The sequence below is a fragment of the Amycolatopsis regifaucium genome (genome assembly GCF_001613935.1).
GTDB classification, from domain to species: Bacteria; Actinomycetota; Actinomycetes; order Mycobacteriales; family Pseudonocardiaceae; genus Amycolatopsis; species Amycolatopsis regifaucium.
In genome coordinates this window covers 282668-337883 of record NZ_LQCI01000012.1, presented here as the reverse complement: position 1 = coordinate 337883, position 55216 = coordinate 282668, and the positions used below count along the sequence as shown (strand labels likewise).

56 protein-coding genes and 1 pseudogene (2 of these 57 cut by a window edge) are annotated in these 55216 nt (G+C 68.2%); 23 read left to right on the top strand and 34 right to left on the bottom strand.

Annotation, left to right across the window (positions count from 1 at the left end):
• A protein-coding gene (locus tag AVL48_RS16100; RefSeq protein ID WP_061981890.1) for a GMC family oxidoreductase crosses the window boundary here: on the top strand, nt 1–426 show its 3' end. Its footprint begins 1155 nt before the window's first position; the window shows 426 of its 1581 coding nt (coding positions 1156–1581); the start codon falls outside the window, past its left edge; the stop codon is at nt 424–426.
• 102 nt (nt 427–528) lie between these two features.
• Here AVL48_RS16100 and AVL48_RS16095 read toward each other — a convergent pair whose 3' ends face one another.
• Both AVL48_RS16095 and AVL48_RS16090 read right to left on the bottom strand, forming a co-directional pair.
• On the bottom strand, nt 529–2031 hold the full coding sequence (locus AVL48_RS16095) for an aldehyde dehydrogenase family protein (RefSeq protein ID WP_061981889.1): 1503 nt from the start codon (nt 2029–2031) through the stop codon (nt 529–531).
• Nucleotides 2032–2064: 33 nt separating this feature from the next.
• Nucleotides 2065–3207, bottom strand: a complete 1143-nt coding sequence (locus AVL48_RS16090) for an MFS transporter (RefSeq protein WP_061981888.1) — start codon at nt 3205–3207, stop codon at nt 2065–2067.
• A gap of 61 nt (nt 3208–3268) precedes the next feature.
• On the opposite strand from AVL48_RS16090, the gene AVL48_RS16085 reads away from it, so the two are divergent.
• Nucleotides 3269–4213 carry an ArsR/SmtB family transcription factor gene (locus AVL48_RS16085; RefSeq protein ID WP_061981887.1) on the top strand — a complete coding sequence of 315 codons (945 nt, stop codon included), beginning with the start codon at nt 3269–3271 and terminating at the stop codon, nt 4211–4213.
• 31 nt (nt 4214–4244) lie between these two features.
• On the top strand, nt 4245–4880 hold the full coding sequence (locus tag AVL48_RS16080) for an MBL fold metallo-hydrolase (protein ID WP_061981886.1): 636 nt from the start codon (nt 4245–4247) through the stop codon (nt 4878–4880).
• Here AVL48_RS16080 and AVL48_RS16075 read toward each other — a convergent pair.
• From AVL48_RS16075 to AVL48_RS16060, 4 genes are all read right to left on the bottom strand, one after another.
• Nucleotides 4877–6046: a DUF418 domain-containing protein gene (locus AVL48_RS16075; RefSeq protein ID WP_244162619.1), complete on the bottom strand. Its 1170-nt coding sequence runs from the start codon at nt 6044–6046 to the stop codon at nt 4877–4879. The genes AVL48_RS16080 and AVL48_RS16075 overlap by 4 nt on opposite strands.
• Before the next feature lie 138 nt (nt 6047–6184).
• Nucleotides 6185–6919, bottom strand: coding sequence for a TetR/AcrR family transcriptional regulator (locus AVL48_RS16070; protein ID WP_061981885.1), 735 nt, complete (start codon nt 6917–6919; stop codon nt 6185–6187).
• A 52-nt stretch (nt 6920–6971) separates the two neighbouring features.
• Nucleotides 6972–7682 carry a DUF2334 domain-containing protein gene (locus tag AVL48_RS16065; protein ID WP_177242323.1) on the bottom strand — a complete coding sequence of 237 codons (711 nt, stop codon included), beginning with the start codon at nt 7680–7682 and terminating at the stop codon, nt 6972–6974.
• A 95-nt stretch (nt 7683–7777) separates the two neighbouring features.
• Nucleotides 7778–8659, bottom strand: a complete 882-nt coding sequence (locus AVL48_RS16060) for a phosphoribosylaminoimidazolesuccinocarboxamide synthase (protein WP_061981884.1) — start codon at nt 8657–8659, stop codon at nt 7778–7780.
• Nucleotides 8660–8694: 35 nt separating this feature from the next.
• Between AVL48_RS16060 and AVL48_RS16055 the strand changes: the two genes are divergently transcribed.
• Nucleotides 8695–9501, top strand: coding sequence for an SAM hydrolase/SAM-dependent halogenase family protein (locus AVL48_RS16055; RefSeq protein ID WP_061981883.1), 807 nt, complete (start codon nt 8695–8697; stop codon nt 9499–9501).
• On the opposite strand, the gene AVL48_RS16050 is transcribed toward AVL48_RS16055, so the two are convergent.
• From AVL48_RS16050 to AVL48_RS16005, 10 genes are all read right to left on the bottom strand, one after another.
• Nucleotides 9462–10271 (bottom strand): MOSC domain-containing protein, encoded by an 810-nt coding sequence (locus tag AVL48_RS16050; RefSeq protein WP_061981882.1) that lies wholly within the window; start codon nt 10269–10271, stop codon nt 9462–9464. The genes AVL48_RS16055 and AVL48_RS16050 overlap by 40 nt on opposite strands.
• A 26-nt stretch (nt 10272–10297) precedes the next feature.
• Nucleotides 10298–11044, bottom strand: a complete 747-nt coding sequence (locus tag AVL48_RS16045) for an amino acid ABC transporter ATP-binding protein (RefSeq protein ID WP_061981881.1) — start codon at nt 11042–11044, stop codon at nt 10298–10300.
• Nucleotides 11041–11799 (bottom strand): amino acid ABC transporter permease, encoded by a 759-nt coding sequence (locus AVL48_RS16040; RefSeq protein ID WP_061981880.1) that lies wholly within the window; start codon nt 11797–11799, stop codon nt 11041–11043. The genes AVL48_RS16045 and AVL48_RS16040 overlap by 4 nt, the downstream gene beginning before the upstream one ends.
• A complete protein-coding gene (locus tag AVL48_RS16035) occupies nt 11800–12582 on the bottom strand; it encodes an ABC transporter substrate-binding protein (RefSeq protein WP_061982008.1) in 783 nt (260 codons plus the stop codon).
• 8 nt (nt 12583–12590) lie between these two features.
• Nucleotides 12591–13364 (bottom strand): ABC transporter substrate-binding protein, encoded by a 774-nt coding sequence (locus AVL48_RS16030; protein WP_061981879.1) that lies wholly within the window; start codon nt 13362–13364, stop codon nt 12591–12593.
• A 5-nt stretch (nt 13365–13369) separates the two neighbouring features.
• A complete protein-coding gene (locus tag AVL48_RS16025) occupies nt 13370–14197 on the bottom strand; it encodes a substrate-binding periplasmic protein (protein WP_082857652.1) in 828 nt (275 codons plus the stop codon).
• 296 nt (nt 14198–14493) lie between these two features.
• The gene (purB, locus tag AVL48_RS16020; protein WP_061981878.1) at nt 14494–15924 is read right to left on the bottom strand and encodes an adenylosuccinate lyase; all 1431 of its coding nucleotides are present in this window, start codon (nt 15922–15924) and stop codon (nt 14494–14496) included.
• Between the two features lie 133 nt (nt 15925–16057).
• On the bottom strand, nt 16058–16651 hold the full coding sequence (locus AVL48_RS16015; protein ID WP_061981877.1) for a TetR/AcrR family transcriptional regulator: 594 nt from the start codon (nt 16649–16651) through the stop codon (nt 16058–16060).
• Between the two features lie 39 nt (nt 16652–16690).
• Complete coding sequence (locus AVL48_RS16010; protein ID WP_061981876.1) at nt 16691–17392, bottom strand: hypothetical protein; 702 nt, start codon at nt 17390–17392, stop codon at nt 16691–16693.
• Nucleotides 17379–17897, bottom strand: a complete 519-nt coding sequence (locus tag AVL48_RS16005; RefSeq protein WP_005152531.1) for a SigE family RNA polymerase sigma factor — start codon at nt 17895–17897, stop codon at nt 17379–17381. Before AVL48_RS16005 ends, AVL48_RS16010 begins: the two co-directional genes overlap by 14 nt.
• A 134-nt stretch (nt 17898–18031) precedes the next feature.
• On the opposite strand from AVL48_RS16005, the gene AVL48_RS16000 reads away from it, so the two are divergent.
• From AVL48_RS16000 to AVL48_RS15990, 3 genes are all read left to right on the top strand, one after another.
• Nucleotides 18032–19060, top strand: a complete 1029-nt coding sequence (locus AVL48_RS16000) for a threonine aldolase family protein (protein WP_061981875.1) — start codon at nt 18032–18034, stop codon at nt 19058–19060.
• 2 nt (nt 19061–19062) lie between these two features.
• Nucleotides 19063–19653, top strand: a complete 591-nt coding sequence (locus AVL48_RS15995) for an HAD family hydrolase (protein ID WP_061981874.1) — start codon at nt 19063–19065, stop codon at nt 19651–19653.
• Between the two features lie 90 nt (nt 19654–19743).
• Nucleotides 19744–20571, top strand: a complete 828-nt coding sequence (locus tag AVL48_RS15990; RefSeq protein WP_061981873.1) for an SAM-dependent methyltransferase — start codon at nt 19744–19746, stop codon at nt 20569–20571.
• On the opposite strand, the gene AVL48_RS15985 is transcribed toward AVL48_RS15990, so the two are convergent.
• The 3 genes from AVL48_RS15985 to AVL48_RS15975 form a co-directional block, all read right to left on the bottom strand.
• On the bottom strand, nt 20568–20753 hold the full coding sequence (locus AVL48_RS15985; RefSeq protein WP_007032516.1) for a hypothetical protein: 186 nt from the start codon (nt 20751–20753) through the stop codon (nt 20568–20570). The genes AVL48_RS15990 and AVL48_RS15985 overlap by 4 nt on opposite strands.
• A gap of 134 nt (nt 20754–20887) precedes the next feature.
• Entirely contained in the window at nt 20888–22054 is a 1167-nt protein-coding gene (locus AVL48_RS15980; RefSeq protein WP_061981872.1) for a pyridoxal phosphate-dependent aminotransferase, read from the bottom strand.
• Nucleotides 22055–22063: 9 nt separating this feature from the next.
• Nucleotides 22064–22966 (bottom strand): TetR/AcrR family transcriptional regulator C-terminal domain-containing protein, encoded by a 903-nt coding sequence (locus tag AVL48_RS15975; protein WP_061982006.1) that lies wholly within the window; start codon nt 22964–22966, stop codon nt 22064–22066.
• A 173-nt stretch (nt 22967–23139) separates the two neighbouring features.
• Here AVL48_RS15975 and AVL48_RS15970 point away from each other — a divergent pair, with 173 nt between their 5' ends.
• Complete coding sequence (locus tag AVL48_RS15970; protein WP_061981871.1) at nt 23140–24324, top strand: FAD-dependent monooxygenase; 1185 nt, start codon at nt 23140–23142, stop codon at nt 24322–24324.
• 97 nt (nt 24325–24421) lie between these two features.
• Here AVL48_RS15970 and AVL48_RS15965 read toward each other — a convergent pair whose 3' ends face one another.
• Complete coding sequence (locus tag AVL48_RS15965) at nt 24422–25537, bottom strand: transglycosylase SLT domain-containing protein (protein ID WP_061981870.1); 1116 nt, start codon at nt 25535–25537, stop codon at nt 24422–24424.
• A gap of 45 nt (nt 25538–25582) precedes the next feature.
• A complete protein-coding gene (locus AVL48_RS15960; protein ID WP_061981869.1) occupies nt 25583–25900 on the bottom strand; it encodes a hypothetical protein in 318 nt (105 codons plus the stop codon).
• 109 nt (nt 25901–26009) lie between these two features.
• Between AVL48_RS15960 and AVL48_RS15955 the strand changes: the two genes are divergently transcribed.
• Nucleotides 26010–26387 carry a hypothetical protein gene (locus AVL48_RS15955; RefSeq protein ID WP_061981868.1) on the top strand — a complete coding sequence of 126 codons (378 nt, stop codon included), beginning with the start codon at nt 26010–26012 and terminating at the stop codon, nt 26385–26387.
• A gap of 23 nt (nt 26388–26410) precedes the next feature.
• Here the strand turns inward: AVL48_RS15955 and AVL48_RS15950 are convergent, their stop codons facing one another.
• The 5 genes from AVL48_RS15950 to purD all read right to left on the bottom strand — a co-directional run bounded on the left by AVL48_RS15950 (nt 26411) and on the right by purD (nt 31257).
• Nucleotides 26411–27181 (bottom strand): ESX secretion-associated protein EspG, encoded by a 771-nt coding sequence (locus tag AVL48_RS15950; protein WP_074038279.1) that lies wholly within the window; start codon nt 27179–27181, stop codon nt 26411–26413.
• Nucleotides 27182–27185: 4 nt separating this feature from the next.
• Nucleotides 27186–28868, bottom strand: a complete 1683-nt coding sequence (locus AVL48_RS15945) for a PPE domain-containing protein (protein ID WP_061981867.1) — start codon at nt 28866–28868, stop codon at nt 27186–27188.
• Nucleotides 28869–28878: 10 nt separating this feature from the next.
• Nucleotides 28879–29463 carry a DUF3558 domain-containing protein gene (locus AVL48_RS15940; RefSeq protein WP_061982004.1) on the bottom strand — a complete coding sequence of 195 codons (585 nt, stop codon included), beginning with the start codon at nt 29461–29463 and terminating at the stop codon, nt 28879–28881.
• Between the two features lie 7 nt (nt 29464–29470).
• Complete coding sequence (locus AVL48_RS15935) at nt 29471–29857, bottom strand: PE domain-containing protein (RefSeq protein ID WP_061981866.1); 387 nt, start codon at nt 29855–29857, stop codon at nt 29471–29473.
• Between the two features lie 137 nt (nt 29858–29994).
• A complete protein-coding gene (gene purD, locus AVL48_RS15930) occupies nt 29995–31257 on the bottom strand; it encodes a phosphoribosylamine--glycine ligase (protein ID WP_061981865.1) in 1263 nt (420 codons plus the stop codon).
• A gap of 176 nt (nt 31258–31433) precedes the next feature.
• Between purD and AVL48_RS15925 the strand changes: the two genes are divergently transcribed.
• Nucleotides 31434–32552, top strand: coding sequence for a glycerophosphodiester phosphodiesterase (locus AVL48_RS15925; protein ID WP_061981864.1), 1119 nt, complete (start codon nt 31434–31436; stop codon nt 32550–32552).
• 162 nt (nt 32553–32714) lie between these two features.
• Entirely contained in the window at nt 32715–34253 is a 1539-nt protein-coding gene (locus tag AVL48_RS15920) for an amino acid permease (RefSeq protein ID WP_061981863.1), read from the top strand.
• Here the strand turns inward: AVL48_RS15920 and AVL48_RS15915 are convergent.
• Together AVL48_RS15915 and AVL48_RS15910 are read right to left on the bottom strand one after the other, a co-directional pair.
• Nucleotides 34237–35454, bottom strand: a complete 1218-nt coding sequence (locus AVL48_RS15915) for an MFS transporter (protein ID WP_061981862.1) — start codon at nt 35452–35454, stop codon at nt 34237–34239. The two genes, AVL48_RS15920 and AVL48_RS15915, sit on opposite strands and share 17 nt — an antisense overlap.
• Nucleotides 35455–35529: 75 nt before the next feature.
• Nucleotides 35530–36465, bottom strand: a complete 936-nt coding sequence (locus AVL48_RS15910) for a TIGR03564 family F420-dependent LLM class oxidoreductase (RefSeq protein WP_061982003.1) — start codon at nt 36463–36465, stop codon at nt 35530–35532.
• A gap of 121 nt (nt 36466–36586) precedes the next feature.
• On the opposite strand from AVL48_RS15910, the gene AVL48_RS15905 reads away from it, so the two are divergent.
• On the top strand, nt 36587–37084 hold the full coding sequence (locus tag AVL48_RS15905; protein WP_061982002.1) for an OsmC family protein: 498 nt from the start codon (nt 36587–36589) through the stop codon (nt 37082–37084).
• Nucleotides 37085–37153: 69 nt separating this feature from the next.
• On the opposite strand, the gene AVL48_RS15900 is transcribed toward AVL48_RS15905, so the two are convergent.
• A complete protein-coding gene (locus tag AVL48_RS15900) occupies nt 37154–38440 on the bottom strand; it encodes an adenylosuccinate synthase (protein ID WP_061981861.1) in 1287 nt (428 codons plus the stop codon).
• 54 nt (nt 38441–38494) lie between these two features.
• On the opposite strand from AVL48_RS15900, the gene AVL48_RS15895 reads away from it, so the two are divergent.
• The 3 genes from AVL48_RS15895 to AVL48_RS15880 all read left to right on the top strand — a co-directional run bounded on the left by AVL48_RS15895 (nt 38495) and on the right by AVL48_RS15880 (nt 41533).
• A complete protein-coding gene (locus tag AVL48_RS15895) occupies nt 38495–39175 on the top strand; it encodes a hypothetical protein (RefSeq protein WP_244162618.1) in 681 nt (226 codons plus the stop codon).
• A gap of 203 nt (nt 39176–39378) precedes the next feature.
• Nucleotides 39379–40017, top strand: a complete 639-nt coding sequence (locus tag AVL48_RS15890; RefSeq protein ID WP_061981859.1) for an HNH endonuclease family protein — start codon at nt 39379–39381, stop codon at nt 40015–40017.
• 397 nt (nt 40018–40414) lie between these two features.
• Nucleotides 40415–41533 carry a glycosyltransferase gene (locus AVL48_RS15880; protein ID WP_061981857.1) on the top strand — a complete coding sequence of 373 codons (1119 nt, stop codon included), beginning with the start codon at nt 40415–40417 and terminating at the stop codon, nt 41531–41533.
• Nucleotides 41534–41595: 62 nt separating this feature from the next.
• Here AVL48_RS15880 and AVL48_RS15875 read toward each other — a convergent pair.
• A pseudogene (locus AVL48_RS15875) lies at nt 41596–43487 on the bottom strand (FAD/NAD(P)-binding protein).
• 146 nt (nt 43488–43633) lie between these two features.
• Between AVL48_RS15875 and AVL48_RS15870 the strand changes: the two are divergent.
• The 4 genes from AVL48_RS15870 to AVL48_RS15855 all read left to right on the top strand — a co-directional run bounded on the left by AVL48_RS15870 (nt 43634) and on the right by AVL48_RS15855 (nt 48056).
• Nucleotides 43634–44764 carry an LLM class flavin-dependent oxidoreductase gene (locus tag AVL48_RS15870; protein WP_061981856.1) on the top strand — a complete coding sequence of 377 codons (1131 nt, stop codon included), beginning with the start codon at nt 43634–43636 and terminating at the stop codon, nt 44762–44764.
• 47 nt (nt 44765–44811) lie between these two features.
• Entirely contained in the window at nt 44812–45144 is a 333-nt protein-coding gene (locus AVL48_RS15865) for a GNAT family N-acetyltransferase (protein ID WP_061981855.1), read from the top strand.
• 145 nt (nt 45145–45289) lie between these two features.
• Nucleotides 45290–46543 carry an MFS transporter gene (locus tag AVL48_RS15860; protein ID WP_061981854.1) on the top strand — a complete coding sequence of 418 codons (1254 nt, stop codon included), beginning with the start codon at nt 45290–45292 and terminating at the stop codon, nt 46541–46543.
• A 202-nt stretch (nt 46544–46745) separates the two neighbouring features.
• Nucleotides 46746–48056 carry a GGDEF domain-containing protein gene (locus AVL48_RS15855; protein WP_082857650.1) on the top strand — a complete coding sequence of 437 codons (1311 nt, stop codon included), beginning with the start codon at nt 46746–46748 and terminating at the stop codon, nt 48054–48056.
• On the opposite strand, the gene AVL48_RS15850 is transcribed toward AVL48_RS15855, so the two are convergent.
• Nucleotides 48057–48701, bottom strand: coding sequence for a TetR/AcrR family transcriptional regulator (locus AVL48_RS15850; RefSeq protein WP_061981853.1), 645 nt, complete (start codon nt 48699–48701; stop codon nt 48057–48059).
• Nucleotides 48702–48772: 71 nt separating this feature from the next.
• On the opposite strand from AVL48_RS15850, the gene AVL48_RS15845 reads away from it, so the two are divergent.
• The gene (locus tag AVL48_RS15845; RefSeq protein WP_061981852.1) at nt 48773–49999 is read left to right on the top strand and encodes a lipase family protein; all 1227 of its coding nucleotides are present in this window, start codon (nt 48773–48775) and stop codon (nt 49997–49999) included.
• Between the two features lie 68 nt (nt 50000–50067).
• On the opposite strand, the gene AVL48_RS15840 is transcribed toward AVL48_RS15845, so the two are convergent.
• Entirely contained in the window at nt 50068–50475 is a 408-nt protein-coding gene (locus AVL48_RS15840) for a DUF3151 domain-containing protein (protein WP_061982000.1), read from the bottom strand.
• A gap of 232 nt (nt 50476–50707) precedes the next feature.
• Here AVL48_RS15840 and AVL48_RS15835 point away from each other — a divergent pair, with 232 nt between their 5' ends.
• Complete coding sequence (locus AVL48_RS15835; RefSeq protein ID WP_061981851.1) at nt 50708–51913, top strand: hypothetical protein; 1206 nt, start codon at nt 50708–50710, stop codon at nt 51911–51913.
• A gap of 95 nt (nt 51914–52008) precedes the next feature.
• Here AVL48_RS15835 and fbaA read toward each other — a convergent pair whose 3' ends face one another.
• On the bottom strand, nt 52009–53040 hold the full coding sequence (gene fbaA, locus AVL48_RS15830) for a class II fructose-bisphosphate aldolase (RefSeq protein ID WP_061981850.1): 1032 nt from the start codon (nt 53038–53040) through the stop codon (nt 52009–52011).
• 83 nt (nt 53041–53123) lie between these two features.
• Nucleotides 53124–53945 (bottom strand): LLM class F420-dependent oxidoreductase, encoded by an 822-nt coding sequence (locus AVL48_RS15825; protein WP_061981849.1) that lies wholly within the window; start codon nt 53943–53945, stop codon nt 53124–53126.
• 50 nt (nt 53946–53995) lie between these two features.
• Between AVL48_RS15825 and AVL48_RS15820 the strand changes: the two genes are divergently transcribed.
• Nucleotides 53996–54907 (top strand): aldo/keto reductase, encoded by a 912-nt coding sequence (locus AVL48_RS15820; RefSeq protein WP_061981848.1) that lies wholly within the window; start codon nt 53996–53998, stop codon nt 54905–54907.
• A 148-nt stretch (nt 54908–55055) separates the two neighbouring features.
• Nucleotides 55056–55216, top strand: partial view of an SDR family oxidoreductase gene (locus AVL48_RS15815; RefSeq protein ID WP_061981847.1) — the 5' portion only. It continues 730 nt past the right edge of the window; 161 of the gene's 891 nt are visible here — the first part of the coding sequence; its start codon is at nt 55056–55058; the stop codon falls past the right edge of the window.

The following is a 55216-nucleotide window of genomic DNA, read 5'->3' as shown; positions in this document are numbered from 1 at the left end:
CGGGGACGGTTGCGGCTCAAGTCGTCGAATCCGTTGTGGAAGCCCGAAATCGACCCGGCCTACTACGCCGAGTCCGTGGACATGGAGAAAATGTTGGCCGGGCTGCGCGCCCTGGTGGAGATCGGGAAGTCCGGACCGCTGGCGCGATACCTCGACAAGCCGTTCCTGCCGGAGCGGCACGACCTGACCGACACGGAACTGGCCGACTACGTCCGCGAGAAGACGCAGACGCTGTATCACCCGGTGGGGACCTGTTCGATGGGGACGGGTGAGAACGCGGTCGTCGACCCCTCGCTGAAGGTGCGTGGGGTGGACGGACTGCGGGTGGTGGACGCGTCGGTGATGCCCGTCGTGCCGCGCGGGAACACGAACGCGCCGACGATCATGGTCGCGGAGAAGGCGGCGGACCTCATCCGGGGCGTGTGAGGGGTCCTTTCACGCTTCCGGCAAGCGCAATGAAGGGGCCTTTCATCGCAAATTTTGCGATGAAAGGCCCCTTCATTGCACGCGGGGGTTGACCGGACCGGCTCAGCGTTTCCCGTGCAGCACGGTGATCAGCTTCGCCACCAGGGCGTCGGTCTTTTCCTTGCGGGAGAACGAGGTCATCACGATCGGCGCGGTGAACCGTTGCCGTGCGACGGCCTTCGGCCGGGCGAACTCGCGCAGGCCTTCGGGGCCGTGGATCCGCCCGAAGCCCGAGTCGCCGACGCCACCGAAGGGCAGCGAAGCGATACCGGCGAAGGAAAGCGGCGCGTTGATCGCCGTCATGCCGGTGCGCAGGCGGGCGGCCAGTTCCGGGCCGCGCGACTTCGAGAACACCGTGGAACCGAGGCCGTACTTGGTGTCGTTGGCCTTCTCGACGGCCTCGTCCATGTCGCGCACCTTGGCGATGGTGACGGTCGGGCCGAACGTCTCCTCCTTGACCGCCGAGGAGTCCTCCGGCACGTCGACGAGCACCGTCGGCTGCACGTACCGGTCGCCGACCGCGTCGACGCCGCCGACGAGCGCCTTGCCGCCGCGTTCGATGGCGTCCGCGATGTGCCGCTTGATCACGGCGAGTTGCGAGGGCATCGTCACCGGGCCGTACTGCGCGGCCTCGTCCGAACCGGCCCGCACGTCCTTCGACTTCTCGACGACCTTCGCGACGAACTCGTCGTGTACGCGCTCGTGGACGTACACGCGCTCGACGCCGATGCAGGTCTGGCCGGAGTTGGAGAACGCGCCCCAGACGGTCGCGTCGGCGGCGGCTTCGAGGTCGGCGTCCGCGTCGACCAGGACCGCGTCCTTGCCGCCCGCCTCGATGATCACCGGCGTCAGGGTTTCGGCGGCCGCGGCCATGATCTTCTTGCCGGTGCCGGTCGAACCGGTGAAGGCGATCTTGTCGACGCCGGCGCCGACGAGCGAGGCGCCGGTCTCACCGAAGCCGGTGATCAGCTGCAGCACCGGCCACTCCGGGACCACCTCGTTGAAGGCGTCGACCAGCCACTTCCCGACGCCCGGGGTGTACTCGCTCGGCTTGAACACGACGGTGTTCCCGGCGGCGAGTGCGTAGGCGATGGAGCCGAGCGGAGTGAAGACCGGGTAGTTCCACGGGCCGATCACGCCCACGACGCCGAGCGGCTGGTACTCGACCGTCGCCACCTGGTTCGACATCATGAGCCCGGTCGCGCGACGCTGTTTGCCGAGCACCTTGCGCGCGTTCTTGCCCGCCCAAGCGATGTGCTCGATGGCGAGGACGCTCTCCAGCTGCGCGTCCGCGAGCGGCTTGCCGGTCTCGTCGCGGACGACCTGGCACAGCTGCGGCAGCCGCCGGGTGATGACGCCCTTCCAGCGGCGCAGCCGCTCGGCGCGACCGTCGAAACCGAGCCCGGACCACCATCCGGCGGCGTCCCTCGCGCGGGCGACGGTGGCGCGGACGTCCTCCCTGGTGTGCACCGGGTAAGTACCGACGACCTCGTCGGTCGCCGGGCTGAGGGAATCGAAGGTCTCCCCCACGCTGTGCGCGGTCGGCTTCGGCTGGACTGCGGTCATCGACTTCTCCCGTGTCTCGGCTCAAAGCCCAGGCTACGACGTTACTGACGGCGTGCCAATAGCTTGCCCGGGGCGTGCCACCAGCATCGCACAGGTGACGAGGGCCGCGAGGACACCGAACAGCGGCGCCAGCCGTACCGGCAGCACGCCGATCGCGAGCGACCCCAGCCCGAACCCCGACGCCTGCACGGTGAAGGCCAGCGAGAACCCTTCCGACCGGCGCTGTTCCGGCAGCAGCCGCTGCAGGTTGACCGACGAGACGGCCATCATCGGACCGGTGCAGAGCCCGATCAGCGCGACTCCGCCGAGCAACCCGGCCCAGCCGAGACCCGCCGACACCGCGATCCCGCCGACCACGAACCCGGCAAGGAACAGGCGCGGATCACCGACCTTCCCCCGCGCCGCGTACAGCGCGCTCCCGGCGATGCTGGCGGCGCACAGCACGACGATGACGAGCGCCGTCGTCGAATCGGGCGCGCCGAGCCGCTGGACCAGCGGCAACAGGCCGACCTCGACGGTCGACAGCAGCAAGCCGACGCTGAACAGCCCGAACAGCCAAGGAACGCAGGCGGCGACCGGGATCCGCTGCCGCTCGACCGTCCTTTGTGGAGCGTGAGCGACGGTCCGCCGCGGCACCAGAAGGGCCGCGAGCAGGGCGACGACGGCCATCGCGAGCACGGGGACGGCCGGGCCGGACGTCGCGAGGAGCGCCACCAGCAATGGTCCGCCGACGATGACGCCTTCGAGGATCATCGCGTCGACCGAAACCGCCCGGGGTAGCTCCTCGTCGGTCACGGTGACGGCCAGCAGCGACCGGAATCCGCCGTTGAGCCCGCCCGCGACCAGTCCCGGCGGGATCGCCAGCGCGAGCAGCACGAGATCCGGTGCCCCGGCGGAAGCGACCGCGGCCAGCAGGAACAGGCCGGCGGCGACCAGCGACAGCATCGCGGCGAGGCCGCGTGCGGGTCCGACGCGGTCGAGCAGGCGCCCCGTGGGCACGGCGCCGACCATTTCGGCGGCGACGAAGACGGCCATCATGACCCCGCCGAGCCGGTACGAACCGGTGGCCGCGGTGGTCAGCACGGTGAAGGCCAGCGGCGCCATCGTGGCGGGCAGCCGGTTCAGCTGCACCCCCAGCGACCAGCGCCAATACCCGGAATTACGAAGCAAGCTCATACCGCGAACACTGCCGAAAGCATCCTGGCGAGGACTACTGATTAGGGCATAGCCTAATCCGATGATCGAGCTGATCCTGACCACCGGGAGCGCCAACCGCGTCCGGTTCGGCATCTCCCCGCTCGACGAGACCATGGGCGCGATGCAGACCCTGCTCGGACGGCGCGGGCATCCGAGTCATCTGCCCTGGCTGCGCGGGGCCGCCGCGAAACTGCCGGAGCTGCCCATCGGCGACTTCGCCAAGGTGATGAGCGCGCGGCACTACATCACCGATTTCCTCAGCCCGCCACCGAGCGGCCCCGAGACCACCGCGTCCGCCCAACTCACCGAAATCCGCCGCACCGCACCGGAACAGGTCGCCCGTGAATTGTCCAAAGTAGACGCCGAGCTGAGCGGCCTCCCCGAAGACCCGGCCGAGGCCAGGGATCTGCTCGCCGAGCAGATGGAGATCGCCTGGACCGAACTGGTCGAACCGCACTGGCCGCGGATGCGCCGGTTCCTCGTCGCCGACATCGAGGAACGTTCGCGACGGTTGGCCGACGGCGGGATCGCGCTGGTGCTGGAGGACATTCACCCGCGGGTGCGGCTCGTCGACGACGTCCTGGTGATCGAGATGAAAGAACGCGGCCGGGTTCACCTCGATCGACGCGGGCTGTTGCTGATCCCCGGCGTCTTCGCGTGGCCGTCGGTCGGCGTGATCACGATGGAGCCGTGGCAGCCTTCGCTGCTGTACCCGGCTCGCGGCGTGGCCGAGCTGTGGTCGGACCCCGAACGCCCGTCCGACGCGCTCGCCGGAGTGCTCGGCCGCACCAAGGCCGCCCTGCTCACGACACTCAACGAGCCCGCGAGTACCACCGAGTTGGCGCGAAGACTGAGCTTCTCGGCACCGACGGTCTCACAGCATCTGACCGCGATGCGCGCGGCGGGGCTGCTCGACACCCGGCGCCGAGGGCGCGAAGTCCGCTACCTCCGCACGGAACTTGGCGACGCCCTGCTACGGGCATAGGCTGGAATTGACCGACCGTGAAGGAGAAACCATGCGTATTGTCCATTTTGGACACGCTTGCGTACTGCTGGAGACCGAGGGCGCACGGATCCTGATCGACCCCGGTGCCTTTTCGGCGGGTTTCGAGGGCGAGCGTGAGCTGGACGCCGTCCTGATCACCCACCAGCATTTCGACCATCTCGACGCCGACCGGCTGCCCGCGCTGCTGGAGGCGAATCCCGGCGCCCGGCTGATCGTGGACCCGGGCTCGGCCGAAGCCGCGGAGAAGCTCGGCGCGGAATTCCAGGTCGCGAACCCCGGCGACGCCTTCGGCATCGGGTCCAGCGGCATCAACGTCGTCGGTGGCGAGCACGCCGTGATCCACGACGAGATCCCGGTGATCCCGAACGTCGGCTACCTCGTCGACCACGGCGCGTTCTACCACCCCGGCGACTCGTTCTTCGTGCCGGAGCAGAAGATCGACATCCTCGGCCTGCCCACCGGTGCCCCGTGGCTCAAGGCGGGCGAAGCCGTGGACTACCTGCGCGCGGTCTCCCCGCGGCTCGCCGTGCCGATCCACGAAGCCGTGCTCGCGCGGCCGCAGATGCACTACGGCCTGTTCGCCAACCTCGCCCCGGAAGGCACCGAGGTGAAGGTCCTCGACCGGGGCGAGCCCGTGAAGCTCTAGCGGGTCGGTCGGTAGGCGAGTTTGCGCACCAGGATCTCCGCCGGGCCGCGATAGGACTTGCGGTGCATCAGGTACGCGACGACGACCGACAGCAGCCACACGCCGAGTCCGCAGGCCGCCGCCACGAACGTCGGGTTCTCGGCTTGGCCGCCGAGGCCGAGCATGAACGGGGGCGCGAGGATCAGCCAGGCCACCGACTGGAACAGGTAGGCGCTCAGTGTGCGTTGTCCGAGTGCGGAGATCGCGGTGACGACCACGCCGCGGTCGGCGGCCGCCCGCTTCCGGTCGAGCGCCATGCCGATGAGGCCGAACAGGCTGAGGTAGCCGATCGCGCCGAACAAACCGGCTCCCTCGTACATCGACTTGGCGAGCGCGGCGGTCTCGGCGTCGAGCTGGAGATAGTCGCCGGCGAAGAGGCCCATCGGCAGGGCGGCCGCGATGGCGATGCCGAAGCCGCCGAGCATCCCGGTCCACAGAAGCTTCCGGTTCTTTTCCGGCTCCTCCAGGACGCGTTTCTTCGCGGCCCACGCGCCGACCCAGACGAAGAGGATCGACGACAGCAGAACCGCCGTGGTGACCGGCCATTCCGTCAGACGCTCGCGCACGGCGTCGCCGTAGGTCGGCGCGAGCGAGGACGGATCCTCACTGGACGGGACCGGCGCCCCACCCGCGGTGTTGCCGGTGCTCACCAGATACCTCAGCACGGCGAGGTAGCAGAAGCCGAAACCCAGGTACAGCAACGGAATGCGATAGAAGCCCGGGCCGCGCCGCAGGAGCAGCAGGGTGAACACCACGCCGATGACGCCATACGCGCCGAGCACGTCACCGGAGAAGAACAGCACCCCGTCGACAGCGCCGAAGACCAGTAGCCACGCGTGCCGTCGGAGCAACACGCCACGCGTGCTCGCCCACGGCTGTCCCAGTCCCTGCTGCCGGTTGGCGAACTGCACCATCCCGTAGCCGAGCATCATGCCGAACAGCGGCAGCGCGCACGCGTGCACGAACACGAACAACACCACGAAGTAAGGGCGTTCCAGGCCCTCCGGCGTCTGGTCGACTCCCGGCGTGTTCCCGAGAAAGATGCTCGCGGTATGCGCCAGCGCGACAAGCAGCAGCGCGAAACCCCTGGCCAGATCCGGTGCCAGCACTCGCTCACTGGTCGGCACTGACGTGATCGTTCCTGGACGCGCTGGTGTGGTTCGGATTGTGCTCGACACGACTTGCCCCTCAGTCTCCGGAAGTAATTCGTGTCCAACGTACACTAAATAATGTCCGACGGATACTAACTCTGGAGCAGGAGTTGCTCAGTGAGCGTCGATGAGGGCGGCTACGCCGTTGAGAACGACATTGAGGCCGAAGGCGAAGTCGTGGTCGTCGGCCTGTTCGGGTTCCACGCCGAAGCCGAAGGCCAGGAAGCCCGCCGCGTCGGGGAAACGCTCCGCGTCGATCAGCTCCGCGAGCCCCTTGCCGTAGGCCTGCTCGGCCTGTGCCTGGCTCAACCCGCTGTGCTTCCGGCCCTCGGCGAGCTGGATGGCCTGTGCGCACGCGAGGCGGACGTAGCCACCGACCAAGAGCAGGATCCCGCCCTTGGTGCCCCAGTCGAGACCGGTGTCGCGCAGCGTGCGCAGGATCGCGTCCATCCAGGCCACGGCGTGTGGGCCGGCGGGCGGACCGGAAAGCGGCAGCTCGACCAGCCACGGGTGACTCATCAGCACTTCGCGGTTGGCCTCGGCCAACGTCGTCAGCCCGGCCCGCCAGTCACCGGTGGACTCCAGCTCCGGTGGGTCGCCGATGGCGACGTCGGCCATCAGCTCCAGCAGCTCCGGCTTCGAGCCGATGTGGCGGTAGAGCGACATCTTGGTGACGCCCAGCTCCTTCGCCACGTTCGCCAGCGTCACGTTCGCGACGCCTTCGCGATCGGCGAGCGCCACCGCGGCCGCCACGACGCTGTCGATGTCGAGCACCGACGGCCGTCCGCGCGTCGGACGCTCCGATCGCCGCCAGAGCCGCATCAACGTTTCCGGTGCGTCGTCGGTCATCCCGTCAATCTAGTGCAGTGACGCGTGATACTTGCGCGCGCAACTACCGCATCTAGAGGACTGAACGCGGGCGCCGGAGCGACCCGTAGGTGGTCCCGAACGCGCGATTCTCCAGCGAGACGTCGACGGCGTCGAGGAACGCCTGCCGCAGTCCCGGGCGGGCGAGGTCGGCGGCGTCGATGCCGAGCCGCACCAGCCCACCGCGTCGTGCGGCCCTGGCGGCGGCCAGCACCAGCGCGAAGCACCGGACGGTCTCCGTCCGCTGCGACGGCCCGCCGAACTCCTGCACCCTGGCGCGCTGGACCTGGCCGGACACCAGATCCCGCACCGAGACCAGGTCCGCACACAGCGTGAACCCGTGCTCGCGCAGGGCCTGCACGGTGCCCTCCGACCCGATCCAGCGCGGTGGCGCGAATCCGTCGACGGCCATGCCGTTGGCGTCGAGCGCCGCCTTCGCCGCGATCAGCCGCAGCCGCGCCTCGTGCGCGGGAAGCGCCGCGAACTCGGCGCGTTTGCCCAGGTAGACGGCGCGATGGGTGGGCGGGATCCGGTGGTCGTAACCGTGCAGGAGGACGGAGTCGCCACGAGCGCGGCGGGTCCGTACCCACTCGGTCACCGGGCCCTCGCCGGTACGAGCGGCATAGAGCACGGACAACGGGACCTTGCGCCGGTCGAGTTCGGCCGCGAGGTCGGCACAGCGGTGCAACGTCCGGGTGGTCACACCGGACAGGGAAACCAGCAAATGTGCGTCCACGATGCCCATTGGGCCAGACCGGCCTTGCGCCGGACTGACGACCGAGTAAACGCCGCAGGTCAGCCATACGAGGATTGACCGGTCCGTTCACTCGGCCGGGGGAATCAGGCGGGCCAATCGTCCAGCGAACACCCGGTGATGCGCTCATACGCGTCGATGTACCTCGCCCGGGTGGCGGCGACGATCTCAGCGGGCAACGGCGGCGGCTCCGGTCTGTTCTTGCGATGCCAGCCGGACGCGGGACCGGTGAGCCAGTCACGCAGCGGCTGCTTGTCGAACGACGGCCGCGGACTGCCCGGTGCCCAGCCCCCGGCCGGCCAGTAGCGGGACGAATCCGGGGTGAGGACCTCGTCGGCGAGGACGAGGTTCCCCTCGCGGTCGACGCCGAACTCCAGCTTCGTGTCGGCGAGCAGGATGCCGCGTTCGGCGGCGAATTCCGCGCCTCGGCGATAGACCGCCAGCGTCGCTTCGCGGACTTCTTCCGCCCGTTTGCGGCCGAATTGCCCGACGACATCGGAAAAGGTGATGTTTTCGTCGTGCGAGCCGTGATCGGCCTTGGTCGCGGGGGTGAAAATGGGCTCGGGGAGCCGGGAGGATTCGGTCAGGCCGGGAGGAAGTTCGACGCCACAGACCGAGCCGTGCGCGCGATAATCGGCGAGGCCGGTACCGGTGAGGTAGCCGCGGGCCACGGCTTCGACCGGCAGCATCGCCAGCCGCCGCACCAGCAGCGCGCGGCCGCGGACCTCGGCGGGGATGCGTTCGTCGTCGTAGGAGACAAGGTGGTTGGGAAGGACATCGGAGAGCTGGGAGAACCAGAACACGCTCATCGCGGTGAGCACCCGCCCCTTGTCGGGGATGGGCGTGTTGAAGATGACGTCGTAGGCGGAGATCCTGTCGGAAGTGACGAGCAGCAGATGCTCGTCATCGACGGCGTAAAGCTCACGGACCTTGCCGGCGGCGATCTTCGGGTATTCGAGCGTCGTCACGGCTGCACCCTAGCGATCAAGGATGTTGGCTGATCATGCCGATCCACTGCGTCTCCTTCACGACCGACTACGGCTTGAGCGACGGTTTCGTGGCCGCTTGCCACGGTGTGATCGCGCGGATCGCACCCTCGGCGAGACTCATCGACGTGAGCCACGAGATCCCTCCGCAGCAGGTCAGGACCGGCGCCGAGGTGCTGGCGCAGACCGCGCCCTTCCTTCCGGACGCGGTGCATCTCGCCGTCGTCGACCCCGGAGTCGGCACCGCGCGACGCGGCGTCGTGGTCGTCGCCGGGCGCGGAATCCTCGTCGGCCCGGACAACGGACTTCTCCTCCCGGCGGCCGAAGCACTCGGCGGAGTGAAAGCGGCCTACGAATTGACCGCCCCGGAATACCGCCTTCCGGTCACGTCGTCGACCTTCCACGGACGCGACCTCTTCGCTCCCGCGGCGGCGCATCTCGCGCTCGGCGTCGCCCCCGAGGAGTTCGGGCCGCCCGTAGCCGACCTCGTGCGGCTGCCGGATCCGTTCGTCGCGGTGTTCCCCGGCAAGCTGGTCGCCGAAGTGCTCACGGTCGACCACTTCGGCAACGTCCAGCTGGCCGCGAGCCCAGCCGACCTCGAACTGGCCGGACTCTCCGGCCCGGTCTCGGTCAGCAGCGCCCGCGTGCTGGTGAAAGCGCTCGTCGGCGACACCTTCGGCACGGTGCCGCCGGGCGAGAACGTGCTCTACACCGATTCGGCCGGACGGCTCGCGGTCGCGGTGAACGGCGGCTCGGCCGCGTCGGTGCTCGGACTCGGGCCCGGTCAGGAGTGCACGATCACCTCGTCGCCGACGGCGAGCTGACCCGGCCGGGTCACCGCCATCTTGATCCCGAACGACACGCCGCCCTCGGGCTCGCGGCGGTAGTCCGCGAGCGACCGGATCGGTTCGGGCCCCGCCTTCCGGCCGGTCTCCTGGTCGACCATCGGCACCGTGCACCGGATGCAGACCTTGGCGTAGCCCAGCTCCACACCGCCCACGCTGAGCGAGCGGACTTCGTCCTCTCGATGCGGCTCCGGCCAGCCCGCGACGACGATGTTGGGCCGGAACCGGTCCATCGGCACGGCCTCGGCACCACGCGACGCGATCCGCTCGTTCAGACCGTCCAAAGAGGACTCCGACGTCAGCAGGATCGCGTGCGCGTCGGCGAACGCGGCGGTGCCCGGGATCTCACCGTTGGTGACGCGCTCGTGCTCGGGCGCGAGCCCGACGAACACCGACGGAAGGCCGAGGACCTCCGAGAACCAGTCGGCGGCCTCGGCACCCTGGTGGACGCCCTTGCCCTGCCAGGTGAACGTCGACGCCGGCTGCCGCGGCCCGTCCGTGACCGTCTCGACCAGCAGGTCTTCGACGCCGGGAGCGGCGAGCCGCAGGCGGGCGCCGCCGTCCAGGACGTCCGCCCGGATCGACGCCATCACCGGATGCTTCCGCTGGCTGCGGAACTCGCCTTCCGGTGACACGACCATCCAGGCACGGTCGAACTGGAGACCCGCCGGGGTGACGTCGGCCGTGTCGACCGACGTCCCCGCGCAGCCCTTGACCGGGTAATAGACCAACCTCGCCACTCTCGCCATAGCCGCAGGTTAACGAGTCGCCGTCGTCAAAGCACCTGTGACAGGAACCGCTGCAACCGTTCGCTGCGCGGAGAGTCGAAGATCGCATCCGGAGCGTCATGTTCGACGATCTTCCCGGCGTCCATGAACGCGACCTCGTCGGCGACGCTGCGCGCGAAGCCCATCTCGTGGGTGACCACGAGCAGGGTCAGCCCGCGCTCGGCCAGCCCCGCCATGAGGTCGAGGACGCCCTTGACCAGCTCCGGGTCGAGCGCGCTGGTCGCCTCGTCGAACAGCATGACCTCGGGCTCCATCGCGAGCGCCCGCGCGATCGCGACCCGCTGCTGCTGGCCGCCCGAAAGCGCACTCGGCCGGTACGGCGCCTTGTCGGCGAGGCCGACTTCGGCGAGGCGGGCGTGCGCGATCTCGGCCGCTTCCGCCTTGCCGAGCTTCCGCACACTGCGCAGCGGCAGCGTGATGTTGTCCAGCACACTGCGGTGCCCGAACAGGTTGAAGTGCTGGAACACCATCCCGACCCGCTGGCGCAACGCGTCCGGGTCGGTGGAGATGACGCTCTCGCCGCCGAGCAGCAGGTCACCGGAGTCCGGCTCCTGCAGGCGGTTCACACAGCGCAACAGCGTCGACTTGCCGGAACCGGACGGGCCGACGATGCAGGTCGTGCGGCCCTTCTCGACCTTGAGGTTCACGCCTTTCAGTACCTCGAGGGTGCCGAAGGAGACGTGGATGTCGCGGAGTTCGACGCTCGAAGAGCGCACGTCGGCGGGGATCGTCATGACATCGGCACCTTTCCGCTGGTCAGGAGTTCCGGCTCGTCGCCGTCGTCGTCGACCCGGACCTTCTTGCCGGTGCGCAGCTTCTTGTCGATGTAGTTGACCAAGTGGGTCAACGGCACGGTGATCAGCAGGTAGAAGAAACCGGCCGCGACCAGCGGCGACAGGTTCCCGGTGTTGGCCGCGAGGTCCTGCCCGATCCGGAACAGGTCACGCTGCTCGGCGAGGAAACCGAGGAAGTACACCAGGCTGGAGTCCTTGATCAGCGCGATGAACTGGTTCACCAGCGCGGGCAGCACCCGGCGCACCCCCTGGGGGATGACGACGAGCGTCATCGCCTTGGTATAGCTCATGCCCAGCGCGCGGCTGGCCTCCATCTGTCCTTTTTCGACACTCTGGATCCCGGCGCGGAAGATCTCGCCGATGTAGGCGGCCGCGATCAGGCTGAGCGCCAAAATGCCCAGCGGATAGGTGTTCCTGGCCATCGACGGGAAGAGGATCCCGCCGCCCTGTCCGATCACCAGGATGGTGAGGATCGCGGGCAGGCCGCGGAAGATGTCGGTGTACACCCTGGCCGGCCAGCGTAGCCACACCTTGCTGGACAGGCCCATGGTGGCCAGCAGCATGCCGAGCACGGTGCCGATGATCGCCGCGAACACCGACATGATCAGCGTGTTCAGCAGCCCGGTCTTGAGCAGATCCGGGAAGACCTCCCAAATGTAGTCCCAGTTCAGGAAGGTGTTGAGGAAGTCGTTCACTTACTTCTGCCCGGCCTTGAACTCCGCGGGCACCGGCGCGTTCGGTTCGAACCGCTGGTGCACCTTTTCCCAGGTCCCGTCGGCGATGACCGCCTTGAGCCCGGCGTTGATCTTGCCTGCCAGTTCGGTGTTGCCTTTCTTGACCGCGAAACCGTGCGGAATGGTCGTGGTGATCGCCTTGACCATCTTGAGTTTCGCGTCCGGGTTCTTCGCCGTGTAGTCCTCGGCGGTCGCCTGGTCGAACACCGCGCCGTCGATCGCGCCCGTCTTGAGCGCGGCGAGGGCGGCGGCGTCCTGCGGGAACCGGACGGCCTGCGCGGCGGGCGCGTTCGCCGACAGCCAGCTGTCGGACACCGTGCCCTGGACGACGCCGATTCGCTTACCGGCCAAGGTGTTCTCGTCGGTGATGTCGACACCCTCGCGGGTTTCGATGCCGAGCGACTGGTAGTTGTACGGCGCCGAGAAGTCGACCGTTTTGCGGCGTTCGTCGGTCTGGGAGATCCCGGAACTGCCGATGTCGAACTTACCGTTGGCGACCTGGCTCAGCAGGGCCGAGAACTCCGTGGAGACGAACTCGAGTTTCAGGTTCTGATGCGCGGCGATGGCCTTCAGCAACTCGTTGTCGAACCCGGTGAACACGCCGTTTTCCTGATAGGCGTTGGGTTTCGAGTCGCTGAGCGTGCCGACGCGCAGCGTGTCACCGCTCGCGCTTTCACCGCCGCCGCACGCCGCCAGCACCGCCATGAGGGCTGCGCTGACGACAGCGGCGAGTGACTTCTTCATCGTGATCCTCACGCCTTGAACTGATCGGGGACCGGCGCCGTCGGCAGGAACCGCTCGTGCAGTTTCACCCAGGTCCCGTCGGCGATGACCTGCTTCAGGCCCTCGTTGATCTTCGTCTGCAGTTCGGTGTTGCCCTTCTTCACCGCGAAGCCGTGCGGGACGTCGGTGGTGAAGGACTTGACGACCTTGAGCTTCACGTCGGTGCTGTCCTTGACGTTGGTCTCGGCGATCGCCTGGTCGAGGACGTAGGCGTCGACGGCGCCGCTCTTGAGCGCGGCCAGCGCCGGGGCGTACCCGGGGAAGCGCACGGCCTGCGCGTCCGGCACGGTCGAGGTCAGCCACTTGTCGCCGACGGTCGCCTGGATCACCGCGACCCGCTTGCCCGACAAGGCCTTCTCTTCGGTGATCGGCGAGCCGTCCTTGGTCTGGATGCTCATCACTTCGAAGTTGTACGGGCTGGAGAAGTCGACGTTCTTCTTGCGCTCGTCGGTCTGCGCGATGGCCGAACTGCCGATGTCGAACTGGTTGTTCGCGACCTGGCCCAGCAGCGAGGAGAAGTCCGTCGAAACGAACTCCAGCTTCAGGTTCTGTTTGGCGGCGATGGCCTTCAGCAGCTCGTTGTCGAAGCCGGTGAAGTTGCCGTTCTCGACATAGATGTTCGGCGGGGCGTCGCTCAGCGTCCCGACACGCAAGGTCTTTTCGGTGACGGCCTCACCGCCACCGCAGGCGGTGAGGACCGCGAGCAGTCCGGCGGCGAGTGTCGCGATCAAAGTTTTCTTCATGGTGTTCAGACCCCCTGGTTCTGCACAGGCAGGCCGGGGCCACCCTGCTCGAGTTCCTTCGGCAGCGGCTCGGTCTTGAAGAACTGAGCGTGCAGCCGGGCGACGGTGCCGTCGGCGACGGCCTTCGCGAGACCGTCGTTGAGCTTCTTCAGCAGTTCCTTGTTGTCCTTGCGGACGGCGAACGCGGACGGCGTGTCCTTGGTTTCGACGGTGTAGCCGAGCTCCAGCGGCACGCCCGGGTTCTGGTCGATGTACTTCTGGCCGATGTCCTTCGGCACGACCCAGCCGTCGAGGCTGCCCGCCTTCAGCTGCGCGAAACCGGCGTTGTAGTCGGGGAAGCGCACGACGTTGGCGCCAGGGACCTTGCCGCTGGCGAAATCGTCCTGCACCGACGCCTGCACGACGCCGAGCCGCTTGCCTGCGAACGCGGCGACGTCCTTGAGAGCCGCGCCCTTCTTGGTGAGGATCGTGGTGAACCCGGTGCTGTAGCCGTTGCTGAACGCGACGGTCTTCTTGCGGGCCTCGGTGGTGGAGATCGTGGAGCTGCCGATGTCGAACTTGTTGGTGGCGACGGCGGCCAGCAGACCGGCGAATTCGGTGCCGACGAACTCGACCTCGAAGCCCTCGCGCTTCGCGATGTCACGGAGCAGCTCGTTGTCGTAACCGGTGAAGGTGCCGTTCTCCAGGTAGATGGACGGCGGCGCGTCGGTCAGGGTGCCGACGCGCAGCTTCTGGCCACCGGTGGCGGTGTCACCGGAACCGCAGGCGGCGAGGGCGAGGGTGACCGCACCCGCCGTGACGACGGCGACGAATTTCGACAGCGTGGATCTCATCGCTTCTTCCGTGGGTTCGGCGCGCAAGGCGCGATACAAGCACGCCAGGCCTCAGGATGGGCGGCCTGGCGCTCCGGGTTCAGCGATCGAGATTAGGGAATTCGCCCGTTCGAGTAACTTCGTCTCAGTATTTGATATCGCGCGGCCGGGATCACGCTGCCAGGGCGCCCATCGTTGGACTTGCAGGTCACGAAAGCGTCAGGGGCGCCCTGCCATCGTGATCCCGGGGCCTGGCGGCCTAAAACGCGCGACTTCAAGGGATCAAGAGACCTTGGTCACCGGAGGCCTTGGTCACGTCAGAGAATCGGGGCTGGCGAGTAGACGGCGGCCTCCGGGAAGCGCTTGAGGACGTCCTCGACGCGCGACGCGATCGCGGCCACCTGACGCGGGGCGACACCGGTGAACGAGATCCGGTCGGCGAGCAGTTTGTCCAGCTCACCGCGGTCGAGCGGGATGCGCTCGTCGGCGGCGAGGCGGTCGAGGAGGTCGTTTTCCGCGAGCCCCTGCTCCCGCATGGCGAGCGCGACGCCGACGGCGTTCTCCTTGATCGCCTCGTGCGCGGTTTCCCGCCCCACCCCCGCGCGGATCGAGGCCATGAGCACCTTGGTGGTCGCGAGGAACGGCAGATAGCGATCGAGCTCACGGGAAATGACCGCCGAAAAGGCGCCGAACTCGGCCAGCACCGTGAGGAAGGTCTCCAGCAGACCGTCGAGCGCGAAGAACGCGTCCGGCAGCGCGACCCGGCGGACGACGGAATCGGAGACGTCGCCCTCGTTCCACTGGTCTCCGGCGAGCTCACCGATCATCGAGAGGTAGCCGCGCAGCACGACGGCGAGTCCGTTGACCCGCTCGCAGGACCGCGTGTTCATCTTGTGCGGCATGGCCGACGAGCCGACCTGGCCCGGCTTGAAGCCTTCGGTGACCAGTTCGTGGCCCGCCATCAAGCGGATCGTCTTCGCCAGGCTCGACGGAGCGGCCGCGAGCTGGACCACCGTGGACAGCACGTCGAAGTCGAGCGACCGCGGGTACACCTGGCCGACGCTGGTGAACACCCGCTCGAAGCCGAGGTGGGCCGCGACCCGCGACTCCAGTTCGTCCAAAGTGGACTCGTCACCGAGCAGGTCGAGCATGTCCTGCGCGGTGCCGACCGGCCCCTTGATCCCGCGCAGCGGGTAGCGGCCGATCAGGTCATCGAGCCGCTCGAACGCGACGAGCAGTTCGTCGGCGGCGGTGGCGAAGCGCTTGCCCAGCGTCGTCGCCTGCGCGGCGACGTTGTGGGAACGGCCTGCCATCACGGTGTCGGCGTGCTCCACCGCGATCGCGGCGAGCCTGGCCAGCACCGCGCCGACCCGGCTGCGCATCAGCTCCAGCGAACGCCGCACCTGCAGCTGCTCGACGTTCTCGGTGAGGTCACGCGACGTCATGCCCTTGTGCACGTGCTCGTGGCCGGCGAGCGCGTTGAACTCCTCGATCCGGGCCTTCACGTCGTGACGGGTGACCCGCTCGCGCGCGGCGATCGAGTCGAGGTCGACCTGCTCCAGCACGCGCTCGTAGTCGGCGACGACCCCGTCGGGCACCTCGACGCCGAGGTCGGCCTGTGCCCGGAGCACGGCGAGCCAGAGCTCGCGCTCCAGCACGACCTTGCGTTCCGGGGACCACAGTTCGACCAGCTCAGGCGAGGCGTAGCGGCCGGCGAGCACGTTGGGGATGCGGGGCTTTTCCGTCACGCGGCCAGCCTAACCCGCCGCATTCAGTCCTCTGAACGCGCTCGTCCCCACCCCGCGCCCCGCGTTTCGTCCTCTGAATGCGGTGGTTCGTATCGCCAACTACCGCATTCAGAGGACGAAACGCATGACGGGGCTAGGCGAGGGCGGCTTGCAGCATGCGGGCGGCGGCGGACCGAGGCTCCGGGTCGACCTCGATCAGGGCGTTGACGACGGCGCCGTCGACAAGGGCGACCAGCCGCTCCAGTTCGGCGCTGTCCACCGGAGTGCCGGAGCGCGCGAAGATCTCGTGGAGCAGCTCGTACAGCTGCGCGGACAGCGTCCGCATCAGGGGCCGCAAATACGGACGGCGGCCGGTGCCGACCAGGCGTTCGTAGCGCAGGAGGACGGCCTCCGCGTCGGCCTCGCGATCCGGGCGGATCGGGCCAAGCAGCATGTCCAGCACCAGGTCGACAGTGGCTTCGACACCGCGATTGCGGGTCGCCAGTTCTTCGAGCCGGTTCCGCCCCGTCGCCAGCTCCTGGTTCGAGTGGTGTTCGACAGCGGCGGTGACGAGTTCTTCGAGCGAATCGAAGTAGTACGTCGTCGAGGCCAATGGCAAGCCCGCCCGTTCGGCCACCGCGCGATGCCGCACGGCGTCGAAGCCGCCCTCGGCCAGCAGTGACGCGGCGGCCTCGATGAGCTCGGCGCGCCGTCGCTCACCCTTCGGCGTTGTCGCTGCGGCAGTCATGACGGGCTATTTTGCCAGGCCTCTTCAGTACAGGTGTGCTCAGTAGCGGGCGGCGAGCGCACCGGCGAACCGGTCGACGTCCGCCTCTCCGAACACCGGCCCGCCCGAGCCGTCGCCGAGGCTCACCACGACCACCAGCGATCCCTTGACGGTGGTCCGCTCGGCACCGGACGCCCCGGCGGGCAAAGTCGGCGGAGCCGCGCCCGCCGGGAAGACCGCGGCGGAAACCGTGCCGCCCGGCACCTGGAACCCCGCGGACCTGGCTCCCGTCGTACAGATGTCGCCGGGCGTCGACTTGGCGACATCCACGGGGACCGGGAGCTCGCCAGCGAGGGCGGTGGCGAGCTCCCGATCCACCTGGTCGCACCCGTAGGTGCCTTCGGCCGACATCTGGCCGGTCTTCTCCGGCCCGCTGCCCCCCTGCTGAGGCGGCGGGTTGGAGAAGTTCGAGGCCTCCCCGTCGAGAGGACGTGCGGAAGCCGCTTCGGGTTGCCCGGCGGAAGCGGCCTCGTTGTCGGACTTCACCGCTGTCGGCGAACCGAAGTCGACGTCGCCGAGCACGCCGAACATGCCCACTCCGCCCAAGACCAAAACCAGTGCACTACAGGCCACCGCGATACCGTTGCGGCGCCGTGCAGTGGCGCGTTCGGCGGCGCGGACGACGTCGGCGGCGTCGAAGCTCGGCGGCGGCGCGTCACCGGGGGCGTCACGGAACAACGCCTTCAGCTCATTCTCGTCCATCCCGTGCCACCTCCTCCTTCTCCATGACCTGCCTGAGGTTCGCCAGCCCCCGCGCGGTCTGGCTCTTCACGTTCCCTTCGCTGCAGCCGAGCGCCTTCGCCGCCGCACCGACGTCCAGCCCCTCGAAGAACCGGAGCACCAGCACGGCCCGCTGCTTCGGGGGCACCTCTCGCAACGCGGCCAGCAGGTCTTCCCTGGTGACGACCTGTTCACCGAGGTCGAAACCGTCCTGCGGCGGTTCGGGCAGCTCTTCGGTCTGCCACTCCCGCCGCCACGGCCGCCTCGATTCGTCGATGGCCGCCCTGACCAGCGTCTTCCGCACATAGGCGTCGGTCGCCGCCCGTTCCCTGATCTTCTTCCACCTCCGGTGCAGCGCGACGAACGCCGTCTGCGCGAGATCGTCCGCGCGATGCCAGTCACCGCAAAGCATGTACGCGGTCCTGCGCACGGAGTCCCGCTTCGCGGCGAAGTACTCCGCGAACTCTTGTTCGTCGCGCTGGTTCACGCGGTTGTTGTCTCCGCTCTTGCCTCGTCGGTGGATAGGACGGAACCGGGGGCGTCCACGGTTGCATGAGCGGGCGTGGCGGACCAGCCGGGAGGAGGTTACTGGCGGACCGGACGATGTGATGTGATCGTACCGTGACCTTGAGCCCCGACTCGTTGATCGATTTCCGCTCCGACACCGTCACCCGGCCGGACAGCGTCATGCGCGAGGCCATGGCGAAAGCCGAGGTCGGCGACAACGTCCTCGACGGAGATCCGACCACCGCCGCCCTCGAACAGCGTGCCGCGAAACTCCTCGGCATGCCCGCCGCGCTCTGGACCCCGAGCGGGACCATGGCGAACCTGATCGCGCTGAGCCTCCATCTCCAGCGCGGTGACCGCTTCCTCGCGCCGCGCGGCTCGCACGTGATCACCGACGAGCTCGGCTCGGCCGCCTGGCTGGCGGGTGGCATGGCGGATCCGCTGGAGCACGACGCCGGGCCCGGACGGCCGACGCCGGACACGCTCTCGGCCGCGATCGGCACCCCCATCGGGCCGTACTACTCGCTGCGCACCACGCTGTTGTGCCTGGAGAACACGCACAACTCGGCGGGCGGCGCGGTCACCCCGCCGGATGAGCACGCCCAGCTGCTCGCGGTGGCGAAGCAGGCCGGGCTCACCGTGCACCTCGACGGCGCCCGCCTCTGGCACGCGGCGGTCGCGCTGCGGGTCCCGCCCGCCGCGCTCACGGTCGGCGTCGACAGTGTTTCGGCCTGCTTCTCCAAGGGGCTCGGCGCGCCGGTCGGCTCGGTGCTGGCGGGCAGCGCGGAGTTCATCGAGCGGGCGCGGCGGATGCGCCAGATGCTCGGCGGCGGCGTCCGGCAGAGCGGGGTGCTGGCCGCGGCCTGTCTGGTCGCGCTGGACCGCATCGACGAACTGGCCGAAACGCACGAGAACGCGGCACGGCTCGCGGCCGGGCTCGCCGAACACGGCTGGGAGGTCAACGAGCCCGAGACCAACATCGTGCTGGCCGCCGCTCCCGATCTCCAAGGCCGCCTGAAGCTGCTGGACGGGCTCGGGATCCGCGTGCTGCCGACGGCGGGCCGGGTCCGGTTCGTGGTGCACCGGGACCTCTCGGCCGCCGACATCGAGGAAACCCTTCACCGCATCAGGACCGGGAGCTGACCGTGAACTGGATCGTCTTCGACTACGGCGACGTCATCAGCGAGCACACCGACGCGCTGCCGACCCTGGCCAAGGCCTTCGGCGTCGAAGTGGCCGAATTCGAGCCGCATTACTGGGCGGAGCGGATCCGGTACGACTCCGGCGGCACGGACCTCGAGTACTGGCAAAGCCTTGGCCGCGCGTTCGGCGTCGAGGTCGACCGGGCTTTCTCCGACGAGCTGACCCGGACCGACGTCACCGGCTGGTCGCACGTGGAACCGGCGGTGCTCGAACTGCTGGAAGGCCTGCACGAGGCGGGTGCCGCGCTCGCACTGCTCTCCAACGCGTCGTCGACCTTCGGACGCTGGGTACGCGAGCAGGACTGGGCGCGCCTCTTCCGGGTGACGCTCTTTTCCGGCGATGTCGGCTGCATGAAGCCCGACGCGAAAATCTACCGGATCCTGCTCGGCGAACTCGGCGCCGAGCCGGCCGACTGCCTGTTCTTCGACGATCGTCAGTCCAATGTGGACGGTGCGCGGGCGGTGGGGATGAAGGCGGAACGCTGGGTCGGCGTGACAACAGTGAAATACGCCTTCGGCTCTTCGGAGGAATAATTCACCCTCGTCGCTCATCCGCTTACGCGCGGTGAATCGGATGACCTAAGCTGGCTTTCGTCCCGAACCGAATTTCCACGGTAGGTGCCCATGCCAGGTCCAGTCGCCCGGCGTCCGATCGTGCCCGTCGATTTCGACCGGCCGAGCATCGCGCGAGTTTTCGACGCGCTTCTGGGCGGCCAGGACAACTACGAGGCCGACAGGGTGGTGCTGCGCCAGATCCTGGAGCTGGCCCCGGATGCGCAGGTCATGGCCAAGGAGGTCCGGCACTGGCTGGTGCGGACCGTGCGCTACCTGACCGACCGGGAGCGCGTCGAGCAGTTCCTCGATCTCGGTTCCGGCTTCCCGACCGGGGACAACACGCATCAGGTCGCGCAGCGGTACAACCCCGAGGCGCGGGTCGTCTACGTCGACCACGATCCGGTGGTATTGGCGCACGGCCGCGCACAACTCGCGGCGAACGACTTCGCGCATATGGCGGGTAACGACCTGACGGAACCGGCCGAGCTCCTCGAGGAACTCGCCAGTACCCACCGGCTGGATTTCGACCGTCCGATCGGGCTGATCCTGTGCGCGATCATCCACCACATCGCCGACATCGACGAAGCGCGGAAGATCGTCCGCGCCTATGTCGACGCGCTGGCCCCCGGCTCGTTCGTCGTGGTGCTGCACCAGCACAATCCGGCTGACGGCTCGGAAGCGGCCGATGTCGCGACGTCACTCGAAAAGCGCTTCACCGGCACCGGACTCGACACGTTCTTCCGCACGCGCGAGGAGATCGAGTCGCTCTTCGAGGGGCTCGACCTCGTCGACCCCGGGCTGACGTACCCGCATCTGTGGTGGCCGGACGGCCCGCGCTTCACCCCGCTTTCGCCCGTGAACTTCACGTCGCTCGGCGGGGTGGCGCGCAAACCCTAACGGCGGAGCTGTTTCGGGGTCCCCTTGCCCTTGATGGCGCCATACGCGGCCGTGCCGAGGAAGACCGCACCGCCGATGACGGCGATCCAAAAGACGGCCTTCACCAGGAAACCGAGCACGGACCCGAGCACCATGAAGGCCACCCAAGCCAGAATCAGCCCGCCGACGATCTTCCAGAACATGGCATCCTCCGATTGCCTCACCTCGCCCAAGCGGGCCCGGTGAGTCCAGGTTGTCAGGCAGAACTCGCGAGCGCCTTCGTTCTGCCCAACGTTCAGGGAGAATTCGGGGTTCCCCCTGACCTATGAGCGCTGACCTATGAGCGCTGACTTGTGAGCCAGTCGCCGAGCCTGCGGACGCCCTCGTCGATGTCCTCGCGCGAACCCGCGAACGAGAACCGCACGAACCGGCCCCCGTCGACGGGGTCGAAGTCGATGCCGGGAGCGATCGCGACGCCGGTGTCGGCGAGGATCCGCTGACACCAGCTGAGGCTGTCGTGCGTGTACTCGGAGACGTCGGCGTAGGCGTAGAAGGCGCCTTCGGCCGGCGCGAGCTTCTCGATGCCGATGCCCTTGAGACCGGCGAAGAGCGCGTCACGGTTGGCTCGGTAGCGCTCGACGTGGCCGTCGGCCTCCGCGTACGCCTCCGGGGTGAACGCGGCGATTGCGGCGTGCTGGGAGACCGCGGGCGGGCAGATGGTGAAGTTGCCGGTCAGGACGTCGATAGCGCGGTGCAGCCGCTGGGGCGCGAGCATCCAGCCGAGCCGCCAGCCGGTCATGGCGAAGTACTTCGAGAACGAACCGAGGACGAGTGCCTCCGTCCCGTACTGCCAGGCGCAGTCGAGCCCGGCGCCGTAGGAGATCCCGTGGTAGATCTCGTCGCTGATCAACTGCACGCCGTGTGACGCGCACCAGCCGCTGATCGCGGCGAGTTCACCCGGAGGAAGCACGGTGCCGGTGGGATTGCTCGGACTGGCCACGATGAGTCCCTTGATCGGACCCAGTTCGTCGAGCAGGCCGACCGTCGGCTGGAAGTTCGTCTCGGGTCCGGTCGCGAACTCGACGACCTCGCAGCCGAGCACTTTCAGCAGGTTGCGGTAGGCCGGATAGCCGGGACGCGCCATCGCGACCCGGTCACCCGGCTCGAAGGCGCTCAGGAACGACAACAGGAACCCGCCGGAGGAGCCGGTCGTCATGATGACGTCCTGCGGGCTCACGTCGACCGAGTAGGTGCGGTGGTAGTGCGCCGCCACGGCCTCGCGCAGTTCGAGAATGCCGAGTTGTTCGGTGTAGCCGAGGGTGTGGTCCTTCAGTGCCCGCTGGGCGGCTTCAAGCACCGGCTGTGGTGCGGGCGCGGACGGCTGGCCCGCGACCAGCGGGACCAGGTCGCCGTGGCTGCGCTGCCGTGCCTGCGCGGCCGAAAGGACGTCCATGACATGGAACGGCGGGACGTCGGAACGAGCGGCGGGACCGGGAAAGGACATGGAGTGAGGCTAACCCGCCCTCGCGAGGAGAACCGCGAAGCCGTCGAGGAGACGCTGAAGGCCGAACTCGAAGAGCGTGTCGAGGTCGAAGTCGAACGGGGCACGCATGACGACGCTGGTGAAGTTGGGGAACCGGCCGCCGGAGACCAGGTCCCAGAGGATCGGCTCGTGCTCGGCGAGCCAGTCGTCGGCCGTGCGCGCGGTGCCGGATTCGGACTCCGCTTCGGCCTCGAAATTGAGGGCCGTGCCGCGGACGTGGTTGAAGATCGTGATGTGCGCGTACATGATCGTCGACGACGGCAGGCCGTGGCCGTCGAGCGCGCGGGTGGCCCAGTCGGCGTGATGGAGCAGGTTCGGCAGCGGCTGCGGACGGGTGACCGAAAGTGCCTGCGCGAGCCAAGGATGACGGCGGAACAACGCCCATTGGGCCCTGGCCATCAGTTCCAGTTGCGCCCGCCAGCCGGACGGCGGATCGGGCGGGAAACGGACTTCGCCGAGCGCGACGTCGGCCATCTCCAGGATCAGGTCGTCCTTCGCGGAGACATGGCGATAAAGCGCCATCGTCGCGACACCCAGGCCGGACGCGACGCGGCGCATGGAGAGCGCGCGGATGCCCTCGGCGTCGGCGATCCGGATCGCGGCCCTGACCACTCGCTCGCGTGAGAGCTCCGCTTCGGTCCTCGGCGCGGCTTTCGGAGCACGGCTCGCGACGACCGTGCCGGTGCCGGGTTTGGCGATGACCAGGCCGTCGCGTTTGAGCGTGGCGAGCACCTTTGTCGCGGTGGCCATCGCGACCCCCCATTCGGCGATGATCTGCCGCGTCGACGGGATCTTCTGGCCCTCGCGCAGCTCGCCGGTGACGATCCGGCGCCGGATCTCGGCGGCGATCCGCAGGTAGGGCGGATCGGTCATGGTCGGCTCCTTGCCATAGTGCGCTTCACTCGCCCCGCGTCCCATTGCGGCCGATGCACTAGCCCTAGTGCACTAGTTCATCAAAGCTTTTATCTGCTTTTTTACTGGAGATCTGTCGGGGCGCTCATACGTTGTACGCAGTGCTTCAAAACAGCGTACACAGGGCAGCTGACATGCAGCAGGTACTGATTTCGGGGGCGGGGATCGCCGGGACGACGCTGGCGTACTGGCTGCGGCGACACGGCTTCGCGCCGACAGTCGTCGAACGGGCGCCCGCGCCGCGCGTCGGCGGACACGCCGTCGACATCCGCGGCACGGCACTCGGCGTCGTCGAACGGATGGGGGTGCTCGGGCGGCTCCGGGAACTGAGCACGGACATGCGCGGGATGTCGTTCGTGAACGCGGCCGGGAAGACACTGGTGAAGGTCACCGAGCACACGCTGACCGGCGGGCTCACCGACAGCGACGACGTCGAGATCCTGCGGGACGATCTGACCGACGTACTGGCTTCAGTCGCACAGGAAGGCGTCGAGTACGTCTATGGCGACTGGATCACCGGAATCGCACAGCGTCCCGACGGAGTGCGGGTCGCCTTCGCCAACGGCGAGGCGCGGCACTTCGATCTCGTGATCGGTGCGGACGGGCAGCACTCCACCGTGCGTTCACTGGTTTTCGGTGCGGAGAAAGAGTTCTCACACCATCTGGATACTTATCTGGCGGTGTTCACCGTGCCGAATTTCCTCGAACTGGATCACTGGCAGACCTTCCACATGACGCCAGGGAAACTGGCCGGTCTCTACAGCGCCCGGGGGAACACGGAGGCGCGTGCGATGCTCGGCTTCCAGTCTCCGGAACTCGATTTCGACCGGCATGACCTCGACCAGCAACGAAAACTCCTCGCCGACCGGTTTCTCGGCCAGGGCTGGGAAGTGCCGCGACTGGTACGGGAAATGGCTTCGAGCGAGCTGTACTTCGATTCGATGACGCAGATCCGGATGGACCGGTTTTCCGACGGGCGAGTCGCTTTGGTCGGCGACGCGGGATACGGGCCTTCGCCACTTTCGGGACAGGGCACGAGTTTGGGTTTGGTCGGGGCTTACGTGCTGGCGGGTTCACTTGCTGTCCGCGGTGATCATCACGCAGCTTTTGCCGAGTACGAAAGGGAAATGCGGCCCTTCGTGCTGCGCAACCAGGCGCTGGCTTCGTTGAACCAGAAGAAGCAGACGCGGTTCGCGCAGTGGAAGCAGATCCAGTCGATGCGAATGCTGCCGCACCTGCCGTTCCGGGACCGGGTGATGAAGGCGGTGATGCGGCCGTTGACGGAGGCGTCGAACGCGTTGGTACTGAAGGAATACTGAGGGCGCGGCACGTGGTCCGGGGCCGCTGGGCCGGAAGTCCGTGAAGGGCTCCTTCCCTACCCTGAGAGTAAGGAAGGAGGCCTTCAGGGCGCTCGGTTCAGTAGCCCTGGTAGCCGCCACCACCGGCCATGGACTTCAGCCCCGGGTGACCGTCGAACCCGCCGTACCGCGAGAACGTGTACCGCACCCCCGCGATGATGTTGTCGACCGGGTTGTAGATGTCGTCGTGCCCGGGCAGCTTGTGCGCGTTGAAGGTCGGGTCGATGCACTGCATCAGCCCCTTGGACGGCGTGCCCTTCGCCGCGTTGGAGTCCCAGTTGTTGATGGCGTTGGGGTTACCGCCGGACTCCTTCTCGATGATCGTCCAGATCTTCTGGATATCCGCCTCGGTCACCGGGATCCCGTTGGCCTGCAGGATCTTGATGGCCTCCTGGATCCACTGCTGGACATTGCCGGGCGGCGTCGTCGACGGCGGACCGCCGCTCGGCCCGAGGCCGCCGCCCCCACCGCCACCGCCGCCGCCTCCTCCACCGCCACCGCCGGTGTGGAGACCGCCAGTGCGTTTGGGGACGCTGCCGTCCTTGCCGGGCATCGGGACCTTCGAGTAGCCGCCGCCCTCGATGTCCTTCTTCATCAACTGCTGCGACTTGCTGATCAACCCGTCGGCCTGGGTCAGCAACCCGGTCATGGTTTCGGCCGCCGAGGCGGCCGTCTTCTGATTGGCGGCATTCGCCGCCGTGATGATCTGTTCCGCGGTCGGGTTCGGCGGCTGAACCTTTTTGTCCGGGTTCGCCGCTTCAGCCGCTTGGTTACGAGCCGCCGCGACCTTCGGGGTCTCCGTGTCGATGCACTTCTGAATGGTGGACTGCGCCGTCTTGGCGGCGTCGTCGATCTTGCCTTTGATGTCGCTCAGCTGGACCTGGAGTTCGCCCAGATCCTTGCTGATCTCCTCCAGGTGCCCCTTGACGCGGTCACCGGCGGAGGTGATCTGCTTGACGTAGTCGAAGAAGGCGTCGGCGGCGGGGCCTTTCCAGACACCGCCGTTCAAGGCGTCGGTCGACGACTTCAGCGCGGCACTGTGGTCACCTGCCTGCGACGCGGCGGCATGGAACTGATCCGCGGCCTTCTGGATGGCTTCCGGCTTGATGCCTTCGACCTGTTTGGCCTTCTCGGTGACTTGTGACCAGTTCGGCGGGAAATCGATATCGCCCACTACGCCCCCTAGGAATCAGGCCCCCCGGGGCCGATTTTCGCGTGCTCACTGCTTGCCGTGCTCGTGCAGCTTGAGGTTGTCGACGTGTACGGCTTCAGTCTCCTGAATCAGCCCTGCGGCCTTTCGCAGCACGAAGGCGGTGGCCTCCATCAGCTTTCCGGCGGAATCGAACTCGTTGTGCACGCCGTCCTTGAAGGAGCCCACGGCGCCGTGAACGTCACCCGAGCCACCCATCGTGCCGAACGGGCTTTCCTTCTCATCGTCGACGCCGGTGACCTGCTTCTTGCTCTTCTCGAACTCGTCCTTGAGCCGCTCCACCTGACCGGCGGCGATCCCCATCGACTCCGGGTCGTACACAGGCACGGTTCGTCATCCCCTTCAGCGCAACACGGAAACTTGTGTCCGCCCGATCAGACGCGCTGCCGACCAGGACGGTTCCCGCGCATACTGTAGGACCTCGACAGCGGGCCGTGTGCGCTTCCACGCCGACTTCCACCCCGCGGGTCGGTCTCAGGCTCCCGACGGCGATTTGCCCGGCCGCCGTCTCCCTCGCACCGCCGCCGTACTCGACAGCCGAGCGTCGGTGATCCTCCGGCAGTTCGTCGGTGGGCGCGGGCATTACTGGGCGGCACTCGACGGAGCACTGACTCCCGATCAGGAGTCCGCTCTGGGATCCGGCGAAAACCCGTTCATCGAACGACCGGTCGTACGCGATCAGCCGTCGCGGCTCAGCGAACACGACGAGAAGCAGCTCGTCGACCTCGCGGCCGCGGCCGAGCTCACTCCCGGCCGGGTGTCACGACGGCTGACCACGCTGCTGTCGAACAGATCGGCACCCGGTGGAAGATGACCGCCTGACGAGCCCGGACTGACTCAGAAATCGGCGACTTCCCGGATCCGCGTCGCCAGCAGCTGGTTGTCCGCGGGGGTGATGGTCGCCCAATCCCGTCCGTCGCGGTTGCGCGCGACCTGGAACAGGTAGCGCCCCGCGTCCGTGTCGTAGAAGGCGACCACGCTGTCCGCGCGGCGAGGACGGCCGTCGCGGCCGGCGCGTTCGACGCCGAACTGGCCGCGTGCCTCCTGGCCGAGCAGCATGCCCGCCACCTCCTGGGCTTGCCACAGCGGGACGTCCAGGTCTTCCAGGGCGGTGACCAGTGCTTTCGCGTCGCCGCGGGCGGCTGCGTCGGCGTCGCGGAGGACGTCGTGCGGGATGCTGATCGACTGACCGACGCCGGGGGCGAGATCACCCGCGACCGAGACGGCGGCCTCGGCGAGGGAGGTCTCGCGGGCGGGAATCAGCCACACCTGGCCGGAGTCGATGACGCCGAGCAGCGCCTGGCTGCCGACGCTGACGGCCTGTCCCTTGATCTCGCGGTCGGTCCACACCCAGACGTCGATCGCGACCCGGGGGTGCGCGAACAGCTTCAGCATGTCGACCAGCTCGCCCGACGCCTGGTGTCCCCGCGCGAGACCTCGCGCGCGCAGGGATTCCCAGGCTTCTTCGATCAGTGCGGCCCGCTCCGTATGGGTCGTTCCAGGGCTCGGCACGTCGAGGGCGGCATGGCGGCGGGGCAGCCGTTCGGCTTCCCAGAGCATCTCGAACTCGAGTGCGGACAGCACGAGGCTGCCGGTGTCGTTCGGCACAGGTTCAGCGCGCTTCCCGGTTGCCGTGCTCACCGATCACGTCGGGCGAAACCATGCGCTCGTCGGTGAACAGATCCTTGTCGTCGACGCCGAAGCGGCGGATGTGCTCCGCGTCCTCTTCGACGTCCTGGGTGGCCGCGCGCTCCATGAACTTCGGCTCGGTCTTCGGCTGCTTCGCGCCGATCTTCTCCGAACGCCGCATGGCCTCCTCTTCGGGAAGCTCGCCGATCGGCAGCTGACGGGTCGGCTTGCCGCCGCCGTCCTGACGCGGACGGCGGTCGCGTTCCTTGTCGCCGCTCAGCGCACCACCGGCGACACCGGCGCCGAGCGCGGCGGCACCGGCACCCAGGTCGCCCGCGGCCGGGCCGGTGATCTTCGGGACGGCGGGGAAGCCGCGGCCGGACTCGTTGCCGGCGGCCGGCGGCGCCTGCGGTCCGGAACCGACCGAGCGGCCCTTGCCGAGCGCCTGGTCGCCACCGCCCGCACCACCGCCGACGCCACCGAAGACGCCGGGGCCGGCGCTGGAGCCGGGCCCCTTGCCGAGGGCGCCGTCGACACCGGGGCCGGTGCCGAACGACTTGCCGGGCGGCAGCGCCGACGTGGAGCTGCTGTTCGGCGGCAGGCTTCCGGTGGACTGACCAGGGGGAACGTAGGGGGAGCCCGGAGGCGGCAGGTTCGGCGCACCCGGCGGGACGAACGGCGGGGAAGCGGGCGAGCCGGTGGTCGGATACGACGGCCTGCCCTGCTCCGGCTGCGGACCGGGCCGGTTCGGGGTCACCCAGCCACCGCCGGGGGCGGGTGCCGGCCGGGAGGTGCCGGACGGCGTGGTCGGCGCGGCGGCCGCGGGAGCCGTGGCACCGCTGTGCGGCACGGCGGCGCCCGTCTTCCTGGCCACGCCGCCGCCGCCGACGGCGACACCGTAGGCGGGGGTCGGCGCGTCGTACGAAGGCGCCTTCGGGTTGCTGATGGGCTGCGCGACCGGCGGCGGCACGTACTTCGACTCGACGGCGGCCGAGGCGGGCCGGACGCTGCCGTCGGGGGTCAGCTCGGTGGCCGTCCCCGCGAGGTCGAGCGGGCCGGAACCGCCACCGACGCCGGCGGCGGTCGTGCTCTCGGTCAGGTTCATCGACTGCGGGTCGGCCAGCGTGTCGGCCGACAGCAGGTTCTCGCCACTCGTCTTGGCGTAGTCGTTCAACGCCTCCTGCGCCTGCGCCCGCGCGTTGCTCGCCGCGTGGACGCTCTTGGCGTGGTCGGTCTCGAAGCCGATGAGGCTCAGCACGACGTCGCCGAGGGTCATCCCGCCCGCGCCCTTCCGGACCACTTCCGGATCCGGGAGCTTGTGCAGTGTCCGGTTGAAGGACTCGCCCTGGGCGAAGATCATCTCCGCCGAGTGCGAGACCTTCGAATTGGCGTCCTGGGAGAAGCCCGCCTGCTCGGTGAACACCTGACCGGCGGCGCCACCGGCCTCGCTCTGCCATTCCACGCCGAGCTTGCCCAGCTCGTCACGCAACGTCTTGTCGGTGTCGGCGAGCGCGGCCGCGACGGCCTTCAGCGCGTCGACGGCGGTGCCGATGCTGCCGGTGCCGTCGCCGCTGCGGAAGCGCTCGATCTCGGTCGCGATCCCGGTGTCGGTGTAGCCGTCGAACCGGAGATCGCGGAGCTTGCCCGCGAGGTCGGAAACGTTCACGGCGCCCTCCCTAGTTGCGTGCTTTCAAGGTCTGCAAAGCCATGTCGGCCGCCTGCGCGGACATCTCGCACAGCTGCGGCATGGTGAAGGCACCGGCGGTGACGGTGATGGCCCGCGCCGCCAGCGTCTGCCCTCGCGCGACGCCCACGAGCGTCTCGCAGTCGCCCGGTTTCCCGGCGTCGCGATAGTTCGTGACGGCGGGAAACCCGCCGATCGCCTTGGGTTCGGTCGTCATGCTGTTCTTGCGGCGCTTGCCGGTGATCCACTCTTCCACGTCCGCGGTGATCGTGCGGACGTAATAGGTGTGGAAGGGCTCCACCGCGTCCGAGTCGAAGACACAGGTCGGGCCGTCGATCGGTTCCGCGGCCGCGCGCGGTTTGCTGTTGATCTTGAGCTGGTCGAGCTGCGGAGCGGCCAGCAGAGCGCACGGATCGACGCCTTGCAGGCTCAGTTCGGCCGGCCTCGTGGGAAGGGCGGACGCTTTGGCGTCCCGAGTGGCCGAAGCCAGCGCCGGTTCGTCGGGAAAGGCTTGCCCGCCCGTGTCCGTGGTGCATCCGGCCAGTGCCAAGGTCAGCACCCCGCCGAACACCAGCACCCGGCTGTCACGCCGGGTGCGCACCGCGGTCCCCGAACGCCGCGGCCTTGTCGGCGTCGCTGGTCTTGTACTCCTTCGCCGCCGTGCGGAGCTGCTTGACCAGCCCCCGCAGTCCGGCGACATACGCGCGGACCTGCGCGGCATACGAGGCATCGCCGTCGGCCACGAGCTCGTTCCAGACGCTGGTCGCGTGCACGCTCACGGTGTCGTTGGCCGGAGTGTCGATTCGCAGCTGGTCGAGCCGCGTCAGGAGCTTGTCCTGCAGTGCGTCGACCTGCTCTTCGACGATCTTCGCCACTTCGAGCAGTTTCGACGGATCGACTCTGATGTCGGCCACCGACGGCGGCGCCGGAACCGCCGACGCGAGGTCTTGGACCTTGCTCGATGCTGCCATTCCCCACCCCTTGGACATTGCGCACGGTGACCGTTCGTCCTGCCTGAGGCTACCAACGCGGATGTATCGGCTGCCTGAGCTTTGCAGGAAATACCGGGTTGGACGCGCCCGAGAGCGAAACGGTTCCACCGTCGAGTTCACGAGACCGGGGTGGCGATTTCTCCCTTGGCGGCGAGCAGGGCGATGTCGGTGCGGTGGTGCGAGCCGGCCAGGTGGACCTTCTCGACCGTCGCGTACGCGTGCTTGCGGGCGGCCTTCAGGTTCTTGCCGGTACCGACGACCGAAAGCACACGACCGCCGGAGGAGACCACGGCACCGTCGTCACGGCGGCGGGTGCCCGCGTGCAGCACGCCTTCGATCTCGCCGCCGGTGATGACGTCGCCCGTCCTCGGCTTGCCGGGGTAGCCGTCGGCGGCGATGACGACGGTGACCGCCGCGCCGGAGTCCCAGTCCAGCGGCGGCAGCTCGGCGAGCTTGCCGGTCGCCGTCGCGTGCAGGACCTTGCCGAGCGGGCTGCGCAGCAGCGCCAGTACGACCTGGGTCTCCGGGTCGCCGAAGCGGCAGTTGAACTCGATGACCTGCGGGCCTTCGGAAGTCAGCGCGAGACCGGCGTAGAGCAGGCCGGAGAAGGTGGCGCCGCGGTTGTCGAGTTCGTCGACCACGGGCTGGACGATCCGCTCGACGACGTCGTCGACCAGGTCCTTCGGCGCCCACGGCAACGGCGCGTAGGCACCCATGCCGCCGGTGTTCGGGCCCGCGTCGCCGTCGCCGACGCGCTTGAAGTCCTGCGCGGGCAGCAGCGGAACGACCGTACGGCCGTCGACGAAACAGAAGAGCGAGGCTTCCGGGCCATCCAAAAAGGACTCCAGGAGCACCGGGTGGCCACCGTCGAGCAGCATCAGGGCGTGCTTGCGCGCGACGTCGACGTCCGTGGTGACCACGACGCCCTTGCCGGCGGCGAGACCGTCGTCCTTGACCACCCAGGTGGGGCCGAACCGGGCGAGCGCGGCGTCGAGGCGGGCCGGGTTGTCGACCACCTCGCAGTGCGCCGTCGGCACGTTGGCGGCCGCCATGACGTCCTTCGCGAACGCCTTCGAGCCCTCGATCCGGGCGGCGGACGCGGACGGCCCGAAGCAGGCGATGCCCGCCTTCCGGACCGCGTCGGCCACCCCGGCCACGAGCGGAACCTCCGGGCCGACCACCACCAGGTCCGCCTGCCACTGCTTGGCGAGGGCGGCGACCGATTCGGGGTCGGCCGCCTCCACGCCGAGCTGCTCGGCCACCGAAGAGGTGCCGGCATTGCCCGGAGCGCAAGCCAGTGCGGTGACGGAAGGGTCTTCCGCGACCGCGAGGACAAGTGCATGCTCACGGGCGCCGGACCCGATTACCAGTACGCGCACGACGCACAGGGTAACCGTGCCGGTGAGCTACGAAGACGTCGCCGTCCTCGAGCGGGTGGTTCCATCCGGCGTTCACCCGGCGGTCAGCGCTCCGCCGGTCCGTCTTCGCCGCCTGGACGCCTCCTGCGTCAAGGGTTGCGCGGTACCCCGAGTTCAAGCGAAAGAGGTCATCCACCATGCGAAAGCGCCTGGGCGTGCTCGCCCTGTCCGGACTCGCCGTACTCAGCGTCACAGGGCTGGCTGGCGCCGCCGAGCCGGGCGCCCAAGAGGTGTCGGCACTGGCGAAGAGCCACGATGGGCCGGTGATCGTCGGACATCGCGGCGCGCCCGGCTACCGTCCGGAGCACACGCTCGCCTCGTATGAGCTCGCCTACCGCCAGGGCGTCGACTGGGTCGACGTCGACCTCGTGCCCACGAAGGACGGCCGGCTGGTCGCGCGACACGAGAACGAGATCGGCGGGACCACCGACGTCGCGAAGCACCCCGAGTTCGCGAACCGGAAGACGACGAAGATCATCGACGGCACGTCGTTCACCGGCTGGTTCACCGAGGACTTCACCCTCGCCGAGCTCAAGACCCTGCGCGCGACCGAGCGGATCCCGCAGCTGCGGCCGAACAACAGGATCTACGACGGCCGCTACCAGATCGCCACCTACCAGGAAGTGCTCGACCTGACGCGCCGCCTGGGCCGCGAACTGCGCCGTGAGCTGGGGACCTACCCGGAGATCAAGCACTCGACGTACTTCTCGTCGATCAAGAACCCGACCGAGCCGAAGCTGGTCGAGCTGCTCAAGCGCAACGGGCTCAACCACCCGAAGGCGCCGGTGATCATCCAGTCGTTCGAGGTGTCGAACCTGATCGCGCTTTCGCGGCAGGTGCGGGTGCCGCTGCTGCAGCTGACCTCGGCGACCGGCGCTCCGGCCGACTTCGTCGCGAAGGGCGACCCGCGGACGTACGCCGACCTCGTCACGCCCGCAGGCCTGAAGGAGATCTCGAGGTACGCGGACTACCTGGGGCCGGAGAAGGCACAGGTCATCCCGGTGGTGAACGGTGCGCTCGGGCAGCCGACCCGGCTCGTCGCCGACGCGCACCAGGCCGGACTGAAGGTCGGGCCGTACACCTTCCGCAACGAGAACAACTTCCTGCCGCAGAACCTGCGCTCGTCGGCGAACCTCGCCGAGTACGGCAACGCGTTCGCCGAGCAGGAGGCGTTCCTCAAAGCGGGCGTCGACGGGTACTTCGCCGACCACCCGGACACGGCGCTGGAGGCCGTGAAGGCGTTCCAGGGGCGCTAAGGCTATCTCTCGCGCAATGAAAGGCCCCTTCATCGCAAAGATTGGGATGAAGGGGCCTTTCATTGCCTCCGGCGGGGGCGGAACCTTGACATGCGCAGGTCGCCGGGCCTAATTTCGGCGGATCTCAATGGTCTGTCCGCATACCTTTTAAGTGGGTGCCCGATGGATGTCTCAGCCAAGCAGGCCGCCGAACCCGCCGACGAAGACAGTGCCCGGCTCCACCAACTCGGTTACGCGCAGGAACTCCGGCGCACGATGTCGACCTTCTCCAACTTCGCCGTCTCCTTCACGATCATCTCGATCCTCTCCGGCTGCCTGACCCTCTACGGGTTCGGCATGAAGACCGGCGGGCCCGCCGCGATGATCTGGGGCTGGCCGCTGGTCGGCCTGTTCGTCATCCTCGTCGGACTGGGCATGGCCGAGGTCTGCTCCAGCTACCCGACGGCGGGCGGCCTCTACTACTGGGCCGCGAAACTCGCCCCGCGCAACGGCGCGGCGTGGTCGTGGTTCACCGGGTGGTTCAACCTCATCGGGCAGATCGCCGTCACCGCCGGGATCGACTTCGGCGCGGCGCTGTTCCTCAACGCGTTCCTCGATCTGCAGTTCGGTTTCGAGGCGACACCGGGGCACACGATCCTGCTGCTGGCGATCATCCTGCTGATCCACGGCCTGCTGAACACCTTCGGCGTCAAGATCGTGGCGCTGCTGAACAGCATCAGCGTGTGGTGGCATCTGGTCGGCGTGCTGGTCATCGTCGGGGTGCTGATCATCGTGCCCGCCAAGCACCAGGACGCGTCGTTCGTCTTCGGCGAGTTCGTGAACAACACGGGTTGGGCGTCACCGGTCTACGTCTTCTTGCTCGGCTTGCTCGTCGCGCAGTACACGCTGACCGGCTACGACGCCTCGGCCCATATGACCGAAGAGACCAAGAACGCGGCGAAGGCCGGGCCGCGCGGCATCATCAACTCCATTCTCGTCTCACTGGTCGCGGGCTGGGTTCTGCTGATCGGCCTCACCTTCGCCATCCAGGACTACGAAGGTGCCGTCGCCTCCGAGACCGGTGTTCCGCCCGCGCAGATCTTCATCGACGCGACCGGCGCGACGACCGGCAAGTTCCTGCTGCTGATCTGCATCGGCGCGCAGCTGTTCTGCGGGATGGCGTCGGTCACCGCGAACTCGCGGATGATCTATGCCTTCGCCCGCGACGGCGCGATCCCTGGTTCGAAGTTCTGGCATCGCATCAACAAGCGCACCCAGACACCCACCAACGCGGTGTGGCTGGCCGCGGGCGGCGCGCTCCTGCTCGCCCTGCCGTACCTGTGGAGCGCGACCGCCTACGCGGCGGTGACCTCGATCGCGGTCGTCGGCCTTTACGTGGCCTACGTGATCCCGGTGTTCCTGCGGGTACGCAAGGGCGACGACTTCGAACCGGGGCCGTGGAACCTCGGCCGGTGGGGCAAGCTCATCGGGACCATCGCGACCGTCTGGGTGTGCTTCATCTTCGTGCTGTTCATGCTCCCGCAGGGATCACCGGTCACCATCGACAGTTTCAACTACACGCCGATCGCCTTCCTCGTCGTTCTCGGTGGTGCGGCCGTGTGGTGGTTCGCCTCGGCACGCAAGTGGTTCACCGGCCCGAAGGTGCAGGGTTCCGAAGAAGAACTCGCCGCCGTGGAACGGGAACTCAAGGAACTGGGGTAGCGGGCTCCTGGGCGCGGCCGGCGCGGACTCCGGTCACCGCCGCCGCGCCCAGTCCACCGACCGCGGCGAAGGCGTAGAAGCCCCAGGGGTACGCGATCCCCGCGGTCAGCAAGGCACCGCCGAGGATCGGACCACAGATCGCGCCGATCCGGCCGACCCCCGCCGCCCAGCCGATTCCGGTGGCGCGCATGGCGGCCGGATAGGTCTTGCCGATGTAGGCGTACACGAGGACCTGCGCGCTGAACACGAAACCGCCGGTGAGGAACACGGCGACGTACAGCCCGATCGCGGGCAGCTTCACGCTCAGCAGGGCGAGGAAGACCGCCGCCCCGAGGAACCAGGAGATCACCGACGGCCGCACGCCGACCTTGTCCGCCACCCGGCCCGCGACGAGCAGGCCGGCGACCCCGCCGAGGTTCAGCGTGAGCAGCAGGCCGAGCGCCGCGCCGAGCGGATATCCGGCCTGGCGCATGATCTCCGGCAGCCACGTGTTGAGCCCGTAGACCAGCAGCAGTCCCATGAACGACGTCACCCAGAACGCGATGGTGGCCCGCAGGAGGCCGCCGCGGAACAACCCGCCGACGACCTCCACCGCGGACTTCTCCTGCGTTTCCCGCGCCCGCTCGAAGGACTCGGATTCGGGCAGGTACTTGAACATCAGCGGGACCAGCACGAGCGCGGGCAGCGCGCCGGCGACGAACATCGCGCGCCAGCCGAGCGGCTGGATCAGCCAGATGCCGAGCAAGGCGGTGAGCACCGCGCCGACGTGGTAGCCGGTCATCACCGTGGTGGTCGCGCTGCCGCCCTTGCCCTTGCGGGCGTACTCGGTGACGAGCGCGATCGCCGTCGGCAGACATCCGCCCAAGCCCAGCCCGGCGAGGAAGCGGAACAATCCGAAGAAGAACGCCGAGGGCGCGATCGCGCACAGCGCGGTGCACGCCGAGAAGGCGGTGACCGCGATGATCAGCGCCTTCCGCCTGCCGATGAGGTCGGTGATCGTGCCGATCGCCATCGCCCCGATCATCATGCCGATCAGGCCGAACGTCGAGATCACCGACGCCGTGCCCGGGGTCAGCCCCCAGACGTGGTCACGGAGCAGCGCGGGCAGCACCGTGCCCAGGACGACCAGGTCGAATCCGTCGAGCAGGACCGCCGTCCAGGCGAGCGGGACCACCCACGAACGGGCCGGGACAGGGGACATGGAGACCTCCAGCTGTGTTCGCTATGCGCACGAGTATGCACAATCCGAACGCTGTGAGCAAGGCCACTGAGTTGATCAACGCTTCACGAGGTCCCCGAGCACGCGCCAGGTCCGAAGTCGCTCCTCGGAATTACGGGTGCCCGACTGGGTCGCGACGACCTCCGTCGCTCCTGCGTCGAAGTACCGGCGGATCTCGGCGGCGACGGTCTCCTCGTCCCCGGCGATCACCAGGTCCCCGGCGGAATCCACGCCCTGCGCGTCGAAAATGGCGCGATAGGAAGGGATGTCGCGGAAGAACGCGTACTGCCGGTCCACGATGGCGCGTACCGCCTCGGGGTCTTCGGTCACCACCACCGGCACCATCGCGATGATCCGCGGCGCCGGACGGCCCACGGCGGCCTTGGTGATCTCGGGGACGATCAGCTCGGAAAGCGCCTTCGGCCCGGCGAGGAACGGGATCGTGCCGTCGGCGAGTTCACCGGTGACGCGCAACGCCTGCCGTCCCATCGCGGCGACGATCAACGGGAGGTCCGAGGAGCCCGCGACGGAGACGGAAACCGCGAAACCCTTGGCATGCGCGCTGACCGTCTCGCCTTGGAAGTCGACTTCGTCGCCGTCGAGCACCTGCCGGAGAATCGTGAGGTATTCGCGAAGGTGCTTGATCGGCGGCGGGAACTCGACGCCGTACGTGGGTTCGAGCCAGTTCTTCGCGCCGGTCCCGAGACCGAGGACGAACCGGCCGCCGGCGGCTGCTTGTGCCGTCTGCGCCGAGCCGGCGATCAGCAGCGGATGCCGCGGATAGATCGGGACGACACCGGTTCCGACGGTGATCCCCGGGACGGCCCGCCCGGCGATGGCGGCGACGGTGATCGCGTCGTGCTCGGTCTGCTGGGAGAACCAGGCCGACGTCAGACCGGCTTCGGCGGCCTGACCGGTCTGCGTGACTAATTCGTCGACGATGTTGCCGGTGTTCGCGGTATCACCGGACGGGAGGGCGACTCCAATGGTCATGTTCAACGCCAACCGCGCTGTCGAAAGGATATTTCGCCGTTCACCAGTTGGGAGCACGCGCGCGATCTCCCCGCTTCGCGCACCCTGGGCGCTGCCCCGACACCCGACCATGGAGAAGCCGATGTCGCTGACCGATGTCATCGAAGGAACCAAAACCGCCGTCGACGCCGACCCGCGCAACGCCGCCGTCTCGTTCAGCGTCGCCAACGCGTTGAAACCCGGGACCGCGACGCAGGTGGACGTCCGCGTGCGCGACCACACGCTCACCGTCGACGAACCCGCCGCGCTCGGCGGCACCGACACCTCCGCCAACCCGGTCGAATACGCGCTCGCCGCGCTCGGCTCGTGCCAGGTGATCACGTATCAGTTCTGGGCGGCGAAACTCGGGGTGCCGCTCGACGGGGTCAAGGTGACCGTGGACGGCGACATCGACCTGCACGGGTTCTTCGGGTTCTCGGAGTCGACCCGGCCCGGCTTCGGCGATGTGCGGGTCTCGGTCGAGCTGAGCGGCCCCGCCGGGGCGGAGGTCTACGAGGACCTGAAGCGTCAGGTGGACGAGCACTGCCCGGTGCTGGACCTGTTCCGGAACCCCACTCCGGTGAAGACCTCACTCGCCTGAGACGCAATGAAAGGCCCCTTCATCGCAAATTTTGCGATGAAGGGGCCTTTCATCTCACGCGTAAGGGCGTCAGACGAACTGGTGCCGCACGATCGTCTGCTCCCGGCCCGGACCGACGCCGATCGCCGAAATCCGCGCACCGGAAAGCTCCTCGAGGCGCTCGACGTAGGCACGCGCGTTCGCGGGCAGCTCCTCGAAGGTGCGGCACCCCGAGATGTCCTCGAACCAGCCCGGCAGCTCTTCGTAGATCGGCAGCGCGTGGTGCACGTCGGTCTGCGTCATCGGCATGTCGTAGGTCCGGAAGCCGTCGACCTCGTAGCCGACGCACACCGGCACCTTCTCCAGCCCGGACAGCACGTCCAGCTTGGTGAGGAAGTAGTCGGTGATGCCGTTGACCCGCACCGCGTACCGTGCGATGACCGCGTCGAACCAGCCGGTGCGCCGCGAGCGGCCGGTGGTGACCCCGAACTCGCCGCCCTGCTTGCGCAGGTACTCGCCGGACTCGTCGTCCAGCTCGGTCGGGAACGGGCCGGAGCCGACACGTGTGGTGTAGGCCTTGAGGATGCCCAGCACGGTGGTGATCTTGCCCGGGCCGATGCCCGAACCCGCGCTGGCGCCGCCGGACGTCGGGTTCGACGACGTCACGAACGGGTAGGTGCCGTGGTCGACGTCGAGCAGCGTGCCCTGCGAGCCTTCGAGGAGCACCGTCTCGCCGCGTTCGAGGGCCTGGTTGAGCTGAAGCCGCGTGTCGGCGATGCGGTGCGCGAACTTCTCGCCCGCGGCCAGCACCTCGTCGGCGACTTGGTCGGCGTCGAGCGCCTTGCGGTTGTAGACCTTGACCAGCACCTGGTTCTTGAACTCCAGTGCCGATTCGACCTTCTGCCGGAAGATCTTCTCGTCGAGCAGGTCCTGCACGCGGACGCCGACGCGGGCGATCTTGTCCTGGTAGCAGGGGCCGATGCCGCGGCCGGTGGTGCCGATCTTGCGGCTGCCGAGGTAACGCTCGGTGACCTTATCGATGGCGACGTGGTACGGCATGATCAAGTGCGCGTCGGCGGAGATGAGCAGCTTGCTGGTGTCGACGTCGCGCTCCTCCAGCCCGGCGAGCTCGTCGAGCAGCACGGCGGGGTCGATGACGACGCCGTTGCCGATGACATTGGTGACGCCCGGGGTGAGGATCCCGGACGGGATGAGGTGGAGGGCGAAGTTCTGCCCGTCGGGAAGGACTACGGTGTGGCCCGCGTTGTTACCGCCTTGGTAACGCACGATCCACTGGACGCGGTCGCCGAGCAGGTCGGTGGCCTTGCCCTTGCCCTCGTCCCCCCATTGGGCCCCGATCAGCACGATGGCCGGCATGTGACACTCCAGGTGTTCGGCGACTTGTGGTTTGGCGCTGGTAAATGCCGGTGCATGAGCGTAACGGAGGGCCTTCGGGTGCGCGGAATAGTGGTGGTCTGTCCGGAGGGCGAGCCCACCCTGCCGGAGATCGACGACGTCGAAATGGTGCGCGTCCCGAGCCGTCCCGGCAAGGCGGATATCGACCCCTTGCTGGGCGAACACGATCACCTCGTGGTCGCGGGCACCGACGCCGATCTGGCGGCGGTCGCGCTTCGACTGTTACGAAAGGAACAGCTCTCCGGCGTGTCGCTCGGCTTCGTGCCGTCGTCGCCGGACTCCGACGTCGCCCGCATCTGGAGCCTGCCGACCCAGCCGCTGCGCGCCCTCGGGCTCGCCCTGCGCGGCGAGGTCGACCCGGTGCCGCTGATCCGGGACGACACCGGCGGCGTACTCGTCGGCCGCGGCGTGGTCGGCATGGTGCGCGGGGTGGCCTACTGCGACGAGCACACCGTCCTGCGCGGCCCGGCGCGTTCGATCGAGGTCGAGCCGGACGCGAGCGGGCCGGGACTGATGGTCCGGGTGACCAAGGGGACGCTCTTCAAGCGGCCCTCCACGCAGTACGCGCGGGCGTTCCAGCTCGGCTGCATCCCGACCCGCCCGAGCAGCGACGGCGTCGTCCACCCGCGCGCGATGAGCCGGTGGACCTGGTACCGCCACACCGAGGATCTCCGGCTGGTCCGCGGGCTGGTGTAGCCCGTACGAGCCACCCACCTGCGCATTTCGTCCTCTAAACGCGGTAGTTGCACACGCAAGTACCGCGTTTAGAGGACGAAATGCAGGGTGGTGGTCACGCGACGTTCACAAATGTCCAGCAGGGTGTCACTCGACGGTGTTGCGTGGGTCATTTCCGTCCCTCAAGGTGACCAGGTCCTCAAACCTGACACGGAGGCAGCAATATGCCAACTGCGCTTGCTGTTCGTCGCTCCTTCACCGTTCTCGCCGTCTCGGCGCTCGTCTCGGCCGGTGTCGTCGGCGTCGCCGAAGCGACCCCGCCGGGCATCCCGTCCGCCGACACCGCCAAGACGCAGCTCGCCGCGCTGAGCGTCCAGCCGGACGGCTCGTCGACCGGGTACAGCCGCGACAAGTTCCCGCACTGGTCCGACCAAGGCAACAGCTGCAACACCCGTGAGGTCGTGCTCAAGCGGGACGGTACGAACGTGCGGCAGGACAGCAGTTGCGCCGCCGTCTCCGGCAGCTGGTTCAGTCCGTACGACGGCGCCACCTGGACCGCGGCGTCCGATGTGGACATCGACCACGTCGTGCCGCTCGCCGCCGCGTGGCGCACCGGGGCCTCGTCGTGGACCACCGCGCAGCGGCAGGCGTTCGCCAACGACCTCAGCGCGCCGCAGTTGATCGCCGTCACCGACAACGTCAACCAGGAGAAGGGCGACAAGTCGCCGGACGCCTGGAAACCGCCGGCCGTCGGCTACTGGTGCACCTACGCGAAGATGTGGACCACGGTGAAGTACAAGTACAAGCTCACCGTCAAGTCGGCCGAGAAGACCGCGCTGACGGACATGCTCAACCGCTGCTGAACTCTGTAAGTACATGAAGGCCCCCTTCCTTGCGCCTAGGTACATGAAGGGGGCCTTCACGTACTTTTCTTGCTGCGACTACACGACGCTGGACCAGCTTTCCGGCGGACGGCTGGAACTGATGATCGGCAAGGCAACGATCCACGGCGCTTCCCGCTGTTCGGCCTCGAAGCGAAGTTCGCCTTGCTGCGCCGCCTCTTCCTGGAGGAAGGGTGACCTGGGACGGCGAGTTCCGTACGCCGACCTGATCGACCACTACCGGCGGCGGTGGGCCGACCACGGCCGCTGACGTCGGACGAGGCGCGCGACGTCCTGGAACTCTTCGTCTCGGATGTCATCCCGATCGTGCGCGAAGAACTGCCTTCGCGGGTCTGGGAAAACCAGTAAGTTCGGTCACGTGCGCATCCTCTTCTCGTGCCGCCCGGCCTATGGCCACCTGTACCCGCTGATGCCGCTCGCGATCGCCGCCCGGAACGCGGGACACGAGGTGGTCTTCGGTACCGGTGACACCTTCGTGGACAAGGTCCGCGCGCTCGGCTTCGACACGTACAAGGTCGGCGAATCGATCCAAACCGCCAGTGACGAGGCGACCCGCAGACATGGTGAGGACAACCCGCTCGAGGTCGTCCTCACCATGTTCGGCGAGATCCTGCCGCAGGCGACGATCGCCGACCTGACCCCGCTGCTCCCCGAACTGCGGCCGGATCTGGTCGTCTACGAGATGAGCGACATCGGCGCGGCCACCGCCGCCCGCCGGGCCAGGATCCCGGTGCTGTCCCACGTCATCGGCCGCTCGATGCCCGCCGAGTTGAGGACGATCGCCGCCGACCGGCTCGCGCCGCTGTGGGACGGCGCGACACCCGCGAACCTGATGCTGGGCGACGCCGGGATCGACCTGTGGCCGGACAGTCTCCGCGATCCTGGGCTGGCGGGCATCCCCACGCTTTTCCGGCTGCGGCCGGTGCCGTGGAACGAACCCGGCACCCTCCCGTCGTGGCTCGACGGCCGCGACCGGCCGCTGGTGTACCTGACGCTGGGCACGGTCGCCTTCGGTGCCATGGACGTGCTGCGTGCGGCGATCGACGGCCTTTCCCGGCTGCCCGTGGACGTCCTGGTCGCCCGTGGCCCCGGCGACCCGGCCGCCGTGGGCGAGGTACCCGCGAACGTCCACGTCACCGGATTCGTACCGCAGGCCGAAGTCCTGCCGCGGGCCGATCTCGTGGTGCACCACGGCGGCACCGGGACCGTACTCGGCTCGCTGTCGGCCGGGGTGCCGCAACTGGTGCTGCCGCAAGGCGCGGACCAGTTCGTCAACGCCGAATCGCTGGAGGCGGCGAACGCCGGGCGAGCGCTGGTCGGGGACCAGATCACCGCGGCCGCCGTCGAGGAGCGAGCCAAGACGCTCCTCGACGACCGGCGGGTGCGTGAGGTCGCGGCCGAGCTGCGGCACGAGATCGCCGCCATGCCGTCGCCCGCCGAGGTCGTGCGGAGGCTGGAGGAGTTCGCCGCGCGCTAGTCCCGAGCGTGGCGGGTCCGTGAAGGCCTCCTTCCCTACCCTGAGAGTAGGGAAGGAGGCCTTCACGGACTTTCCGGCGTGAGGCGCGTGGCGGCGAGGCGCAGGATCTCCCGGGCGACGGAGTCGTTCTGCCGGAAGGGAAGCGCGTTGGTCCGGGGACGCGTGAACGCCCCGGCGGACCGCGCCGACGTATGCGGGCCGAGTGCGAACCGGCGTGGGTGCGGGCGGCCGTCGCGGTCGAGCATCCTGCCGTCGGAGACCCGGGTGTGGATCCGGCCGGCGAGCAGCCTGTCGCCGGTGACCGTGTCGAGCACAGCCTCCTCGGCGAGCTCGCCGTCGTCACGCAACTGTCGCAAGAGGGCATCGGACGCACGCGTGATGCTCGGTTCCGGCAGCCGCGCCTCGACGAACGTCCGTGCCTCGGTCTCACCGGGGAAGCTCGCGCCGGTGGCGACGAACATCCGGCGCTTCTCATCGGCCACCACTCGCATTTCGGCGCCCAGAAAGGAAACCAGTCCCGTTTCTTGGAGCGCGAGCAGTTCTTCGAGCCGTCGCGGCGGCGGACCGCTGGCGAAGTACGAGAAGAAGCCGAGGAACCAGCCGTCCAAATCGGACAGTTGTGAGGCGGCGTCCAGTCGTCCGGTCTGCAGCAGCGCGGGTAACTGGCCCATCACCGACAACAACGCCATGAAGGCACCCAGATCCGCGCTGTACTCGGCGTCCGCCCGGCGGCTCAGATCCGCTTCGACGTATTCGCGCAGTTCCTTGCCGTACTCCTCGGCGGTGCCGAACCGGACGCCCGCCATCGGCCGGTCGAGCCGGTCGAGATCGAGCCGATCGTCCGGTGCCGGGACCGCACGCGCCACCAGCGCGGCGAGTTCGCCGGGTGCCGCGTCCGCGAAGGCGTCGGCGAAGACGGCGAAGTCCATGCGCACCCGTTCGGGGTGGGCGGTGAACAGTTCGCTGTAGTAGGCCCAGCGATCTCCTTCGAGATCAGTGGCCAGACATCGCGGCGGAAATCGAGGGGCCCAGGGATGGCGCAGAGCTTTTCGATGGCGTACGCGTCGAAGAATCTGGGCAGCTGCAACGGTTTCCCCCGCAACCGGTAGCCGATCTTCGCGTGATACGGCACTCCGCGACGCGATCCGATGTGCAGTACGGGCTCGGCCCCACTGGGATGGTATTTCAGCCCGCCGCACGCCTGTTCTTCGAACCGGCCGCCACGACCTTCGGTCAGCAGCAGCATCAGATCGACGAACGCCAGGCCGAAACCACGCACCAGTACGGTTTCCCCCGGCTCGATGGCCGAATAGTCGACGTCGGCGGTGTAGCCGGCCGGGTAGTACGCGAGGCCGTGGCGTGCGGCGAAATCCACGAGTTCGGTTTCGCGCCGGTCCGGTTCGGCGTCGAGATGCCCGACGGTGAACAGGACCGCGTCCACTCCGAGGGGTTCCGCACGGTTCTCCAGCCACAGCGACTGCGGCTCGCCGTCTTCGAGCCGCACCGCGCGGGTCCGGTGCTCGACGACCTCGATCCCGGCCGGGAGCCCCGCCCGGACCTCGCGGTGGAACCAGGAGAGATAGGCGCTCTGCAACCGTCGTGTCGGGAAGTGATCACTTTGCAGTGCCTCGAGTTCGACACGCAGGCTGTCGTCGATCCCGACGTCGAGCGCGCCCTCGCGGACCAGCCGCACCCACTCGATCAGCGAAGGGCCGGGCCGGATCGGACCGTCGATCTTCACCGTGTCGTCGGTGAAGACCGTGACGTCCTCCGGCATGGAGTTCATCCGCAGCAACGGCGACTGCTCGTACCGCCAGACCCGTCCGGCGCCGGGCGGGAACGGATCGACGAGATGCACCACCAGCCGCCGTTCACCGAGCAGCTCTGCGGCATTCGCGCCGAGCCGTTCGAGTACGCCCACCCCGCGCGGACCGGCACCGACCACCGCGAGCACGTAGGGGAGGTCTGCGGCACTCACGAAGCCGAAGCTACGCCGGGATTCCGGTGCCTGCGCGGGTTCTCAAAGAGCGGAACTCGTTGCCACAGCTAGGAGAACGGGCGTACTCGTCGATCGGGGGACACCACGGAAAGGGACGGACGATGCCGGTCGAATTCCTGGGTATCGGAGGCACAAACGACGGTTCGGAGACGCGTCCGCGCTCGGGAGCCGTCTTCGACAAGGACTACACCCTGCGTCTCGCGCGGGCGCACGAGGATTTCGGCTGGGATCGCGTGCTGTTCGCGTACGGCTCCAGCGGGCCGGACCCGGCGCAGGCGGCGGCATACGTCGCGACGAAGCTCGACAAACTCCAGATCCTGTTGGCGCACCGGCCGAACGTTTCGTATCCGACGTTCGCGGCGAAGACGTTCGCCACGCTGGACCGGCTCTCGGACGGCAGGCTCACCGTCCACTTCATCACCGGCGGCAGCGACCACGAGCAGCAGCGCGAAGGCGACTACCTCACGAAGGACGAGCGCTATTCACGCACGCGTGAGTACATCCAGATCGTGAAGCGGGCGTGGACGTCGGAAGAGTCCTTCGACCACGAAGGCGAGCATTACCGTTTCGCCGACTTCGTCCTCGATGCCCTTCCTGTGCAGCAGCCGCGTCCAGGCGTCTCCTTCGGCGGTTCGTCTCCGGCGGCGTACGCGGCGGGCGGGGCCGAAGCGGACATCTTCTGCCTCTGGGGCGAGCCGCTCGCGCAGACCGCCGAGCAGATCGAGTCCGTCAAGGCCGCGGCGAAGGCGGCCGGGCGGACCGACGTCCCGCGGATCCAGGTCGCGTTCCGCCCGATCATCGCGCCGACCGAGGAACTCGCCTGGGAGAAGGCGTACCGCACGGTCGACGCCATCAAGGCCCGGACCGGTGGAGGCAAGCAGCTGACCAGGCGGCATTCGCTGACGAATCCGGAGAACACCGGCTCGCGGCGGTTGCTCGCGGTCGCCGCCGAGGGCGAACGCTTCGACCGGGCACTGTGGACCCCCACCGCGGCCGCGACCGGCGGCGCCGGTAACTCCAACGCGCTGGTCGGCACGCCCGAAACCGTCGCGCAAGCCCTACTCGACTACTACGACCTCGGCGTCGACATCCTCTCGGCGCGGGGGTACGACATGCTCGGCGACACGATCGACTTCGGCCGCCACGTCATCCCGATCGTGCGCGAAGAAGTCGCCAAGCGCGACGTCGCGAAGGCGGCCTCGGCCCGGGAAGTGCGCGCGGTCGATGGCTGAGTTCGAAATCCGGCGACACTACGGAGATCAACCGCTACCCGGCCGACTTGTTCACTCCCCCGGATGGCGCACTGCTCATCCGTTTGGCGGATGGCGTCAGCGCCGTCGGCGGCGCGTTCCAGCGTTACGACGATCACACAGCGGAGTTGAAGCGTGTCTGGACCCACTCCGCGCACCGGCGGCGCGGGTTCGCGCGGCTCGTCGTCGCGGAGCTGGAATCCGAAGCCAAACAACGTGGCTACATCCGGATTTTCCTGACGACAGGCCCCAAACAGCCCGAAGCCGCTGGTCTGTACCGCAGTACCGGTTACCGGAATTTCGCCACCGACGCGGTCGATCCCGCCGATGCCGGGCTATTCGCCTTCGAAAAAGATCTCTGACCCCAGAAACCCGGCGAAAGAACCTAGCCAATCACCAACAGTCAGGAGACACTTACGTGAACGAATGACGCTTCGTGACGAGCTCGTGACCACGTTACTCTCGGTCACGAGTTTGTCGCATCATAAGGACCCTATTGGGGGCAGCATGGCTTCGGCCGGACGGGTCACTTACCGCGAGGTGTTCGGGGTAGCCGAGTTCCGTTCGCTCTGGTTCGCCGAACTCTTCTCGATCTTCGGTGATCAACTCGCCAGAGTCGCGCTCTCGGTCCTCGTCTTCACCGAAACCCGCTCGGCGACCCTGACCGGCCTCACCTACGCGCTGACCTACGCCCCGTCGCTGCTCGGCGGCATCTTCCTCACCGGTTTCGCGGACCGCTTCCCCCGTCGGACCGTGATGGTGGTCGTGGATCTGCTGCGGGCGGCGCTGATCGCGCTCGTCGCCGTTCCGGTGCTGCCGTTCTGGGTACTGTGCGTCCTCGTCGGCGCCGTCTCGCTGCTGAACCCGCCGTTCAAGGCCGCCCAGCTGGCGCTGCTCCCGCAGATCCTCGAAGGCGACCGGTTCGTCGTCGGCATGGCCGTCCGCAGCATGACCGTCCAATCGGCACAGCTGGCCGGGTTCGCCGGCGGCGGTTTCCTGCTGACCGCGCTCGAACCCCATCTCGCCCTCGCGCTGGACGCGGTCACGTTCCTGATCTCGGCGCTGTTCGTCCGGCTCGGGCTGGCCGCCCGCCCGGCCGCGGCGACGGGTGAGAAGCGCAAGTCGTTCTTCGCGTCGATCGGCTCTGGCGGGAAGATCGTGTTCGCCAGCTCGGGCTTGCGCGCGCTGCTGCTGTTCACCTGGCTGATGGGCCTGCTGCCGGTGTACGAAGGCATCGCGGCGCCCTACGTCGAGGCAGCGGGAGGCGGGCCGCAGGTCATCGGCCTGCTTCTGGCGGCCGATCCACTCGGGAGTGTGATCGGCGCGTACATCTACTCGCGCTGGGTGCCGGCGCACATCCGGCCGAAACTGATCGGACCGCTTTCGGCGCTCACGGCGATCCCGCTGCTGCTGTGCTTCCTGCAGCCGGGCCCGGCGACGTCGATCGTGTTGTTCGTGGTCTGCGGTGGCTTCGGCACTGTCGCGCTCATGCAGGCGACGGCGTCACTGACGCTGGCAGTGCCGGACGAGAGCAGGGCTCAGGTGATGGGCCTTTCGAACACCGGCCTCACCACGACCATGGGCGTGAGCCCGCTGATCGGCGGCATCCTCGCCGATCAGATCGGCTCGCAATCGACGGTCGGCGTCTTCGGACTTGCGGGATTGGTGCTGACGATTCCACTGGCGCTGAGCTGGTGGCGGAACCTCACCAAAGATCCGGACAGCTGGCAGGAGAAAGACGCCGCACGCGCGGAACATTGAGGTGTTCCACGCGCCGGCTCACTCGCGCGGCCCGCTGGCCTGCGCCCCAGTTCACTGATCCCTACCGGCCATCGCTGGCACCTTTCCCTCGACCTCTCAGAGAAAAGTACACACCTAGGGAGCTTGTCGACAGCCCGCAAGTCGGTGGAAGCTGTCGGTAAGTAGGGGGTTTCGGAGAATGACGCAAGAGTCAGGGGGAAAGATGATCACATCGGAGGAACGCGCTGGACATCGTTCGGCTCTCACGGTAGCGACGTGGGAGCTGTGGAAGAGGCCTGAACACTGGATCGCCTACACCGGGCTTTCCGTGGCGGCGATGCTGGCACTGACGGGGGTCTTCGCCGCATCCATCTCCATCACGTCTTCGCAGGTCCTGCTGTGTTTTCTGCTCGCGGGCCTCGCCATCGCGCACACCGAGGCGACCCGCCGGATCGAGCGGCAGCGGCGCAGCATGAGCGTCACCCCGCATATCAACATGACCTCGGTCTGGGTGCTGCCCGGCGCGATCCTGCTTCCGCCGCAGCTCACCGCGCTTCTCGTGGCCGTGATCTATCTGCACCTCGGATACCGCAGCTGGGCGGGCCTCCGGACGGTCAACCCACACCGAACTGTGGCGAACGCCACATCGATGACGCTCACCGCGTTCGCCGCCTGGGCCGCCGTGCAGGTGGTCGGGGCCGCCCCGGAATCGGTGACGTCGATCTGCGCCGCCGGCCTGGCGTTCTTTCTGATGAACGCCGTTTTCACCGGGATCGGCCTCTATTTCGCGGCGCCGACGAAGGCTTCGGTCCAGACTCTTTTCGGCTCTTGGGACGACAACATCCTGGAAGCCTCCACCGTCTGCATCGGCGCGCTGGTGCTCGCCGTGCTGCCGCATCAGCCGGTGCTCGTCCTGCTCGTCTTCCTGCCGCTGTACCTGTTGCAGCGTTCGGTGCTCATCAAGCAGCTCGAACAACTCGCCACCACCGACCAGAAGACCCAGCTGCTCAACGCCACCACCTGGCAGCAGGGCGCCGTCCGTGAGGTCGCCCGCGCCGAGCGCGAGAACGGCCAGCTCGGCGCGCTGATGATCGACCTCGACCACTTCAAGAGCATCAACGACACCTATGGCCACCTGGCGGGCGACGACGTGCTCAAGGGGGTCGCGGCGCTGGTCAAGGCCGAAACCCGGACGCAGGACCTCGCCGGCCGGTTCGGTGGGGAGGAGTTCGTCGTGCTCCTGACATCGTCGTCGAAGCAGGAGTCCGTCGCGGTCGCCGAGCGCATCCGCCAGCGGATCAGCGAGATGGTGATCAAGACCCAGGACAACGAAGGCAACCAGGTGGTCATCGAGCAGCGGACCGCGTCCGTCGGCGTCGCGACCTTCCCGCTCGACGGCAGGACGATCGAAGAGGTGATGGCTTCGGCCGACGCTTCGGTCTACGCGGCGAAACGCAACGGACGCAACCGCGTCGTGTCCTCACCGGACCTGACGGCGACCGTCGAAGAGCCCGCGCTGGAGGCCGTCGCTTAGCTACCTCAGTCGTTCCATCACGTCGGCGGCCGCGGTCCGAAGGCGGACCACGCCTCCGACGGTGAATTCGGTGAGCAGGTCGATGAGCGCGTCCGCGTCGGGCGGCTCACCGTCCCAGCTCGCCTGGACGAGCGCTTCCGTCATCGCGAAGAACAGGGTGACCAGTGCTTTGTCCGCCCGGCCCGACTCGACGCCGTGGCTGGCCCAGCGCTGCCTGCTCGCCTCGGTGTAGACGCCGGCGAGACGCTCTCGCAGCCGCGTGAGGGCCGGATCGCCCATGCGTTCCGCCTCGCGCAGGACCGGGAACGCCTCGGGGTTCGCCGCGACGAAGGCGAACATGTTGGCGTAGTTGGCGCGCGCCCACGACCGGAGTTCGGGCTGCGAAGAATCGAGGGCGGGCGCGCCGATCGCCTCGAAGGCGCGTTCTTCGACGTCCGCCACGACCTGGGCGAACAGCGTCGTGCGATCACCGAACTGCTCGTAGACGGCCTGACGGGACACGCCGGCCCGGCGGGCGATCTGTTCGATCGTCGCGGCCTGCGCGCCGTGCGCGGCGAAAACCCCGGCCGCCGAGCTCAATACCCGGGCGCGCTGCTCGCCGATCGGGAGCTTGCGGGGCCGCCCTCTCGGCGTGGGGCTTGACATCGTGCGCCACCTCACTGACTCTCTTTTTCGACACCTCTGTCGAAAATGTTTGTGCTCAACGAGGAGCAAGCATGCGTCCAGGATCCCGGCGCGGTGTGTCCGCCGCCGTCTCAGCGGCCACCGTCACGGCACTGCTGACCTTCGGGGCACCGCAGGCCGTCGCCGCCCCGTCCTTCTACGATCCCCCGTCGCCGTTGCCAGCGGGTGCTCCCGGCGACATCATCCGGCACGAACCGTCCACTTTCTACGTCGATCCCGTGAAGCTCATCAAGGCCGACGCCGACGTCCAGCGGATCATGTACCGCAGCACCGACACCCACGGCAGGCCCAACGCCGTGACCGGCACCGTCCTCACCCCGAAGAAGGCGTGGACCGGCCCCGGCGAACGACCGGTCGTCGGCTACGCGGCCGGAACCCAGGGCGTCGGCGACCAGTGCGCGCCGTCGAAGGCGCTCGCCGCGGGCATGGAGTACGAAGGGCCCTTCATCGCCGGGCTGCTCCTTCGCGGCTACGGCATCGTCGTCACTGACTACGAAGGCCTCGGCACCCCCGGCGTCCACACCTACGTCAACCGCGTCGCCGAGGGCAACGCCGTCCTCGACTCGATCCGCGCGGCCCAGCGACTGCCCGAAGCGAACCTTCCCGACAACGGCCCCGTCGCGACCGCGGGCTACTCGCAGGGCGGCGGAGCGTCGGCGTCGGCCGCCGAACTTCAGCCGTCGTACGCTCCAGAACTCAAGCTGAAAGGCTCGTACGCGGGCGCCGTCCCGGCGGATCTGGCCGAAGTCGGCAAGAACATCGACGGGCACTACGCGTTCGGATTCCTCGGGTTCACGCTGGTCAGCATGGACGCGGCCTATCCGGAACTGAACATCCCGAACCTGCTCAACGCCAAGGGCAAGGAGGCGTTCGAGAAGGTCAAGCAGGAGTGCACCGGGGACGCGATCTTCGCGCACGCGTTCACGCAGTCGAAGAACCTGACCAACGACGGCAGGCCGGTGACCGCGTACCTCGGCGAGGAGCCGTACAAGACGCGGGTCGGCGAACAGCTGATCGGGGCGCGGAAGCCCGGTGCGCCGACGCTGGTCGTCCACAGCGCGCTGGACGACATCGTGCCCTACCCGCAGGGACGGACCATGGCGCGCTCGTGGTGCGCGAAGGGGGCGAAGGTGCAGTTCTCGACTTCGCTGGTTCCGACGCATGTGGGTGGGGCGATCCGGGCCTTCCCGGAGGCTTTCGCTTGGCTTGAGGGGCGCTTCGCGGGGCTGCCTGCTCCAGGGAACTGCGGGCTGTTCTAGGGGTCACCAAGTGCTATGAAGGACGCTTTCATTGCAAATTCTGCGATGAAAGCGTCCTTCATAGCGCGCTACTTGAGGCCGGTGGCTTCCGCGGCAGCCGGGTCCGAGTCGCTGAGGAAGGTCCGGCAGCGGTCGTACTCCTCGGTCTCGCCGATCTTTCCGGCGGCCTTGCCGAGGACGGCGAAGGAACGCAGGAAGCCCTGGTTCGGGCGGTGCGACCACGGCACCGGGCCGTGTCCCTTCCAGCCCGCGCGACGGAGCTGGTCGAGGCCGCGGTGGTAACCGGTGCGGGCGTACGCGTAGGCGGCGACGGTCTCACCGGCTTCGAGCGCCTTCTCGGCGAGCGCGGCCCACGCCTCGCTGTAGTCGGGGTGCTCGGCGGCGACGGCGGCCGGGTCGCTCCCGGCGTCCAGCGCCGCCTGCGCGGCGGTGTGCTCGGGAAGGTGCGTCGGCTGAGGGCCGAGGAGGTTCGTCATGCTGGCCATTGTGCCGACAGCCGAGTTCTAGAAGAACAGGCTCCCGAGAATGCCTCCGCCGGCCAGCACCAGGGCGGCGACGAGTACCGCCGCGACAAGTCGTTTCGGCATCATGGCGGCACACCTTGCCCTGCTCCGCCCGCTGATCGCAAATCCGCCACCCCTACGGGTGAACCCCGATTTTCGACCCCGAATGCCCGTCCCGTGACCTGGAGCAGGGAAGATGGCCCGTATGACAAAGGCGACAGAAGTGACCGGGGACCTTTCGCCGGGTGTCATCCCCCGCAGCCCGATCGCGAAGACCAGGCTGTTCTTCAAGCTCCACTGGCACCGCGGCGCGCCGGGACAGGCGACGCCGGACTGGGTGCTGAACTTCTGCTACGGCATGTGGCTGGCCGCGTTCGCCTTCAAGCTGGTGGGCTCCTCCTGGGACATGTCGTGGCATTTCATGTGGCTCCGGGACGACCTCGCCCCGCCGCACCTGATCAACACCGTCGGCACGGTGATCATCATGGTGCTCGTCGCGATCCACAGCTACACCGGGATGGGCGCCGACCGGCGTTCGCTGCGGCTGATGCAGGTCGGGCTCGTGGTCTTCCTCATCGCGGCGCCGCTGGACGTCATCAACCACCGCGTCAACGGCCTCGACCTGACCGCGTGGAGCCCGTCGCACATGATGCTCTACATCGGCACGGGCATCATGCAGGCCGGCGTGATCATCGGCTGGCTGAAGTACGCCAAGCCGGGCCGGACGCGCACCGGTGTCCTGATCGGACTGTGGGCGTTCTTCCTGGAGAACACGTTCTTCCCGAACGGCCAGCAGGAATACGGCATCCTCGGCCTGCGCGCCTGGGAACGCGGCGCGCCCGAAGCCGAGCCCGAACTGCTGAACTTCGCCGCGAACCAGATCGGGCACCCGGTCGACCGGGTGGCCGTCGAGCACTTCACGATGCCGATCGCCGACTGGGTCTACCCGCTGTGGGGCATCGGCGTGATGGCGCTGATCTTCGCGCTGGCGCGGTACACGACCGGCTTCCGCTGGGCCGGGACGACGGTCGCCGCCGCCTACCTCGCCTACCGCCTGGTGATGTGGCCGCTGCTGCTCGGCATGGGCTTCCCGATCTCGACCGTGCCGTTCTACCTGCTCGCCGTCGGCCTCGCGGTGGACCTGGCGTTCCGCATCGGCCGTGGTCATCCACTGCTGACCGCGGGTACCGGCGCGTTGCTGGTGACGGCCTTCGGCTACGGGATGCTGTGGGTGCAGTCGCAGTTCCGGCCGTGGATCCTCGGCGACGCGCACACGGAGTCGGCGCCGCCGGTCGCCTACTGGACGGCCGCCGTCTGCCTGGTCGGCGTCGGGGCGCTGTGGGCCGCCGCCGGGCCGGGGACGCGGGCGGTGGACTCGCTGCTGGCGAAGCGCCGCGTCACCGCAAGCTGAGCCTCACAAGTACATGAAGGCCCCCTTCATTGCGCTAGACGCAGTGAAGGGGGCCTTCATGTACTTCCGCATTTAGAGGACTAAATGCGTTCTAATCAGGAGAGCTTGTTGCCCGCCGAACCCAGCGACTGCGCGGCCTCGACGACGCGCGCGGCCATGCCGGCCTCGGCGGCCTTGAGGTAGCTGCGCGGGTCGTAGACCTTCTTGTTGCCGACCTCGCCGTCGATCTTCAGGACACCGTCGTAGTTCTTGAAGAAGTGGTCCGCGATCGGGCGGGTGAAGGCGTACTGCGTGTCGGTGTCGACGTTCATCTTCACGACGCCGTAGGAAACCGCCTCGCGGATCTCCTCCGGCAGCGAGCCGGAACCGCCGTGGAAGACCAGTTCGAACGGCTTCGACCCGGCCGGGAGGCCAAGCTTCTTCGACGCCGCCTCCTGGCCGCCCTTCAGCACGTCCGGGCGCAGCTTCACGTTGCCGGGCTTGTAGACGCCGTGCACGTTGCCGAAGGTCGCGGCCAGCAGGTAGCGGCCGTTCTCGCCGGAGCCGAGCGCGTCGATCGTCTTCAGGAAGTCGCCCTCGGCGGTGTACAGCTTCTCGTTGATCTCCGCCTCGACGCCGTCTTCCTCGCCACCGACGACGCCGATCTCGACCTCGAGGATGATGTTCGCGGCCGCGGCCTTGGCGAGCAGTTCCTGCGCGATCTCGAGGTTCTCGTCGAGGTCGATCGCGGAGCCGTCCCACATGTGGCTCTGGAACAGCGGGTGCCGTCCGTTCTTGACCCGCTCGGCCGAGATCTCGATCAGCGGGCGGACGAAGCCGTCGAGCTTGTCCTTCGGGCAGTGGTCGGTGTGCAGCGCGACGTTCACGTCGTACTTGGCGGCGACGACCTGGGCGAACTCGGCGAGCGCGACCGAACCGGTCACCATGTCCTTGACCTTCTGGCCGGAAGCGAACTCCGCGCCGCCGGTGGAGAACTGGATGATCCCGTCGCTCTCCGCCTCGGCGAACCCGCGGATCGCGGCGTTCAGGGTCTCCGACGAAGTCACGTTGATGGCCGGGTAGGCGAATTCGTTCGCCTTCGCCCGGTCGAGCATCTCCGCGTAGACCTCGGGGGTGGCGATGGGCATCGTTTACTCCTCCTCGAAGCAGGCTGGTGCACCTCTCGGCCGCATCGTACGAGGTCGGCCGGGAGGTGCCTACAGCCGTCGTATCAGAGAAGGACGCCGGCGAGCGCCCGGTAGACCGGCAGCGGGTCGGAGTTCAGTACCTGGATGTTCACGTGGTCCGCTCCGGCTTCGAGGTGCGCGGTGACACCGCGGGCGACCGTCTCGGCGTCGCCGTGGACGGCCAGTGCGTCGACCAGCCTGTCGCTGCCCTCGCCTGCCAGGTCCTCGTCGGTGAAACCGAGTTTGCGCAGGGAGTTCGTGTAGTTGACCAGGCCGAGATAGAACTTCACGGTCCCTCGCCCGATGGCGCGGGCCTTCTCCGGGTCGGTTTCGAGGACGACCTTCTGCTCGGGCGCGAGCAGCGGTCCTTCGCCGAGGATCTCGCGCGCCTGACGGGTGTGCTCCGGCGTCATCAGGTACGGGTGGGCGCCCGCGGTGCGGTCTCCTGCGAGTTTGATCACCTTCGGGCCGAGAGCGGCCAGCGCGCGGCCTTCGACGGGCACCCCCGCGGCGTCGAGAGCGTCGAGGTACTCGACGAGAGCGGTGTACGGCTTCTTGAATTCGGCGGTGTGCTCCCGGTGCCCGGCGCCGACGCCGAGCAGGAAGCGGTCCGGATGCTTCGCGGCGACACGCTTGTAGGCCTCCGCGACCGTGGCCGCGTCGTCCTGCCAGATGTTGACGATGCCGGTGGCCACCTTGATCGACTTCGTCGCGTCGAGGAGCTCCTCCGCCTTCGCGAGGTCACCCGACGGCGAGCCGCCGATCCAGATGGCGCCGTAGCCGAGTTCTTCCACTTCACGCGCGAGCTCAGGGGTGAGCACGCCTTCGAGCTGCCAGATGCCGATCCTGCCGAGTTCGATTCCCATGACCCGAGGCAACGCCTGCCTCCGCCGATGTCTTCCCTTAAGTTCGAGGTATGGCGAAACTCGGCAACACCGACCTCGATGTCCGGGGGATCAACCTCGGCGGGAACGTCTTCGGCTGGACCGCGGACGAGCAGCAGTCCTTCGCCGTCCTCGACGCCTACACGGCGGCGGGTGGCAACTTCATCGACACCGCCGACCTCTATTCGGGTGGCGGCTCCGAGACGATCATCGGCGACTGGCTGGCCAAGCGTGGCCGCCGCGACGACGTCGTCATCGCCACCAAGACCGGGATGTGGGAGGAGCGGAAGGGGCTGTCGGCGGCGAACATCGCGGCGGCGGCCGAGGACTCGCTGCGCAGGCTCCGGACCGACCACATCGACCTCTATTACGCGCACATCGACGACCCGGAGACCCCGATCGAAGAGACGCTGCGTGCCTTCGACGAGCTCGTGCGCGCGGGCAAGGTGCGCTACGTGGCGGCGTCGAACTACTCCGCGGAACGACTGGGCGAAGCACTGTCCATTTCGGACCGCGAAGGTCTCGCGAAGTTCGTCGCGCTGCAGCCGCACTACAACCTCGTGGAGCGGGACTACGAACGCGACCTGGCGCCGACGGTCGAGCGTGAAGGCCTGAGCGTCCTACCGTATTTCGCGCTGGCCAAGGGTTTTCTTGCCGGGAAGTACCGGTCGAAGGAGGACATCGGCGACAGTCCGCGTGCCGCCCGCGCTTCGTCCTATTTGGACGAGCGCGGCGAGCGGGTCCTGTCGGCACTCGACGAGATCGCGGCCTCGCGCGGCGTGTCCGTCGCGGCGGTTTCGCTCGCGTGGTTGTTCGCCCAGCCGACCGTCACCGCGCCCATCGCGAGCGCCCGTTCGGTCGAGCAGCTGAACGACCTCCTGCCCGCCGCCGGCCTGACCCTCACCGCCGACGAGGTCGAGGCCCTCACCTCCGCCTCGGCCTGAGTTCCCCTGCGTTTCGTCCTCTGAATGCGGTGGTTCGCACTCCAACTACCGCGTTCAGAGGACGAAACGCGTACTTACTTGTGGGTAGCTTACTCCGGGTAGGTTGGGGTACCGTCCGAATGCCGTAAGGCTCGGACGAGGAGGCAACGTGGCCAAGAACAGCGTGAACGGCAAGGTCGTCCTGATCACCGGCGCCGCCCGGGGGATCGGCGCAGGGCTCGCCGAGCGCCTGGCCGCACAGGGCGCGAAGGTCGCCTTGGTCGGCATCGAAGCCGAGGAACAGAAGGCCGTCGCCGACAAGATCGGCGC

What these genes read in the sequence shown, in the direction of transcription:
- AVL48_RS16095 (WP_061981889.1), bottom strand. Translation starts at nt 2,031, where the DNA reads ATGACCGCAGTCCAGCCGAAGCCGACCGCGCACAGCGTGGGGGAGACC.
- AVL48_RS16090 (WP_061981888.1), bottom strand. Translation starts at nt 3,207, where the DNA reads ATGAGCTTGCTTCGTAATTCCGGGTATTGGCGCTGGTCGCTGGGGGTG.
- AVL48_RS16085 (WP_061981887.1), top strand. Translation starts at nt 3,269, where the DNA reads ATGATCGAGCTGATCCTGACCACCGGGAGCGCCAACCGCGTCCGGTTC.
- AVL48_RS16080 (WP_061981886.1), top strand. Translation starts at nt 4,245, where the DNA reads ATGCGTATTGTCCATTTTGGACACGCTTGCGTACTGCTGGAGACCGAG.
- AVL48_RS16070 (WP_061981885.1), bottom strand. Translation starts at nt 6,919, where the DNA reads ATGACCGACGACGCACCGGAAACGTTGATGCGGCTCTGGCGGCGATCG.
- AVL48_RS16065 (WP_177242323.1), bottom strand. Translation starts at nt 7,682, where the DNA reads ATGGGCATCGTGGACGCACATTTGCTGGTTTCCCTGTCCGGTGTGACC.
- AVL48_RS16055 (WP_061981883.1), top strand. Translation starts at nt 8,695, where the DNA reads ATGCCGATCCACTGCGTCTCCTTCACGACCGACTACGGCTTGAGCGAC.
- AVL48_RS16050 (WP_061981882.1), bottom strand. Translation starts at nt 10,271, where the DNA reads ATGGCGAGAGTGGCGAGGTTGGTCTATTACCCGGTCAAGGGCTGCGCG.
- AVL48_RS16045 (WP_061981881.1), bottom strand. Translation starts at nt 11,044, where the DNA reads ATGACGATCCCCGCCGACGTGCGCTCTTCGAGCGTCGAACTCCGCGAC.
- AVL48_RS16035 (WP_061982008.1), bottom strand. Translation starts at nt 12,582, where the DNA reads ATGAAGAAGTCACTCGCCGCTGTCGTCAGCGCAGCCCTCATGGCGGTG.
- AVL48_RS16030 (WP_061981879.1), bottom strand. Translation starts at nt 13,364, where the DNA reads ATGAAGAAAACTTTGATCGCGACACTCGCCGCCGGACTGCTCGCGGTC.
- AVL48_RS16025 (WP_082857652.1), bottom strand. Translation starts at nt 14,197, where the DNA reads ATGAGATCCACGCTGTCGAAATTCGTCGCCGTCGTCACGGCGGGTGCG.
- AVL48_RS16015 (WP_061981877.1), bottom strand. Translation starts at nt 16,651, where the DNA reads ATGACTGCCGCAGCGACAACGCCGAAGGGTGAGCGACGGCGCGCCGAG.
- AVL48_RS16010 (WP_061981876.1), bottom strand. Translation starts at nt 17,392, where the DNA reads ATGGACGAGAATGAGCTGAAGGCGTTGTTCCGTGACGCCCCCGGTGAC.
- AVL48_RS15990 (WP_061981873.1), top strand. Translation starts at nt 19,744, where the DNA reads ATGCCAGGTCCAGTCGCCCGGCGTCCGATCGTGCCCGTCGATTTCGAC.
- AVL48_RS15985 (WP_007032516.1), bottom strand. Translation starts at nt 20,753, where the DNA reads ATGTTCTGGAAGATCGTCGGCGGGCTGATTCTGGCTTGGGTGGCCTTC.
- AVL48_RS15980 (WP_061981872.1), bottom strand. Translation starts at nt 22,054, where the DNA reads ATGTCCTTTCCCGGTCCCGCCGCTCGTTCCGACGTCCCGCCGTTCCAT.
- AVL48_RS15975 (WP_061982006.1), bottom strand. Translation starts at nt 22,966, where the DNA reads ATGACCGATCCGCCCTACCTGCGGATCGCCGCCGAGATCCGGCGCCGG.
- AVL48_RS15970 (WP_061981871.1), top strand. Translation starts at nt 23,140, where the DNA reads ATGCAGCAGGTACTGATTTCGGGGGCGGGGATCGCCGGGACGACGCTG.
- AVL48_RS15935 (WP_061981866.1), bottom strand. Translation starts at nt 29,857, where the DNA reads ATGGCAGCATCGAGCAAGGTCCAAGACCTCGCGTCGGCGGTTCCGGCG.
- AVL48_RS15925 (WP_061981864.1), top strand. Translation starts at nt 31,434, where the DNA reads ATGCGAAAGCGCCTGGGCGTGCTCGCCCTGTCCGGACTCGCCGTACTC.
- AVL48_RS15920 (WP_061981863.1), top strand. Translation starts at nt 32,715, where the DNA reads ATGGATGTCTCAGCCAAGCAGGCCGCCGAACCCGCCGACGAAGACAGT.
- AVL48_RS15915 (WP_061981862.1), bottom strand. Translation starts at nt 35,454, where the DNA reads ATGTCCCCTGTCCCGGCCCGTTCGTGGGTGGTCCCGCTCGCCTGGACG.
- AVL48_RS15910 (WP_061982003.1), bottom strand. Translation starts at nt 36,465, where the DNA reads ATGACCATTGGAGTCGCCCTCCCGTCCGGTGATACCGCGAACACCGGC.
- AVL48_RS15905 (WP_061982002.1), top strand. Translation starts at nt 36,587, where the DNA reads ATGTCGCTGACCGATGTCATCGAAGGAACCAAAACCGCCGTCGACGCC.
- AVL48_RS15900 (WP_061981861.1), bottom strand. Translation starts at nt 38,440, where the DNA reads ATGCCGGCCATCGTGCTGATCGGGGCCCAATGGGGGGACGAGGGCAAG.
- AVL48_RS15895 (WP_244162618.1), top strand. Translation starts at nt 38,495, where the DNA reads ATGAGCGTAACGGAGGGCCTTCGGGTGCGCGGAATAGTGGTGGTCTGT.
- AVL48_RS15890 (WP_061981859.1), top strand. Translation starts at nt 39,379, where the DNA reads ATGCCAACTGCGCTTGCTGTTCGTCGCTCCTTCACCGTTCTCGCCGTC.
- AVL48_RS15870 (WP_061981856.1), top strand. Translation starts at nt 43,634, where the DNA reads ATGCCGGTCGAATTCCTGGGTATCGGAGGCACAAACGACGGTTCGGAG.
- AVL48_RS15860 (WP_061981854.1), top strand. Translation starts at nt 45,290, where the DNA reads ATGGCTTCGGCCGGACGGGTCACTTACCGCGAGGTGTTCGGGGTAGCC.
- AVL48_RS15855 (WP_082857650.1), top strand. Translation starts at nt 46,746, where the DNA reads ATGATCACATCGGAGGAACGCGCTGGACATCGTTCGGCTCTCACGGTA.
- AVL48_RS15850 (WP_061981853.1), bottom strand. Translation starts at nt 48,701, where the DNA reads ATGTCAAGCCCCACGCCGAGAGGGCGGCCCCGCAAGCTCCCGATCGGC.
- AVL48_RS15845 (WP_061981852.1), top strand. Translation starts at nt 48,773, where the DNA reads ATGCGTCCAGGATCCCGGCGCGGTGTGTCCGCCGCCGTCTCAGCGGCC.
- AVL48_RS15840 (WP_061982000.1), bottom strand. Translation starts at nt 50,475, where the DNA reads ATGACGAACCTCCTCGGCCCTCAGCCGACGCACCTTCCCGAGCACACC.
- AVL48_RS15835 (WP_061981851.1), top strand. Translation starts at nt 50,708, where the DNA reads ATGACAAAGGCGACAGAAGTGACCGGGGACCTTTCGCCGGGTGTCATC.
- fbaA (WP_061981850.1), bottom strand. Translation starts at nt 53,040, where the DNA reads ATGCCCATCGCCACCCCCGAGGTCTACGCGGAGATGCTCGACCGGGCG.
- AVL48_RS15825 (WP_061981849.1), bottom strand. Translation starts at nt 53,945, where the DNA reads ATGGGAATCGAACTCGGCAGGATCGGCATCTGGCAGCTCGAAGGCGTG.
- AVL48_RS15820 (WP_061981848.1), top strand. Translation starts at nt 53,996, where the DNA reads ATGGCGAAACTCGGCAACACCGACCTCGATGTCCGGGGGATCAACCTC.